Source organism: Streptomyces sp. rh34 (genome assembly GCF_002551245.1).
Classification (GTDB): Bacteria; Actinomycetota; Actinomycetes; order Streptomycetales; family Streptomycetaceae; genus Streptomyces.
The window spans coordinates 1-50,583 of the sequence record NZ_NTGZ01000020.1 but is presented as its reverse complement, the minus strand read 5'-3'; the positions used below and the strand labels follow the sequence as shown (position 1 = coordinate 50,583).

The 50,583-nt window shown below is 69.4% G+C and carries 63 protein-coding genes and 3 pseudogenes; 51 read left to right on the top strand and 15 right to left on the bottom strand.

The features are described from left to right. From CR470_RS40045 to tuf, 5 genes and pseudogenes are all read left to right on the top strand, one after another. Nucleotides 1-258, top strand: a pseudogene (locus CR470_RS40045) (hypothetical protein); the annotation flags it as partial. Between the two features lie 310 nt (nucleotides 259-568). Beyond that, a complete protein-coding gene (gene rpsL, locus CR470_RS07190) occupies nucleotides 569-940 on the top strand; it encodes a 30S ribosomal protein S12 (protein ID WP_003948652.1) in 372 nt (123 codons plus the stop codon). A gap of 2 nt (nucleotides 941-942) precedes the next feature. After that, complete coding sequence (gene rpsG, locus CR470_RS07185) at nucleotides 943-1,413, top strand: 30S ribosomal protein S7 (RefSeq protein WP_003966970.1); 471 nt, start codon at nucleotides 943-945, stop codon at nucleotides 1,411-1,413. 38 nt (nucleotides 1,414-1,451) lie between these two features. After that, on the top strand, nucleotides 1,452-3,581 hold the full coding sequence (gene fusA / locus CR470_RS07180; RefSeq protein ID WP_097866724.1) for an elongation factor G: 2,130 nt from the start codon (nucleotides 1,452-1,454) through the stop codon (nucleotides 3,579-3,581). 157 nt (nucleotides 3,582-3,738) lie between these two features. Beyond that, a complete protein-coding gene (gene tuf / locus CR470_RS07175; RefSeq protein WP_018960199.1) occupies nucleotides 3,739-4,932 on the top strand; it encodes an elongation factor Tu in 1,194 nt (397 codons plus the stop codon). A gap of 410 nt (nucleotides 4,933-5,342) precedes the next feature. Here the strand turns inward: tuf and CR470_RS40370 are convergent. Continuing rightward, nucleotides 5,343-5,456, bottom strand: a pseudogene (locus CR470_RS40370) (hypothetical protein); the annotation flags it as partial. A gap of 368 nt (nucleotides 5,457-5,824) precedes the next feature. Here CR470_RS40370 and CR470_RS40365 point away from each other — a divergent pair. Then, nucleotides 5,825-5,926, top strand: coding sequence for a hypothetical protein (locus CR470_RS40365; RefSeq protein WP_257138476.1), 102 nt, complete (start codon nucleotides 5,825-5,827; stop codon nucleotides 5,924-5,926). Nucleotides 5,927-6,023: 97 nt separating this feature from the next. Here the strand turns inward: CR470_RS40365 and CR470_RS07160 are convergent, their stop codons facing one another. Together CR470_RS07160 and CR470_RS07155 are read right to left on the bottom strand one after the other, a co-directional pair. Beyond that, on the bottom strand, nucleotides 6,024-6,749 hold the full coding sequence (locus CR470_RS07160; protein WP_097866723.1) for a S1 family peptidase: 726 nt from the start codon (nucleotides 6,747-6,749) through the stop codon (nucleotides 6,024-6,026). A gap of 338 nt (nucleotides 6,750-7,087) precedes the next feature. Beyond that, nucleotides 7,088-8,485 (bottom strand): LAETG motif-containing sortase-dependent surface protein, encoded by a 1,398-nt coding sequence (locus CR470_RS07155; RefSeq protein WP_097866727.1) that lies wholly within the window; start codon nucleotides 8,483-8,485, stop codon nucleotides 7,088-7,090. A 1,019-nt stretch (nucleotides 8,486-9,504) separates the two neighbouring features. Between CR470_RS07155 and rpsJ the strand changes: the two genes are divergently transcribed. From rpsJ to truA, 31 genes are all read left to right on the top strand, one after another. Further along, nucleotides 9,505-9,813 (top strand): 30S ribosomal protein S10, encoded by a 309-nt coding sequence (gene rpsJ, locus CR470_RS07150; protein ID WP_003948644.1) that lies wholly within the window; start codon nucleotides 9,505-9,507, stop codon nucleotides 9,811-9,813. Nucleotides 9,814-9,827: 14 nt separating this feature from the next. After that, nucleotides 9,828-10,472, top strand: a complete 645-nt coding sequence (gene rplC / locus CR470_RS07145; protein WP_003966960.1) for a 50S ribosomal protein L3 — start codon at nucleotides 9,828-9,830, stop codon at nucleotides 10,470-10,472. Between the two features lie 4 nt (nucleotides 10,473-10,476). Continuing rightward, nucleotides 10,477-11,127 (top strand): 50S ribosomal protein L4, encoded by a 651-nt coding sequence (gene rplD, locus CR470_RS07140; protein WP_003966959.1) that lies wholly within the window; start codon nucleotides 10,477-10,479, stop codon nucleotides 11,125-11,127. Next, a complete protein-coding gene (gene rplW, locus CR470_RS07135) occupies nucleotides 11,127-11,450 on the top strand; it encodes a 50S ribosomal protein L23 (RefSeq protein WP_007446738.1) in 324 nt (107 codons plus the stop codon). The genes rplD and rplW overlap by 1 nt, the downstream gene beginning before the upstream one ends. Before the next feature lie 39 nt (nucleotides 11,451-11,489). Next, nucleotides 11,490-12,326, top strand: coding sequence for a 50S ribosomal protein L2 (rplB, locus tag CR470_RS07130; RefSeq protein ID WP_097866722.1), 837 nt, complete (start codon nucleotides 11,490-11,492; stop codon nucleotides 12,324-12,326). Between the two features lie 12 nt (nucleotides 12,327-12,338). Then, nucleotides 12,339-12,620, top strand: a complete 282-nt coding sequence (gene rpsS / locus CR470_RS07125; protein ID WP_003966956.1) for a 30S ribosomal protein S19 — start codon at nucleotides 12,339-12,341, stop codon at nucleotides 12,618-12,620. Between the two features lie 42 nt (nucleotides 12,621-12,662). Beyond that, a complete protein-coding gene (gene rplV, locus CR470_RS07120) occupies nucleotides 12,663-13,010 on the top strand; it encodes a 50S ribosomal protein L22 (protein WP_004571827.1) in 348 nt (115 codons plus the stop codon). After that, nucleotides 13,010-13,849 carry a 30S ribosomal protein S3 gene (rpsC, locus tag CR470_RS07115; RefSeq protein ID WP_018510593.1) on the top strand — a complete coding sequence of 280 codons (840 nt, stop codon included), beginning with the start codon at nucleotides 13,010-13,012 and terminating at the stop codon, nucleotides 13,847-13,849. Before rplV ends, rpsC begins: the two co-directional genes overlap by 1 nt. A gap of 5 nt (nucleotides 13,850-13,854) precedes the next feature. Beyond that, nucleotides 13,855-14,274 (top strand): 50S ribosomal protein L16, encoded by a 420-nt coding sequence (gene rplP, locus CR470_RS07110; protein ID WP_003966953.1) that lies wholly within the window; start codon nucleotides 13,855-13,857, stop codon nucleotides 14,272-14,274. Further along, complete coding sequence (rpmC, locus tag CR470_RS07105; protein WP_003966952.1) at nucleotides 14,274-14,498, top strand: 50S ribosomal protein L29; 225 nt, start codon at nucleotides 14,274-14,276, stop codon at nucleotides 14,496-14,498. Before rplP ends, rpmC begins: the two co-directional genes overlap by 1 nt. Continuing rightward, nucleotides 14,498-14,782, top strand: coding sequence for a 30S ribosomal protein S17 (rpsQ, locus tag CR470_RS07100; RefSeq protein ID WP_018960204.1), 285 nt, complete (start codon nucleotides 14,498-14,500; stop codon nucleotides 14,780-14,782). Before rpmC ends, rpsQ begins: the two co-directional genes overlap by 1 nt. Before the next feature lie 107 nt (nucleotides 14,783-14,889). Further along, complete coding sequence (gene rplN, locus CR470_RS07095) at nucleotides 14,890-15,258, top strand: 50S ribosomal protein L14 (RefSeq protein WP_003966950.1); 369 nt, start codon at nucleotides 14,890-14,892, stop codon at nucleotides 15,256-15,258. Between the two features lie 2 nt (nucleotides 15,259-15,260). Further along, complete coding sequence (rplX, locus tag CR470_RS07090; RefSeq protein ID WP_018960205.1) at nucleotides 15,261-15,584, top strand: 50S ribosomal protein L24; 324 nt, start codon at nucleotides 15,261-15,263, stop codon at nucleotides 15,582-15,584. Next, nucleotides 15,584-16,141, top strand: a complete 558-nt coding sequence (gene rplE, locus CR470_RS07085) for a 50S ribosomal protein L5 (protein WP_003966948.1) — start codon at nucleotides 15,584-15,586, stop codon at nucleotides 16,139-16,141. The genes rplX and rplE overlap by 1 nt, the downstream gene beginning before the upstream one ends. Before the next feature lie 2 nt (nucleotides 16,142-16,143). Further along, on the top strand, nucleotides 16,144-16,329 hold the full coding sequence (locus CR470_RS07080) for a type Z 30S ribosomal protein S14 (RefSeq protein ID WP_003948630.1): 186 nt from the start codon (nucleotides 16,144-16,146) through the stop codon (nucleotides 16,327-16,329). 224 nt (nucleotides 16,330-16,553) lie between these two features. Then, nucleotides 16,554-16,952 (top strand): 30S ribosomal protein S8, encoded by a 399-nt coding sequence (rpsH, locus tag CR470_RS07070; protein WP_007446728.1) that lies wholly within the window; start codon nucleotides 16,554-16,556, stop codon nucleotides 16,950-16,952. Nucleotides 16,953-16,973: 21 nt separating this feature from the next. Beyond that, nucleotides 16,974-17,513: a 50S ribosomal protein L6 gene (gene rplF, locus CR470_RS07065; protein ID WP_097866721.1), complete on the top strand. Its 540-nt coding sequence runs from the start codon at nucleotides 16,974-16,976 to the stop codon at nucleotides 17,511-17,513. 2 nt (nucleotides 17,514-17,515) lie between these two features. Further along, on the top strand, nucleotides 17,516-17,899 hold the full coding sequence (gene rplR / locus CR470_RS07060; RefSeq protein WP_015610732.1) for a 50S ribosomal protein L18: 384 nt from the start codon (nucleotides 17,516-17,518) through the stop codon (nucleotides 17,897-17,899). 47 nt (nucleotides 17,900-17,946) lie between these two features. Further along, nucleotides 17,947-18,549 carry a 30S ribosomal protein S5 gene (gene rpsE / locus CR470_RS07055; RefSeq protein ID WP_097866720.1) on the top strand — a complete coding sequence of 201 codons (603 nt, stop codon included), beginning with the start codon at nucleotides 17,947-17,949 and terminating at the stop codon, nucleotides 18,547-18,549. Continuing rightward, nucleotides 18,549-18,731 carry a 50S ribosomal protein L30 gene (gene rpmD / locus CR470_RS07050; protein ID WP_006126892.1) on the top strand — a complete coding sequence of 61 codons (183 nt, stop codon included), beginning with the start codon at nucleotides 18,549-18,551 and terminating at the stop codon, nucleotides 18,729-18,731. Before rpsE ends, rpmD begins: the two co-directional genes overlap by 1 nt. A 1-nt stretch (nucleotide 18,732) precedes the next feature. After that, a complete protein-coding gene (gene rplO / locus CR470_RS07045) occupies nucleotides 18,733-19,188 on the top strand; it encodes a 50S ribosomal protein L15 (protein WP_003966942.1) in 456 nt (151 codons plus the stop codon). Nucleotides 19,189-19,568: 380 nt separating this feature from the next. Continuing rightward, complete coding sequence (secY, locus tag CR470_RS07040; protein ID WP_007446723.1) at nucleotides 19,569-20,882, top strand: preprotein translocase subunit SecY; 1,314 nt, start codon at nucleotides 19,569-19,571, stop codon at nucleotides 20,880-20,882. After that, nucleotides 20,882-21,541 (top strand): adenylate kinase, encoded by a 660-nt coding sequence (locus tag CR470_RS07035; protein ID WP_097866719.1) that lies wholly within the window; start codon nucleotides 20,882-20,884, stop codon nucleotides 21,539-21,541. Before secY ends, CR470_RS07035 begins: the two co-directional genes overlap by 1 nt. Nucleotides 21,542-21,673: 132 nt before the next feature. Then, nucleotides 21,674-22,510: a type I methionyl aminopeptidase gene (gene map / locus CR470_RS07030; RefSeq protein ID WP_097866718.1), complete on the top strand. Its 837-nt coding sequence runs from the start codon at nucleotides 21,674-21,676 to the stop codon at nucleotides 22,508-22,510. A 173-nt stretch (nucleotides 22,511-22,683) separates the two neighbouring features. Continuing rightward, nucleotides 22,684-22,905 (top strand): translation initiation factor IF-1, encoded by a 222-nt coding sequence (gene infA, locus CR470_RS07025; protein ID WP_003956442.1) that lies wholly within the window; start codon nucleotides 22,684-22,686, stop codon nucleotides 22,903-22,905. Nucleotides 22,906-22,964: 59 nt separating this feature from the next. Further along, the gene (gene rpmJ, locus CR470_RS07020; protein WP_003956441.1) at nucleotides 22,965-23,078 is read left to right on the top strand and encodes a 50S ribosomal protein L36; all 114 of its coding nucleotides are present in this window, start codon (nucleotides 22,965-22,967) and stop codon (nucleotides 23,076-23,078) included. Between the two features lie 194 nt (nucleotides 23,079-23,272). Further along, nucleotides 23,273-23,653 carry a 30S ribosomal protein S13 gene (rpsM, locus tag CR470_RS07015; protein WP_007446719.1) on the top strand — a complete coding sequence of 127 codons (381 nt, stop codon included), beginning with the start codon at nucleotides 23,273-23,275 and terminating at the stop codon, nucleotides 23,651-23,653. Between the two features lie 104 nt (nucleotides 23,654-23,757). Next, entirely contained in the window at nucleotides 23,758-24,162 is a 405-nt protein-coding gene (rpsK, locus tag CR470_RS07010) for a 30S ribosomal protein S11 (protein ID WP_003956432.1), read from the top strand. 137 nt (nucleotides 24,163-24,299) lie between these two features. Continuing rightward, nucleotides 24,300-25,322, top strand: a complete 1,023-nt coding sequence (locus CR470_RS07005) for a DNA-directed RNA polymerase subunit alpha (protein ID WP_003966937.1) — start codon at nucleotides 24,300-24,302, stop codon at nucleotides 25,320-25,322. 224 nt (nucleotides 25,323-25,546) lie between these two features. Further along, a complete protein-coding gene (rplQ, locus tag CR470_RS07000; protein WP_018960210.1) occupies nucleotides 25,547-26,050 on the top strand; it encodes a 50S ribosomal protein L17 in 504 nt (167 codons plus the stop codon). 93 nt (nucleotides 26,051-26,143) lie between these two features. Beyond that, entirely contained in the window at nucleotides 26,144-26,998 is an 855-nt protein-coding gene (gene truA / locus CR470_RS06995) for a tRNA pseudouridine(38-40) synthase TruA (protein ID WP_097866717.1), read from the top strand. Nucleotides 26,999-27,062: 64 nt separating this feature from the next. On the opposite strand, the gene CR470_RS06990 is transcribed toward truA, so the two are convergent. Beyond that, on the bottom strand, nucleotides 27,063-27,911 hold the full coding sequence (locus CR470_RS06990) for a hypothetical protein (RefSeq protein WP_097866716.1): 849 nt from the start codon (nucleotides 27,909-27,911) through the stop codon (nucleotides 27,063-27,065). A gap of 67 nt (nucleotides 27,912-27,978) precedes the next feature. Between CR470_RS06990 and CR470_RS06985 the strand changes: the two genes are divergently transcribed. The 4 genes from CR470_RS06985 to glmM all read left to right on the top strand — a co-directional run bounded on the left by CR470_RS06985 (nucleotide 27,979) and on the right by glmM (nucleotide 32,696). Next, complete coding sequence (locus CR470_RS06985; protein ID WP_097866715.1) at nucleotides 27,979-29,598, top strand: ABC-F family ATP-binding cassette domain-containing protein; 1,620 nt, start codon at nucleotides 27,979-27,981, stop codon at nucleotides 29,596-29,598. Nucleotides 29,599-30,045: 447 nt separating this feature from the next. After that, nucleotides 30,046-30,489, top strand: a complete 444-nt coding sequence (gene rplM / locus CR470_RS06980; RefSeq protein ID WP_018960214.1) for a 50S ribosomal protein L13 — start codon at nucleotides 30,046-30,048, stop codon at nucleotides 30,487-30,489. Nucleotides 30,490-30,532: 43 nt separating this feature from the next. Then, the gene (gene rpsI / locus CR470_RS06975) at nucleotides 30,533-31,060 is read left to right on the top strand and encodes a 30S ribosomal protein S9 (RefSeq protein ID WP_069754088.1); all 528 of its coding nucleotides are present in this window, start codon (nucleotides 30,533-30,535) and stop codon (nucleotides 31,058-31,060) included. Between the two features lie 277 nt (nucleotides 31,061-31,337). Then, a complete protein-coding gene (gene glmM / locus CR470_RS06970) occupies nucleotides 31,338-32,696 on the top strand; it encodes a phosphoglucosamine mutase (protein WP_097866714.1) in 1,359 nt (452 codons plus the stop codon). A gap of 58 nt (nucleotides 32,697-32,754) precedes the next feature. On the opposite strand, the gene CR470_RS06965 is transcribed toward glmM, so the two are convergent. The 8 genes from CR470_RS06965 to CR470_RS06930 all read right to left on the bottom strand — a co-directional run bounded on the left by CR470_RS06965 (nucleotide 32,755) and on the right by CR470_RS06930 (nucleotide 38,784). Next, nucleotides 32,755-33,720, bottom strand: a complete 966-nt coding sequence (locus CR470_RS06965) for a DUF389 domain-containing protein (RefSeq protein ID WP_097866713.1) — start codon at nucleotides 33,718-33,720, stop codon at nucleotides 32,755-32,757. Nucleotides 33,721-33,749: 29 nt separating this feature from the next. Then, complete coding sequence (gene coaA, locus CR470_RS06960) at nucleotides 33,750-34,745, bottom strand: type I pantothenate kinase (protein WP_097866712.1); 996 nt, start codon at nucleotides 34,743-34,745, stop codon at nucleotides 33,750-33,752. A gap of 159 nt (nucleotides 34,746-34,904) precedes the next feature. Next, nucleotides 34,905-35,903, bottom strand: a complete 999-nt coding sequence (locus CR470_RS06955) for a CU044_5270 family protein (RefSeq protein WP_097866711.1) — start codon at nucleotides 35,901-35,903, stop codon at nucleotides 34,905-34,907. Beyond that, entirely contained in the window at nucleotides 35,891-36,511 is a 621-nt protein-coding gene (locus CR470_RS06950; RefSeq protein ID WP_097866710.1) for an RNA polymerase sigma factor, read from the bottom strand. Before CR470_RS06950 ends, CR470_RS06955 begins: the two co-directional genes overlap by 13 nt. A 149-nt stretch (nucleotides 36,512-36,660) precedes the next feature. Continuing rightward, on the bottom strand, nucleotides 36,661-37,152 hold the full coding sequence (locus CR470_RS06945; protein ID WP_097866726.1) for a hypothetical protein: 492 nt from the start codon (nucleotides 37,150-37,152) through the stop codon (nucleotides 36,661-36,663). Between the two features lie 160 nt (nucleotides 37,153-37,312). Then, nucleotides 37,313-37,711 (bottom strand): VOC family protein, encoded by a 399-nt coding sequence (locus tag CR470_RS06940; RefSeq protein ID WP_097866709.1) that lies wholly within the window; start codon nucleotides 37,709-37,711, stop codon nucleotides 37,313-37,315. Between the two features lie 3 nt (nucleotides 37,712-37,714). After that, complete coding sequence (locus CR470_RS06935; RefSeq protein ID WP_097866708.1) at nucleotides 37,715-37,906, bottom strand: DUF397 domain-containing protein; 192 nt, start codon at nucleotides 37,904-37,906, stop codon at nucleotides 37,715-37,717. Next, the gene (locus CR470_RS06930; RefSeq protein ID WP_097866707.1) at nucleotides 37,903-38,784 is read right to left on the bottom strand and encodes a helix-turn-helix domain-containing protein; all 882 of its coding nucleotides are present in this window, start codon (nucleotides 38,782-38,784) and stop codon (nucleotides 37,903-37,905) included. Before CR470_RS06930 ends, CR470_RS06935 begins: the two co-directional genes overlap by 4 nt. 135 nt (nucleotides 38,785-38,919) lie before the next feature. On the opposite strand from CR470_RS06930, the gene CR470_RS06925 reads away from it, so the two are divergent. Together CR470_RS06925 and CR470_RS06920 are read left to right on the top strand one after the other, a co-directional pair. Then, a complete protein-coding gene (locus tag CR470_RS06925) occupies nucleotides 38,920-39,339 on the top strand; it encodes an ATP-binding protein (RefSeq protein ID WP_097866706.1) in 420 nt (139 codons plus the stop codon). A gap of 353 nt (nucleotides 39,340-39,692) precedes the next feature. Further along, nucleotides 39,693-40,733, top strand: coding sequence for a hypothetical protein (locus CR470_RS06920; protein WP_097866705.1), 1,041 nt, complete (start codon nucleotides 39,693-39,695; stop codon nucleotides 40,731-40,733). On the opposite strand, the gene CR470_RS06915 is transcribed toward CR470_RS06920, so the two are convergent. After that, complete coding sequence (locus CR470_RS06915) at nucleotides 40,734-41,261, bottom strand: hypothetical protein (RefSeq protein ID WP_179892170.1); 528 nt, start codon at nucleotides 41,259-41,261, stop codon at nucleotides 40,734-40,736. A 149-nt stretch (nucleotides 41,262-41,410) separates the two neighbouring features. On the opposite strand from CR470_RS06915, the gene CR470_RS06910 reads away from it, so the two are divergent. The 4 genes and pseudogenes from CR470_RS06910 to CR470_RS06895 all read left to right on the top strand — a co-directional run bounded on the left by CR470_RS06910 (nucleotide 41,411) and on the right by CR470_RS06895 (nucleotide 44,726). Continuing rightward, a complete protein-coding gene (locus CR470_RS06910) occupies nucleotides 41,411-42,802 on the top strand; it encodes a BTAD domain-containing putative transcriptional regulator (protein ID WP_097866704.1) in 1,392 nt (463 codons plus the stop codon). A gap of 139 nt (nucleotides 42,803-42,941) precedes the next feature. Further along, nucleotides 42,942-43,292 (top strand): YciI family protein, encoded by a 351-nt coding sequence (locus CR470_RS06905; protein ID WP_032792637.1) that lies wholly within the window; start codon nucleotides 42,942-42,944, stop codon nucleotides 43,290-43,292. A 74-nt stretch (nucleotides 43,293-43,366) separates the two neighbouring features. Further along, nucleotides 43,367-43,588: pseudogene (locus tag CR470_RS41270) on the top strand (sigma factor); the annotation flags it as partial. A gap of 100 nt (nucleotides 43,589-43,688) precedes the next feature. Continuing rightward, nucleotides 43,689-44,726 (top strand): RNA polymerase sigma factor, encoded by a 1,038-nt coding sequence (locus CR470_RS06895; RefSeq protein ID WP_373561392.1) that lies wholly within the window; start codon nucleotides 43,689-43,691, stop codon nucleotides 44,724-44,726. 91 nt (nucleotides 44,727-44,817) lie between these two features. Here CR470_RS06895 and CR470_RS06890 read toward each other — a convergent pair whose 3' ends face one another. Next, nucleotides 44,818-45,195, bottom strand: coding sequence for a hypothetical protein (locus tag CR470_RS06890; protein WP_143663780.1), 378 nt, complete (start codon nucleotides 45,193-45,195; stop codon nucleotides 44,818-44,820). A 194-nt stretch (nucleotides 45,196-45,389) separates the two neighbouring features. On the opposite strand from CR470_RS06890, the gene CR470_RS06885 reads away from it, so the two are divergent. Then, nucleotides 45,390-46,745 carry a M14 family metallopeptidase gene (locus CR470_RS06885; RefSeq protein WP_097866702.1) on the top strand — a complete coding sequence of 452 codons (1,356 nt, stop codon included), beginning with the start codon at nucleotides 45,390-45,392 and terminating at the stop codon, nucleotides 46,743-46,745. Between the two features lie 62 nt (nucleotides 46,746-46,807). Here CR470_RS06885 and CR470_RS06880 read toward each other — a convergent pair whose 3' ends face one another. Then, entirely contained in the window at nucleotides 46,808-47,218 is a 411-nt protein-coding gene (locus CR470_RS06880; RefSeq protein ID WP_097866701.1) for a PIN domain-containing protein, read from the bottom strand. A 194-nt stretch (nucleotides 47,219-47,412) separates the two neighbouring features. Here CR470_RS06880 and glmS point away from each other — a divergent pair, with 194 nt between their 5' ends. The 3 genes from glmS to CR470_RS06865 form a co-directional block, all read left to right on the top strand. After that, the gene (glmS, locus tag CR470_RS06875) at nucleotides 47,413-49,260 is read left to right on the top strand and encodes a glutamine--fructose-6-phosphate transaminase (isomerizing) (RefSeq protein ID WP_097866700.1); all 1,848 of its coding nucleotides are present in this window, start codon (nucleotides 47,413-47,415) and stop codon (nucleotides 49,258-49,260) included. Between the two features lie 58 nt (nucleotides 49,261-49,318). Further along, nucleotides 49,319-49,687 (top strand): holo-ACP synthase, encoded by a 369-nt coding sequence (locus tag CR470_RS06870; RefSeq protein WP_097866699.1) that lies wholly within the window; start codon nucleotides 49,319-49,321, stop codon nucleotides 49,685-49,687. Between the two features lie 76 nt (nucleotides 49,688-49,763). Beyond that, nucleotides 49,764-50,583: NAD(P)H-hydrate epimerase (locus tag CR470_RS06865; protein WP_107489448.1), on the top strand; the 820-nt coding region annotated here is incomplete at its 3' end.

The window sequence follows — 50,583 nt, the reverse complement described above, 5'->3', positions numbered from 1 at the left end:
GATCGGCCCCAGACCGACCGGCCCCGCCGTGACCGGCCCCAGACCGACCCGCCCCAGACCGACCGGCGCTCCGGCTCCGCACCCCGGCCGTCCCGGCCGCCGCGCACCGGCGCCGGGCCCGAGCCCGCGCTCGTACCCAAGAGTCGCAACTCCCGGGTGCCGACGATCCCCACCCTCCCGGCGTCGCGGATGCGGCTGCCGGCCAGGCCGCCGGCCGAGGGCGGGGGCTCCGCCGCTCCGGACGACGGGGCCCGCTGAAGGCACGGACGGACCCGGCCGCCGGCCGCCCTGTCGGTACGCCGGTGGCCGGGGCGGCACCGGCCCGTGGGGGTGGACAGCATTTGTTTTGACCCAGCTCCGTGAGGTAGGTACGCTCAAGCCTTGTGCCTGGGGTGTGCCTGGGCTCGGGTGTGTGTCCTCAACCGCACCGCGAGTCCGTCAGTGGCCACCGCAATCTGTGCCCTTCCGCCCCTTGGGCGGGAGTCCGCAGTATTCGACACACCCGACCGCGTGGGTCGGTGATGTTCCAGGTTAGTTTCACGAACGGCACACAGAAACCGGAGAAGTAGTGCCTACGATCCAGCAGCTGGTCCGGAAGGGCCGGCAGGACAAGGTCGAGAAGAACAAGACGCCCGCGCTCGAGGGTTCGCCCCAGCGGCGTGGCGTCTGCACGCGTGTGTTCACGACCACCCCGAAGAAGCCGAACTCGGCGCTCCGTAAGGTCGCGCGTGTGCGTCTGACCTCCGGCATCGAGGTCACGGCCTACATCCCGGGTGAGGGACACAACCTGCAGGAGCACTCCATCGTGCTCGTGCGTGGTGGCCGTGTGAAGGACCTGCCGGGTGTTCGTTACAAGATCATCCGCGGCTCCCTTGACACCCAGGGTGTCAAGAACCGCAAGCAGGCCCGCAGCCGCTACGGCGCCAAGAAGGAGAAGTAAGAATGCCTCGTAAGGGCCCCGCCCCGAAGCGCCCGGTCATCATCGACCCGGTCTACAGCTCTCCTCTTGTCACCTCGCTGATCAACAAGATCCTCCTCGACGGCAAGCGTTCCACCGCCGAGCGGATCGTGTACGGCGCCATGGAAGGCCTCCGCGAGAAGACCGGCAACGACCCGGTCATCACGCTGAAGCGCGCGCTTGAGAACGTCAAGCCCTCGCTCGAGGTCAAGTCCCGCCGTGTCGGTGGCGCCACCTACCAGGTGCCGATCGAGGTCAAGCCCGGCCGCGCCTCCACCCTCGCCCTGCGCTGGCTCGTCGGTTACTCCCGCGCCCGCCGCGAGAAGACCATGACCGAGCGCCTCATGAACGAACTGCTCGACGCCTCCAACGGCCTCGGCGCTTCGGTCAAGAAGCGTGAGGACACCCACAAGATGGCCGAGTCCAACAAGGCCTTCGCGCACTACCGCTGGTAGTCGCTACCCCCATCGAGACCGAGAGAAGATTGAGCCTTATGGCCACCACTTCGCTTGACCTGGCCAAGGTCCGCAACATTGGGATCATGGCCCACATCGACGCGGGGAAGACGACCACCACTGAGCGGATCCTCTTCTACACCGGTGTGAGCTACAAGATCGGTGAAGTCCACGACGGCGCTGCCACGATGGACTGGATGGAGCAGGAGCAGGAGCGCGGCATCACGATCACGTCCGCCGCGACGACCTGCCACTGGCCGCTCAACGATGTTGACCACACCATCAACATCATCGACACCCCGGGTCACGTCGACTTCACCGTCGAGGTGGAGCGTTCGCTCCGCGTCCTCGACGGCGCCGTCACCGTGTTCGACGGTGTGGCCGGCGTCGAGCCGCAGTCCGAGACCGTCTGGCGTCAGGCGGACCGCTACGGCGTGCCGCGTATCTGCTTCGTCAACAAGCTCGACCGCACCGGTGCCGACTTCTTCCGTTGCGTCCAGATGATCGTGGACCGCCTCGGCGCGACCCCGATCGTCATGCAGCTCCCCATCGGGGCGGAGGCCGACTTCACGGGTGTCGTCGACCTCGTGTCGATGCAGGCCTTCGTGTACCCCGAAGAGGCCGCCAAGGGCGAGATGTACAACACCGTCGAGATCCCGGACAACCTCAAGGAGTCCGCCGCCGAGTGGCGCGGCAAGCTCCTCGAGGCCGTGGCCGAGAACGACGACGACATGATGGAGCTGTACCTGGAGGGCACCGAGCCCACCCAGGAGCAGCTGCACGAGGCGATCCGCCGCATCACGCTGGCGTCGAAGGGCAGTGCCGACTCCGTCACCGTCACCCCGGTGTTCTGTGGCACCGCGTTCAAGAACAAGGGCGTCCAGCCCCTGCTCGACGCGGTCGTGCGCTACCTGCCTTCCCCCCTGGACGTCGAGGCCATCGAGGGCCACGACGTGAAGGACCCGGAGAAGGTCATCCAGCGCAAGCCCTCGGACGACGAGCCGTTCTCCGGTCTGGCGTTCAAGATCGCGAGCGACCCGCACCTGGGCAAGCTCACCTTCGTCCGGATCTACTCCGGTCGCCTGGAGGCCGGCACCGCGGTGCTGAACTCCGTCAAGGGCAAGAAGGAGCGCATCGGCAAGATCTACCGCATGCACGCGAACAAGCGTGAGGAGATCGCATCGGTGGGCGCCGGCGACATCATCGCCGTCATGGGTCTCAAGCAGACCACCACCGGTGAGACGCTGTGCGACGACAAGAACCCGGTCATCCTGGAGTCCATGGACTTCCCGGCGCCGGTCATTCAGGTCGCCATCGAGCCGAAGTCCAAGGGTGACCAGGAGAAGCTGGGTGTCGCCATCCAGCGCCTCTCGGAGGAGGACCCCTCCTTCCAGGTGCACTCCGACGAGGAGACCGGCCAGACCATCATCGGTGGTATGGGCGAGCTTCACCTCGAGGTGCTCGTCGACCGCATGAAGCGCGAGTTCCGCGTCGAGGCGAACGTCGGCAAGCCCCAGGTCGCGTACCGCGAGACGATCCGCAAGGCCGTCGAGCGCATCGACTTCACGCACAAGAAGCAGACTGGTGGTACCGGCCAGTTCGCGAAGGTGCAGATCGCCCTCGAACCCATCGAGGGTGGCGACGCCTCCTACGAGTTCGTCAACAAGGTCACCGGTGGCCGCATCCCCCGTGAGTACATTCCCTCGGTGGACGCGGGTGCTCAGGAAGCCATGCAGTTCGGCATCCTGGCCGGTTACGAGATGGTCGGCGTCCGCGTCACCCTTCTCGACGGTGGTTACCACGAGGTCGACTCCTCGGAGCTCGCCTTCAAGATCGCCGGTTCGCAGGCGTTCAAGGAGGGTGCCCGCAAGGCCTCTCCCGTGCTCCTCGAGCCGATGATGGCCGTCGAGGTCACCACGCCCGAGGACTACATGGGCGATGTCATCGGCGACCTCAACTCCCGCCGTGGCCAGATCCAGGCCATGGAGGAGCGCAGCGGCGCTCGCGTCGTGAAGGGCCTCGTGCCCCTCTCGGAGATGTTCGGCTACGTCGGAGACCTCCGCAGCAAGACCTCGGGTCGCGCAAGCTACTCGATGCAGTTCGACTCCTACGCCGAGGTTCCGCGGAACGTCGCCGAGGAGATCATCGCGAAGGCCAAGGGCGAGTAACTCTCCCGAGCTCACGCTTTAGGCTTGTCACCGGAGCCGGGCGGGCATTCCGCACAGCGCGTCAGCACTGTGCGGAATGCCCCCGGCGCCGGCACCCCAGCAAAGATCACCTGGCGCCGATGAAGCAAGGCGTACAGATCCACTCAGGAGGACCCCAGTGGCGAAGGCAAAGTTCGAGCGGACTAAGCCGCACGTCAACATCGGCACCATCGGTCACATCGACCACGGTAAGACGACCCTCACGGCCGCCATTACCAAGGTGCTGCACGACGCGTACCCGGACCTGAACGAGGCCTCGGCCTTCGACCAGATCGACAAGGCTCCCGAAGAGCGCCAGCGCGGTATCACCATCTCCATCGCGCACGTCGAGTACCAGACGGAGTCGCGTCACTACGCGCACGTCGACTGCCCCGGTCACGCGGACTACATCAAGAACATGATCACGGGTGCCGCGCAGATGGACGGCGCCATCCTCGTGGTCGCCGCCACCGACGGCCCGATGCCGCAGACCAAGGAGCACGTGCTCCTGGCCCGCCAGGTCGGCGTCCCCTACATCGTCGTCGCCCTGAACAAGGCCGACATGGTGGACGACGAGGAGATCCTGGAGCTCGTCGAGCTCGAGGTCCGTGAGCTCCTCTCCGAGTACGAGTTCCCGGGCGACGACCTTCCGGTCGTCAAGGTCTCGGCGCTCAAGGCGCTCGAGGGTGACAAGGAGTGGGGCCAGACCGTCCTCGACCTGATGAAGGCCGTCGACGAGTCCATCCCGCAGCCCGAGCGTGACGTCGAGAAGCCGTTCCTCATGCCGATCGAGGACGTCTTCACGATCACCGGTCGCGGTACGGTCGTCACCGGCCGCATCGAGCGTGGTGTCCTGAAGGTCAACGAGACCGTCGACATCGTCGGTATCAAGACCGAGAAGACCACCACCACGGTCACCGGCATCGAGATGTTCCGCAAGCTGCTCGACGAGGGCCAGGCCGGTGAGAACGTCGGTCTGCTCCTCCGTGGCATCAAGCGCGAGGACGTCGAGCGCGGCCAGGTCATCATCAAGCCCGGCTCGGTCACGCCGCACACCGAGTTCCAGGCGCAGTCCTACATCCTGTCGAAGGACGAGGGTGGCCGTCACACCCCGTTCTTCAACAACTACCGCCCGCAGTTCTACTTCCGTACCACGGACGTGACGGGCGTTGTGACCCTTCCCGAGGGCACCGAGATGGTCATGCCGGGTGACAACACCCTCATGGACGTCGCGCTGATCCAGCCGGTCGCCATGGAAGAGGGCCTGAAGTTCGCCATCCGTGAGGGTGGCCGGACCGTGGGCGCCGGCCAGGTCACCAAGATCATCAAGTAGTTTCTGCTTGGTCCTTGGACCTGGTGGCTCACTGAGTCGCACAGAAGGGCCCCGCACCTCCTCGGAGGTGCGGGGCCCTTCGCCATGTGCCGCCGTGTGCCCCCATGCGCGGAGCCGCCGCGGTCACGGGGCCGGGCCCCGGCCCCCTCGTGGGCTACGGGTGGGGCGCGGACGCCGCGGACGTGGCGCTCGGCACGGTTGCTGTCAGCGTGAAAGCCCACGACCGTCGGATCGGGCTCGGCCCACGGCGGCAGCACGGTCCGCACCCCCACGCCGGAGGCGTCGGCCAGGACCCGCTGGGCGTGGGCGAGCTCGTCGGAGAGGGAGGGGTTGCCGCCGTCCGGCCGGCTGATCGACCGCACGTCGTCGTGGAGCCGCTGGGCCAGGGCGATGATCTCGGTCAGCGCACCGCGTTCGCGTCCGGGCGACGAGGAGTCCGGCATACCGCCGCGCAGCGCCACCTCGCCCTGGAGCACGATCGCCGTCAGCGACGAGCCGACCAGATCATGCAGGTCCTGCTGCATCCGGGCCCGCTCCCGCTGCTCCGGACGGCCCCGGCGAGAAAGCCCAGCAGGCTCGGGGGAGTGGCCCTGCAACTGCCCCTGGACGCCGGACAGGCGCAGGTGCTGATGCTCACCGCGCTCGACCGCCCGGGTCATCCGCGCCGGGCCCTGGCCGCCGGGGCCGCCGGGTATCTGCTCAAGAGCACCACCCCGGCGCGGACCGCCGACGCCATCCGGCGGATCGCCGCGGGCGGCCGGGTCATCGACCCCCGGATGCGCGGGGAGGAGCGGGCCGGCCCCGGCCCGCTCACCGACAGGGAGGCCGAGCCCTCCGGCTGGCCGCCGGCGGGGCGCACTCCCGGGAGATCGCGGCCGACCTGTTCCTCAGCGTGGGAACCGTCCGCAACAGGCTCTCGTCGGCGGCCGGGAAGCTCCACGCCCGCACCCTCGTCGACGCCGTGCGGATAGCGAAGGACCAGGGATGGGTGTAGGGCCCCGGTACCTCAGGGCGGAGAGGTACGGGGGCCCTACGGTTTCACGGGGACGGCGGGTCGGTCAGGTGCCCGCCGTCCCGGGCGGTGGGGCCGGTCAGACGCCCGCGACCGACTGGATCCAGGACCGGTACGCGGTGACGTTCGTGTACGCGGTCGTCGTCTGGCGGTCGCTGGTGGAGGCGACGCCGACCTGGATGCCGTTCAACGTCATCGGGCCGCCCGAGTCGCCGCCGGCGGTGATGCCGTTGCCCCGGCGGGCGCAGATCGCCGAGCCGCCGTACGCGTCACCGCAGCCGTGGGTCACCGTCACATCGGCGACCTTCAGGTAGCGGGACTGGCAGTTGGCCTCGGAGCCGCACTGGGAGGTGGCGCCCCAGCCCCAGACCTGCACGTTCTGTCCGACGCGGACCGTGCCGGGCTGGCCGAGGCGGGAGTAGGTGGCCTGGACCGAGCGGTCCAGCCGGACGAGCGCCAGGTCCGAGCTGTGGGTGTAGGTCTGGACGCCGTTGGCCACCGTGCCGCCGCTGTGCTGGTCCAGGCTGCCGATACGGAACGAGAGGCCGCCACCGGTGACGCAGTGCTTCGCGGTGAGGATCCAGGTCGGCGCGATGATCGTCGCCGAACAGGTCTCTCTGCCGTTCGAGAAGAGGCGGGCCGCCCAGGGCGCGTTCTGCGCGTAGCCGCCGCCGATGATCTGGGTGGTCGGGGGCGGGGCGTCCTGGAGCGGGGCCTCGGGGGCGGCCGAGGCGGACGGTGCGAAGAGGGCGAGGACGCAGGCCGCTGCGGCGGCGGCAGCGGGCACGAGCCTGGATATACGCATGATTCCTCGTTTCGCGCGACACACTGGGGTATGCGTGTCCGTGGGGGATGGTGGGCAACAGGGTGCCGGAGCGCGACGAGGCCGGGGTACTAACGTTTGGCCATAACGCGGCGTTATGGGGCGGCAGTTGGGCCGAACGCGTCCGTCTCTACGGACGCCACACCCACGGCGACGGGCCCCCGGGACCGTACGGCGAGGTGTCCCGCGCGCTCCGGCGGACCGGCGGTTCGTCCGGGCCGACGGGTCCTCCGGGCCGCACCCGGACGCGGAGGGGCCCGAACGCGGAGGGGCCCGGCACGCATGCCGCGTGCCGGGCCCCTCCCTCACCTACCTACAGGTCAGTTACCTGCGGTCTTCCTCTTGCGCAGGATGAACACGGCCGCGCCGCCCGCGGCCACGAGGGCCACCGCGATGCCGGCGATCACCGGAGTGGCGCTGGAACCGCCGGTCGCCGCGAGGTCACCGCCGCCGGTCGTGTCGCCGGTCGTGGTGTCGCCGGTCGTGCCGCCGTCCTCGCTGGGGCTCGGGCTGGTGGACGGGGTCTCCCCGCCACCGCTCGTGCCCGGGGCGGGCGTGCCCTGGGTCTCGCAGTCCAGGACTCCCTGGAAACGCTCTGAGAAGCCGTTGGGGCCGGTCACGGTGATGTCGTAGGCCTCGTCCTCGCCGACCGGGACGGTCACGGTCTTGGACTCGCCCGCACCGACCGTGTGCTCGGCGCCGGCCAGCTTGAAGGTGAAGGGCGTGTCGCCCTCGTTGGACGCCGTGACGTCGACGCCGTTCTTGTCGCAGTTCTTCTCCGCGGTGACCGCGGGGATGGCGCCCTTCGTGGCCCAGTTCGCGGTCGCGTCCGCGGTGATCGTGGACTCGGTGGAGCCGGCCAGGATCTGGGTCTGGCTCTTGCTCGGGCTAGCGAACGCCCGGCCGACCGGAACCTGTGTGGTCGCCTTGGTCGTGAGCGAGGCCGTGCCGTCGGCGGTGCCCGCGGGCACGTCGAAGTACAGCTCGGTGCCGTTGACGGCCGAGGTGACGGGCTGACCGTCCTTGTCGGTCACCTTGACGCCGGCCGCCGCGGCGTCGGCGTTGGCGGCCACGGACACCTGACCGGCGTCGGTGTGCACGGTCACCGGGCCGAGCTTGCTGCCCGACTTGCCGGACACCACGTTCGGGTCCAGCGTCAGCGAGGTCTTCGGCTCCTGAAGGTTCTGAGCCTGGGCCTCCAGCCAGTCCGCGAGCTTCTCGGCCTGCTCGTTCTTCGCCTCGACCTTCGCCCCGTCCGAGATGCGCCAGATGGCGACCTGCGTGCCGGCGGCAGCCGTCTTGGGCGACAGCTCTCCGGCGCCCGCCTTCTGGGCGAGCGACGCGAGGTCACCGGCCTGCGGGTACGAGTTCTTGAGGATCCAGAGAATCTTGCCGGCGTCCTTGTTGGTGCCGAGCGACGTCTGACCCCAGGGAGTTTCGAGGTACTTGGCCTTGTTCTGGGTCGGGTTGTGGATGTCGATGCAGTACGTCTGCAGCTGGCCGCCGCCGTCGACGGTCATCTCGAACAGCCCTGCGGAGATGTCCTTTGACTTGCCGTTACCCAGGTCGATGCGGGCCGAGTCGAACGTCTTCAACCCGTTCAGAGTGGCGGCCGCACCTCCCTGGTGATGGGTGTCGTCCCCGTCGGCCGCCGCGCTGCCGGCCCCGGCCAGCGAGCCCAGGGTCAGCAGACCGACCGTGGCGGCCACTGCGGCTATCCGGCGACCGGTGTTTCTCCGCCCGGGCGCGGCTGAGGATGAAAAGGCTGAAAACACAGAAGTCCCCTCCGGCGCGGCTCGTCCTCAAGGGCGCGACAAACGCGCGCGCCACACGAGGTATGTGGTGGGAGAGCCGCGAAATCAGTCTCAAGTGCCCTGCGAGCACGGGCAGATCCTATGAAGCGGAAGTTGCCCGTTGTTCCTCGTGGACATCATTTGAGTGTTCCGAATCGGAATCGTTACTGAGGCCGACGCCGTGGTGCCGCGGGAAGGGGCGGCCGGAGGCGGGCCCGGGGCTGCCCGTGCGAGGGGCTGTCCGTAGAACAGCACGACCTCCCACGGGAGTTGCGCTTCCGGTGCGCCCGGGGAGGACCGAAGCGGTACGCCTGGTGTGCCCGGGCGCCAAGTGGAATCCCCGCTGACCTCGGTCCGGCCGTCACCGGGCACGTACCGGGAGGGGCGTGATCCGCGAGCCGCCCGCCGCCGCGCCGCCCCTGCCCGCGACCGGGGAAACGCCCCGGCCCCCGCTCCGCTCGCGCGCGTACGCCTCGCGCCCCCGCGTGCACGCGCCCTCACGCACGCGTACCGGGCACGGTGCGCGCCCTGCGGCCCCGCCGGATCCGCGCCCGCGTTTGAGCACTCGCTCGCTCGGGGTAGGATTCCCGACTCGATTGGCCAGGCCCGCGCCCCGTATGGCACACTGACCAGGTTGCTCGGTTGAGTGTCAATGCTGCGCGCCTCCCGCCGGGAGGACCGGAAGCGAGTCCCACAGTACTCGTCGGCCCCCAGGGCCGGACGTACGGGAATCTTTCGGGAAGCAACGCAGGGCGCCGGCCAGGCACCCGGTGGGTGTTCCGCCCCCGGTTCCGCGGTCTCAGGGTCCGCACCCCCTTGGTTGGGATCTTCTTCGGGAGATTTTCGTAGAGGGGATGCGACACGCCCGACCGCGTGGGTCGGAGGAGGAGTCCAGAGAACCCCCGGGTTCCAGAGCGTTACGAGAGACAGGACTACTAGTAGCCATGGCGGGACAGAAGATCCGCATCCGGCTCAAGGCCTACGACCACGAGGTCATCGACTCCTCGGCGAAGAAGATCGTCGAGACGGTGACCCGCACTGGTGCGTCGGTCGCGGGCCCGGTGCCGCTGCCCACTGAGAAGAACGTGTACTGCGTCATCAAGTCGCCGCACAAGTACAAGGACTCTCGCGAGCACTTCGAGATGCGCACGCACAAGCGCCTCATCGACATTCTCGACCCCACGCCGAAGACGGTTGACTCGCTGATGCGCCTCGACCTGCCGGCGGGCGTCGACATCGAGATCAAGCTCTGAGGGGACGGGCCGAGATGAGCAAGAACATCAAGGGCGTCCTGGGCGAGAAGCTCGGCATGACCCAGGTCTGGGACGAGAACAACCGGGTTGTCCCGGTGACCGTCGTCAAGGCCGGTCCGTGCGTCGTGACGCAGGTCCGTACGAACGACAGCGACGGCTACGAAGCGGTGCAGATCGCCTTCGGCGAGATCGACCCGCGCAAGGTGAACAAGCCCCTCAAGGGTCACTTCGCCAAGGCCGACGTCACCCCGCGCCGCCACCTGGTGGAGCTCCGCACCCCTGACGCCAGCGAGTACACGCTGGGCCAGGAGGTCACTGCCGAGGTGTTCGAGTCCGGCGTCAAGGTCGACGTCACGGGCAAGAGCAAGGGCAAGGGCTTCGCCGGTGTCATGAAGCGTCACAACTTCAAGGGCCTCGGCGCCGGGCACGGCACCCAGCGCAAGCACCGTTCCCCCGGTTCCATCGGTGGCTGCGCCACCCCTGGGCGTGTCTTCAAGGGCATGCGCATGGCGGGCCGTATGGGTAACGAGCGCGTCACCACCCAGAACCTGACCATCCACGCGGTTGACGCGGAGAAGGGTCTGCTCCTCATCAAGGGCGCGGTCCCCGGTCCGAACGGCGGCCTCGTCCTGGTCCGTACCGCGGCCAAGGGGGCTTGAGGTAATGAGCACCATTGACATCCTTTCGCCGGCAGGCGACAAGGCCGGTACCGTCGACCTCCCCGCGGAGATCTTCGACGCGAAGACCAGCGTTCCGCTGATCCACCAGGTCGTTGTCGCTCAGCTGGCGGCTGCCCGTCAGGGCACGCACAAGACCAAGCGCCGCGGCGAAGTCCGCGGTGGTGGCAAGAAGCCTTACCGCCAGAAGGGCACCGGCCGCGCCCGTCAGGGTTCGACCCGCGCCCCGCAGTTCGCCGGTGGTGGCGTCGTTCACGGCCCGCAGCCGCGTGACTACTCGCAGCGGACCCCGAAGAAGATGAAGGCCGCCGCCCTGCGCGGTGCCCTCTCGGACCGGGCCCGTCACTCCCGTATCCACGTCGTCACCGGCGTGGTCGAGGGTGCCGCCTCCACGAAGGCCGCCAAGACGCTGCTCGGCAAGATCTCGGAGCGCCAGAACCTGCTCCTGGTCGTCGACCGCGCCGACGAGGCCGCGTGGCTGTCCGCGCGCAACCTGCCCCAGGTGCACATCCTGGAGCCGGGCCAGCTCAACACGTACGACGTGATCGTCTCTGACGACGTGGTCTTCACCCAGGCCGCTTTCGAGTCCTTCGTGTCTGGCCCCCAGACCGCTGAGACCGAAGGGAGCGACGCCTGATGAGCGAGGCGACCGTAACCAGCAAGACGTACTCGGACCCGCGTGACGTTCTCGTCAAGCCCGTGGTCTCCGAGAAGAGCTACGCGCTGCTCGACGAGAACAAGTACACGTTCATCGTCGCGCCCGGCTCCAACAAGACCCAGATCAAGCAGGCCGTGGAAGCGGTCTTCTCGGTCAAGGTCACCGGGGTCAACACGATCAACCGGCAGGGCAAGCGCAAGCGCACCAAGACCGGCTTCGGCAAGCGCTCCGACACGAAGCGCGCCATCGTGACCCTCGCCGAGGGCGACCGTATCGACATCTTCGGCGGCCCGACCTCTTAAGTGAGGTCGAGTCGTCCGGAATCGGACGAGGACTGAGAAATGGGTATCCGCAAGTACAAGCCGACGACCCCGGGCCGTCGTGGCTCCAGCGTCGCCGACTTTGTCGAGATCACGCGGTCCACGCCGGAGAAGTCGCTGGTCCGCCCTCTGCACAGCAAGGGCGGCCGTAACAACGCCGGTCGTGTGACCGTTCGCCACCAGGGTGGTGGCCACAAGCGCGCCTACCGCGTGATCGACTTCCGTCGTCACGACAAGGACGGCGTGCCGGCCAAGGTCGCGCACATCGAGTACGACCCGAACCGCACCGCGCGCATCGCGCTGCTGCACTACGCGGACGGCGAGAAGCGTTACATCGTCGCTCCCCGTGGTCTGGCGCAGGGCGACCGTGTCGAGAACGGTCCGGGCGCCGACATCAAGCCGGGCAACAACCTGGCGCTGCGCAACATCCCGGTCGGTACGACCATCCACGCCATCGAGCTGCGGCCCGGCGGCGGCGCGAAGTTCGCCCGTTCCGCGGGTGCCTCCGTGCAGCTGCTGGCGAAGGAGGGCACCATGGCCCACCTTCGTATGCCGTCGGGTGAGATCCGCCTGGTCGACGCGCGCTGCCGCGCGACGATCGGTGAGGTCGGCAACGCCGAGCAGTCGAACATCAACTGGGGCAAGGCCGGCCGCATGCGCTGGAAGGGCGTTCGCCCGACCGTCCGCGGTGTCGCGATGAACCCGGTTGACCACCCGCACGGTGGTGGTGAAGGCAAGACCTCCGGTGGTCGTCACCCGGTCTCGCCGTGGGGTCAGAAGGAGGGTCGTACTCGTTCTCCCAAGAAGGCGAGCAACAAGTACATCGTCCGCCGCCGCAAGACGAACAAGAAGCGCTAGGAGCGGGTTTAGATGCCGCGCAGTCTCAAGAAGGGGCCCTTCGTCGACGGCCACCTCATCAAGAAGGTGGACGTACAGAACGAGGCAGGCACCAAGAACGTCATCAAGACCTGGTCCCGTCGCTCGATGATCGTCCCGGCCATGCTGGGTCACACCATCGCGGTGCACAACGGCAAGATCCACGTCCCGGTGTTCGTCACCGAGTCGATGGTCGGCCACAAGCTCGGCGAGTTCTCGCCGACTCGCACCTTCCGCGGCCACGTCAAGGACGACCGGAAGTCGAAGCGCCGCTAGCGCGGGGTGGAAACGACTATGACTTACACCGAAGGGACAACCATGGAAGCCAGGGCCCAGGCGCGGTACATCCGCGTCACGCCCATGAAGGCCCGCCGAGTGGTGGACCTCATCCGTGGCATGGATGCCACGGAGGCTCAGGCGGTCCTGCGTTTCGCCCCGCAGGCCGCGAGCGTGCCGGTTGGCAAGGTGCTGGACAGCGCCATCGCCAACGCTGCACACAACTACGACCACACCGACGCCTCTTCGCTGGTCATCAGCGAGGCGTACGTGGACGAGGGCCCGACCCTGAAGCGGTTCCGTCCGCGTGCTCAGGGCCGTGCCTACCGGATCCGTAAGCGGACCAGCCACATCACCGTGGTCGTCAGCAGCAAGGAAGGAACCCGGTAATGGGCCAGAAGGTAAACCCGCACGGGTTCCGGCTCGGCATCACCACGGACTTCAAGTCCCGCTGGTACGCCGACAAGCTGTACAAGGACTACGTCAAGGAAGACGTCGCCATTCGTCGCATGATGACGAAGGGCATGGAGCGGGCCGGCATCTCGAAGGTCGAGATCGAGCGCACCCGCGACCGCGTCCGCGTTGACATCCACACCGCCCGTCCGGGCATCGTCATCGGTCGCCGCGGCGCCGAGGCCGATCGCATCCGCGGCGAGCTGGAGAAGCTGACCGGCAAGCAGGTCCAGCTGAATATCCTCGAGGTCAAGAACCCCGAGGTGGACGCTCAGCTGGTGGCCCAGGCCGTCGCCGAGCAGCTCTCCTCCCGCGTCTCCTTCCGTCGTGCCATGCGTAAGAGCATGCAGAGCTCGATGAAGGCCGGCGCCAAGGGCATCAAGATCCAGTGCGGCGGTCGCCTCGGCGGCGCCGAGATGTCCCGCTCGGAGTTCTACCGCGAGGGCCGTGTGCCCCTGCACACCCTCCGCGCGAACGTGGACTACGGCTTCTTCGAGGCCAAGACGACCTTCGGCCGCATCGGCGTGAAGGTCTGGATCTACAAGGGCGACGTCAAGAACATCGCCGAGGTTCGCGCCGAGAACGCCGCGGCCCGCGCCGGCAACCGTCCGGCTCGTGGCGGCACCGACCGCCCGGCCGGCCGTGGTGGCGGCCGTGGTGGCGAGCGTGGCGGTCGCGGTCGTAAGCCGCAGCAGTCGCCGGCAGCCGAGGCCCCCAAGGCCGACGCCCCCGCCGCCGCTGCTCCGGCGGCTGAGAGCACCGGAACGGAGGCCTGACCGAAATGCTGATCCCCCGTAGGGTCAAGCACCGCAAGCAGCACCACCCGAAGCGCAGCGGTATGTCCAAGGGTGGCACGCAGGTTGCGTTCGGCGAGTACGGCATCCAGGCGCTGACCCCGGCGTACGTGACGAACCGTCAGATCGAGTCCGCTCGTATCGCGATGACCCGTCACATCAAGCGTGGCGGCAAGGTCTGGATCAACATCTACCCGGACCGTCCCCTCACGAAGAAGCCTGCCGAGACCCGCATGGGTTCCGGTAAGGGTTCTCCCGAGTGGTGGATCGCGAACGTCAAGCCGGGTCGGGTGATGTTCGAGCTGTCCTACCCGAACGAGAAGATTGCTCGTGAGGCGCTCACCCGCGCTGCTCACAAGCTTCCGATGAAGTGCCGGATCGTTCGGCGCGAGGCAGGTGAGTCGTGATGTCGGCCGGTACCAAGGCGTCCGAGCTGCGCGAGCTGGGCGACGAGGAGCTCCTCAACAAGCTCCGCGAAGCCAAGGAAGAGCTGTTCAACCTCCGCTTCCAGGCGGCGACGGGCCAGCTCGAGAACCACGGTCGGCTCAAGTCCGTCCGTAAGGACATCGCCCGGATCTACACCCTGATGCGTGAGCGCGAGCTGGGCATCGAGACGGTGGAGAGCGCCTGATGAGCGAGAAGACTGTGACTGAGACCAACACCGACCGCGGTTTCCGCAAGACCCGTGAGGGTCTGGTCGTCAGCGACAAGATGGACAAGACCGTCGTCGTCGCTGTCGAGGACCGCGTCAAGCACGCGCTGTACGGCAAGGTCATCCGCCGTACGAACAAGCTCAAGGCCCACGACGAGCAGAACAGTGCCGGCGTCGGCGACCGCGTCATCATCATGGAGACGCGTCCGCTGTCCGCCTCGAAGCGCTGGCGCATCGTCGAGATCCTCGAGAAGGCCAAGTAATTCCTGAGGGATTCTCCCCTCAGGTCAGTTCCGCCAGGCTCGGTGGGGTGCCTCCCCGGTAACGGAGAGGCACCCGCCGGGAACCGGCAGACGATCAGGAGATAGACGTGATCCAGCAGGAGTCGCGACTGCGCGTCGCCGACAACACGGGTGCGAAGGAAATTCTCACCATTCGTGTTCTCGGTGGCTCGGGTCGCCGCTACGCGGGTATCGGTGACGTCATCGTCGCCACCGTCAAGGACGCGATCCCCGGTGGCAACGTGAAGAAGGGTGACGTCGTCAAGGCCGTCATCGTTCGCACCGTCAAGGAGCGTCGTCGTCAGGATGGCTCGTACATCCGCTTCGACGAGAACGCCGCCGTCATTCTGAAGAACGACGGCGACCCCCGCGGCACCCGCATCTTCGGCCCGGTGGGCCGGGAGCTGCGCGAGAAGAAGTTCATGAAGATCATCTCGCTCGCGCCGGAGGTGCTGTAAGCATGAAGATCAAGAAGGGCGACCTGGTTCAGGTCATCACCGGTAAGGACAAGGGCAAGCAGGGCAAGGTCATCGTGGCCTATCCCACGCAGGACCGCGTCCTCGTCGAGGGTGTCAACCGGGTCAAGAAGCACACCAAGGCCGGTCAGACGGCTCGCGGTTCGCAGACGGGTGGCATTGTCACCACCGAGGCCCCGATCCACATCAGCAACGTGCAGCTGGTCGTGGAGAAGGACGGCAACAAGGTTGTCACCCGCGTCGGCTACCGCTTTGACGACGAGGGCAACAAGATCCGCGTTGCCAAGCGGACCGGTGAGGACATCTGATGACTGCCACCACTGCGCCGCGTCTCAAGACGCGCTACCGCGAGGAAATCGCCGGCAAGCTGCGTGAGGAGTTCTCCTACGAGAACGTCATGCAGGTTCCCGGTCTGGTCAAGATCGTGGTCAACATGGGTGTGGGCGACGCCGCCCGCGACTCCAAGCTGATCGACGGTGCCGTCAAGGACCTCACCACGATCACCGGCCAGAAGCCGGCCGTCACGAAGGCCCGCAAGTCCATCGCGCAGTTCAAGCTGCGCGAGGGCCAGCCGATCGGCTGCCACGTCACCCTCCGTGGTGACCGGATGTGGGAGTTCCTGGACCGTACGCTGTCGCTCGCGCTTCCGCGTATCCGTGACTTCCGTGGCCTGTCGCCGAAGCAGTTCGACGGCCGTGGCAACTACACCTTCGGTCTCACGGAGCAGGTCATGTTCCACGAGATCGACCAGGACAAGATCGACCGGGTCCGGGGCATGGACATCACCGTGGTCACCACGGCGACCAACGACGACGAGGGTCGTGCCCTCCTTCGTCACCTCGGCTTCCCGTTCAAGGAGAACTGACCGTGGCGAAGAAGGCTCTGATCGCTAAGGCCGCCCGTAAGCCGAAGTTCGGCGTGCGCGGGTACACCCGCTGCCAGCGCTGCGGCCGGCCCCACTCCGTCTACCGCAAGTTCGGCCTGTGCCGCGTGTGCCTTCGTGAGATGGCTCACCGTGGCGAGCTGCCGGGCGTGACCAAGAGCTCCTGGTAACTCCCCTCTGCCCTCGGGCACAGGGAAGTTCCGGAGACTCTCGGTAAGCATCTGGGTCGGCAGGAGCCCGTCCTTTCATGCCGTAGGCTTGAAGGGTTGGGCGCCTGCCGCCCAAGACCGACTTACTACGCCGTAGGTCCCCGCACCGCACCCGTCCCGCCACTGAGTGGGGAGAGGGATGGCGCATACAGGAAACCCCGGCGAGAGAGGCCGAAGGCCAACTCATGACCATGACTGATCCCATCGCAGACATGCTCACGCGTCTGCGTAACGCGAACTCGGCATATCACGACGATGTCTCGATGCCGCACAGCAAGATCAAGTCGCACATCGCGGAGATCCTCCAGCAGGAGGGCTTCATCACCGGCTGGAAGGTCGAGGACGCCGAGGTCGGCAAGAACCTCGTCCTCGAGCTGAAGTTCGGCCCGAACCGCGAGCGCTCGATCGCCGGCATCAAGCGGATTTCGAAGCCGGGTCTGCGTGTATACGCAAAGTCCACCAACCTGCCGAAGGTCCTCGGCGGTCTGGGCGTGGCGATCATCTCCACGTCCCACGGCCTCCTGACCGGCCAGCAGGCAGGCAAGAAGGGCGTAGGTGGGGAAGTCCTCGCCTACGTCTGGTAGTCGGGAAAGGAAGGAAAGCTCATGTCGCGAATCGGCAAGCTCCCCATCCAGGTTCCCGCCGGTGTGGACGTCACCATCGATGGCCGTACGGTCGCCGTGAAGGGCCCCAAGGGTTCCCTCACGCACACCGTTGCCGCGCCGATCGAGGTCTCCAAGGGTGAGGACGGCGTGCTCAGCGTCTCCCGCCCGAACGACGAGCGTCAGAACAAGGCCCTCCACGGCCTGTCCCGCACGCTGGTGGCGAACATGATCACCGGCGTGACCACGGGTTACAGCAAGGCGCTCGAGATCAGCGGTGTCGGTTACCGCGTCCAGGCGAAGGGCTCCAACCTGGAGTTCGCCCTGGGCTACAGCCACCCGATCCTCATCGAGGCTCCGGAAGGCATCACCTTCAAGGTCGAGTCGCCCACGAAGCTCAGCGTCGAGGGCATCGACAAGCAGAAGGTCGGCGAGGTAGCCGCCAACATCCGCAAGCTGCGGAAGCCCGACCCGTACAAGGCCAAGGGCGTCAAGTACGCGGGCGAGGTCATCCGCCGCAAGGTCGGAAAGGCTGGTAAGTAGCCATGGCATACGGTGTGAAGATCGCCAAGGGCGACGCGTACAAGCGTGCCGCCCTCAAGCGCCGCCACATCCGCGTCCGCAAGCACATCTCCGGTTCGCCGGAGCGTCCTCGCTTGGTCGTGACGCGTTCCAACCGCCACATCGTGGCCCAGGTCATCGACGACATCGCGGGCCACACGCTCGCGTCGGCGTCGACCCTGGACACCTCGATCCGTGGTGGCGAGGGTGACAAGAGCGCCCAGGCCCAGCAGGTCGGCGCCCTGGTCGCCGAGCGTGCCAAGGCCGCAGGCGTCGAGGCCGTCGTGTTTGACCGCGGTGGTAACCAGTACGCCGGGCGGATTGCCGCTCTGGCTGACGCCGCCCGTGAAGCCGGACTGAAGTTCTAAGCCCCGGTTCCTACGCACAGCGTCCGTAACAGAGAGAGGTAATTCCAATGGCTGGACCCCAGCGCCGCGGAAGCGGTGCCGGTGGCGGCGAGCGGCGGGACCGGAAGGGCCGTGACGGTGGCGCTGCCGCCGAGAAGACCGCGTACGTCGAGCGTGTCGTCGCGATCAACCGTGTCGCCAAGGTTGTGAAGGGTGGTCGTCGCTTCAGCTTCACCGCGCTGGTCGTGGTGGGCGATGGTGACGGCACCGTCGGTGTCGGATACGGCAAGGCCAAGGAAGTTCCCGCGGCCATCGCCAAGGGCGTCGAAGAGGCCAAGAAGAGCTTCTTCAAGGTCCCGCGCATCCAGGGCACCATCCCTCACCCGATCACGGGCGAGAAGGCTGCGGGCGTCGTCCTGCTCAAGCCGGCTTCCCCCGGTACCGGCGTTATCGCCGGTGGCCCGGTGCGTGCCGTGCTCGAGTGCGCCGGCGTTCACGACATCCTGTCGAAGTCGCTTGGCTCGTCCAACGCGATCAACATCGTGCACGCGACCGTGGCGGCCCTGCAGGGCCTGCAGCGTCCCGAGGAGATCGCGGCCCGCCGCGGTCTGCCCCTCGAGGACGTCGCCCCCGCGGCTCTGCTTCGTGCACGTGCGGGAGCGGGTGCGTAATGGCTCGCCTCAAGATCACGCAGACGAAGTCGTACATCGGCAGCAAGCAGAACCACCGCGACACCCTGCGTTCGCTCGGGCTCAAGCGCCTGAACGACTCGGTTGTCAAGGAGGACCGCCCCGAGTTCCGCGGAATGGTGCAGACCGTCCGCCACCTCGTGACGGTTGAGGAGGTTGACTGACATGGCGGAGAACAGCCCGCTGAAGGCCCACAACCTCCGGCCTGCCCCGGGCGCCAAGACCGCCAAGACCCGTGTGGGTCGTGGTGAGGCGTCCAAGGGTAAGACCGCAGGCCGTGGTACCAAGGGTACGAAGGCTCGTTACCAGGTTCCGGAGCGCTTCGAGGGTGGGCAGATGCCCCTCCACATGCGTCTCCCGAAGCTCAAGGGCTTCAAGAACCCGTTCCGCACGGAGTACCAGGTCGTGAACCTGGACAAGCTCGCGACGCTCTACCCCGAGGGTGGAGAGGTCACGGTGGCCGACCTGGTCGCCAAGGGCGCTGTGCGCAACAACCACCTCGTCAAGGTCCTCGGACAGGGCGAGATCTCCGTGGCGCTGCAGGTTTCGGTTGACGCCGTCTCCGGCTCCGCCAAGGAGAAGATCACCGCCGCCGGCGGTACGGTCACCGAGCTCGTCTGAGCCGCGGGACAGAACTGGGCCTGGCCGGCCGCCTCTTCGGAGGTGGCCGGCCAGGCTTTTCTGTGTTTGTGCCGCTGTACGGGAACCGTAAAGGCTCGGGAAAGGTTGAACGGGTGTCCACCGCACCGGCGGTGGGGGAGCGGAGGGGCGTTCACGTCCCAAATGGTGTGGCTTGGCCGGTCTTTCGCGGCGCGGGCCGGGAGGCGTGCCGTGCACCGGTGTGCGGTGCGTGTTTCCCGCTCAGTCCCCGGCCGGGTAGGGTGGCGCCGTTAATCTTTTGTGGCCTCCTTACGATGTAGGGCTGCCTTGTATCCGATCCCATCCAGTCCCATCCAGACCCGTCGCCTCTGACGCATAGCGCGGGGGTCGCAGGAGGCACCGTGTTCACCGCGTTCGCCCGAGCGTTCAAGACGCCCGACCTGCGCAAGAAGCTGCTCTTCACGCTCGGCATCATCGTGATCTATCGGCTCGGGGCTCACGTCCCGGCCCCCGGCGTCGACTACACGAAGGTGCAGCAGTGCATCGACCAGGCCGACTCGGGTGGTCTCCTCGGTCTGATGCAGATGTTCAGCGGTGGCGCCCTGTTGCAGATCACCATCTTCGCGCTCGGCATCATGCCGTACATCACGGCGAGCATCATTCTCCAGCTGCTGACCGTGGTGATTCCACGGCTGGAAGCCCTGAAGAAGGAGGGGCAGTCCGGCACGGCGAAGATCACGCAGTACACGCGTTATCTGACGGTCGCGCTCGCCGTCCTCCAGGGCACCGGCCTGGTAGCCACCGCACGCAGCGGTGCGCTCTTCCAGAACTGTTCCGTGGGCAGCCAGATCGTCGCGGACAAATCGGTCTTCACCACGATCATCATGGTCCTCACGATGACCGCCGGTACGGCCGCCGTCATGTGGCTCGGTGAGCTGATCACCGACCGCGGCATCGGCAACGGCATGTCGATCCTGATGTTCATCTCGATCGCCGCCACGTTCCCCGGCGCCCTGTGGGCCATCAAGGAGAGCGGCAAGCTGGCCGACGGCTGGATCGAGTTCGGCACGGTCATCCTCATCGGCTTCGTGATGGTCGGCCTCGTCGTCTTCGTCGAGCAGGCCCAGCGCCGGATCCCGGTGCAGTACGCGAAGCGCATGATCGGACGCAGGTCCTACGGCGGTACGTCCACGTACATCCCGCTGAAGGTGAACCAGGCGGGTGTGATCCCGGTCATCTTCGCCTCGTCGCTGCTCTACATTCCCGCGCTGATCGTCCAGTTCTCGAACTCGCAGGCCGGCTGGGCGACCTGGATCACGGACAACTTCGTCGGGCAGAACGAGCCGTACTACATGGTGGCGTACTTCCTGCTGATCGTCTTCTTCGCCTTCTTCTATGTGGCCATCTCGTTCAACCCCGACGAGGTCGCCGACAACATGAAGAAGTATGGTGGCTTCATTCCGGGTATCCGCGCAGGTCGTCCTACTGCCGAATACCTGAGCTACGTGCTCAACCGGATCACTTGGCCAGGCTCGCTGTACCTGGCCCTGATCGCTCTTGTGCCGACGATGGCGTTGGCGGGCTTCGGCGGTGCGAACGCGAACTTCCCGTTCGGCGGGACGAGCATCCTCATCATCGTGGGTGTGGGTCTGGAAACCGTGAAGCAGATCGAGAGTCAGCTCCAGCAGCGCAATTACGAAGGGTTCCTCCGCTGATGCGAATCGTCCTCGTCGGGCCTCCGGGTGCCGGCAAGGGAACGCAGGCTGCGTACCTTGCTCAAAACCTCTCGATTCCGCACATCGCCACGGGCGACCTCTTCCGCGCCAACATCAGCCAGGGCACCGACCTTGGCAAGCAGGCCCGTGCCTACATGGACGCGGGTCAGCTGGTGCCGGACGAGGTCACCATCGGGATGGCCAAGGACCGCATGGCCCAGTCGGACGCCGTGGGCGGCTTCCTGCTGGACGGCTTCCCGCGGAATGTCGGCCAGGCCGAAGCCCTTGACGTGATGCTCAAGGACGAGGACGTGAAGCTCGACGCGGTCCTCGACCTGGAGGTCCCCGAGGACGAGGTCGTGAAGCGGATCGCGGGTCGCCGCGTCTGCCGCAACAACAGCGCGCACGTCTTCCACCTGACGTACAACCCGCCGAAGGCCGAGGGCGTCTGCGACGCCTGCGGCGGCGAGCTGTACCAGCGGGACGACGACAGCGAGGAGACGGTCCGTACCCGGCTGGAGGTCTACCACACGCAGACCGAGCCGATCATCGACTACTACCGGGCCCAGGGCCTCGTGGTGACCATCTCCGCGCTGGGCAAGGTCGCGGACGTGACCGCCCGCGCCATGGAGGCGCTGAGGGCCTCCGACGAGGGCTGAGCGTCACCCCCGCACCACCCGTAGTGCAAGCCGGCCGCGGCGCCCCAGGGCGCCGCGGCCGACTGCTTGCCCCCGTATCGTTGAACACGTCGAGCCGTACCCGTCACCGTCGATGCAGAGAGGCGCCGAGCAATGGTGCAGATCAAGACCCCCGAGCAGATCGCGAAGATGCGCGAGGCGGGCCTGGTGGTCGCTGCCATGCACGCCGCCACCCGTGAGGCCGCCGTTCCCGGGGCCACCACGCACGACCTGGACCAGGTCGCCCGCAAGGTGATCGCCGACCACGGCGCGAAGTCGAACTTCCTCGGCTACGGCGGGTTCCCCGCGACCATCTGCACCTCGGTCAACGAGGTCGTCGTCCACGGCATCCCGGACGAGAAGACGGTCCTGAAGGACGGCGACATCATCTCGATCGACGCCGGCGCGATCGTCGACGGCTGGCACGGCGACGCGGCGTACACGGCCTTCGTGGGCACCGGTCACGCTCCGGAGCTGGTCGAGCTTTCCCGGGTGACCGAGGAGTCCATGTGGGCCGGGATCGCCGCGATGAAGGTGAACAACCGCCTCGTCGACGTCTCCAGGGCGATCGAGTCCTACATCCGCCGCCAGCCCCGCCCGGCGACCGGCAAGTACGGGATCATCGAGGACTTCGGCGGCCACGGCATCGGCACCGAGATGCACATGGACCCGCACCTGCTGAACTACGTCTCCCGCAAGCGCGGCAAGGGCATCAAGCTGGTCCCGGGCGTCTGCCTGGCGATCGAGCCCATGGTCTCGCTCGGCACGGCGCGGACGGAGACCCTGAGCGACGACTGGACGGTCATCACGACGGACGGCACCTGGTCCTCGCACTGGGAGCACTCCATCGCGCTGACCGAGCAGGGCCCGCTGGTCCTGACCGCCCCGGACTGCGGCAGGGCGAAGCTCGCGGAGTACGGCGTGGAAGCGGCTCCCGACCCTCTCGGGTGATGCGACCCCTCGGGGAGGTCTAAGGATCACCCCGGCTGGGCAAACTTGACGGATTCGTCTTTTGGAGTCCGCTGACGTAGACTGACTCGTCGGCTCTCGTGCATCAGTGTGCCCGCATATCAGCACACCGACAACCAAGAGCCGATCAAGGTAGCCGATTCGAAAGGCGAAGCGTGGCCAAGAAGCAAGGTGCCATCGAGATTGAGGGCACCGTGATCGAGTCCCTCCCGAACGCAATGTTCAAGGTGGAGCTCCAGAACGGTCACAAGGTCCTGGCGCACATCAGCGGCAAGATGCGGATGCACTACATCCGCATCCTCCCGGATGACCGGGTCGTGGTGGAGCTCTCTCCGTACGACCTGACGCGTGGCCGGATCGTCTACCGCTACAAGTAGATCTTGCCGGCACCTCGTTTCGGCGGGTGATGGCACTGACCCGGAGAACCTGACATCCCATGAAGGTCAAGCCGAGCGTCAAGAAGATCTGCGACAAGTGCAAGGTGATCCGCCGTCACGGTCGGGTCATGGTCATCTGCGACAACCTGCGCCACAAGCAGCGCCAGGGCTGACGCACGACCGCCTGCATCTCGCAGTTCTTCGCGCGACGCACGTAATTCGTACATACGCAGAGCCCGTCCAAGCCACGGCTGACGACACCTCCGGCGGGGGCCGGGGACCCGGACGTACCATCGCTCCTCGTGAGCGGTCGGCGGTCGGGAGTGGCACTGCGGAAGACCCCCGATCTAACAACTGGAGCCATTGAATGGCACGCGTTTCAGGTGTTGACATCCCGCGCGAAAAGCGCGTGGAGGTTGCCCTCACCTACGTCTTCGGTATCGGGCGCACCCGGTCCAAGGAGATCCTCGCCTCGACCGGCGTGAACCCGGACGCCCGCGTCCGCGACCTTGCCGAGGAAGACCTCGTCAAGATCCGCGAGTACGTGGACGCCAACCTCCGCACCGAGGGTGACCTCCGCCGCGAGGTCCAGGGCGACATCCGCCGCAAGATCGAGATCGGCTGCTACCAGGGCATTCGTCACCGCCGTGGTCTGCCGGTCCACGGTCAGCGCACCAGCACGAACGCGCGTACCCGCAAGGGCCCGCGTCGCGCCATCGCCGGTAAGAAGAAGCCGGGCAAGAAGTAGTCCTCAGCGGACGCACTGCGGACCTCCGGTTCTCCGGGACCCGCAGCAACCAGCGGTCTTCGCTGTAGGACCGATCACCTCCCCTCTCCATCTGGAGTAAAGACATGCCCCCCAAGGGTCGTCAGGGCGCAGCCAAGAAGGTGCGTCGCAAGGAAAAGAAGAACGTCGCTCACGGCCACGCGCACATCAAGAGCACGTTCAACAACACCATCGTCTCGATCACGGACCCCTCGGGCAACGTGATCTCCTGGGCCTCCGCCGGCCACGTCGGCTTCAAGGGCTCGCGCAAGTCCACCCCCTTCGCCGCGCAGATGGCCGCCGAGTCGGCCGCCCGTCGCGCGCAGGAGCACGGCATGCGCAAGGTCGATGTCTTCGTCAAGGGTCCCGGCTCCGGCCGTGAGACCGCGATCCGCTCCCTCCAGGCCACGGGCCTCGAGGTCGGTTCGATCCAGGACGTCACCCCGACGCCGCACAACGGCTGCCGTCCGCCGAAGCGTCGCCGCGTCTGAGCCGTCACGGCCGGTGACGGCCGTGCGTCAGTAGCGTCAGGTCCGGGCGGTATGCCTCTTACGGGGCGTACCGCCCGTACCCTTGTTACATCTGTCGGGCATCAAATAGTGGGTGCCCACGACTGAAGGATCACCACATGCTTATCGCTCAGCGTCCGTCGCTGACCGAAGAGGTCGTCGACGAGTTCCGCTCCCGGTTCGTGATCGAGCCGCTGGAGCCGGGCTTCGGTTACACCCTCGGCAACTCCCTCCGCCGCACCCTCCTCTCCTCGATCCCCGGTGCCGCTGTCACCAGCATCCGGATCGACGGGGTCCTGCACGAGTTCACCACCGTGCCGGGCGTCAAGGAGGACGTGACCGACCTCATCCTCAACATCAAGCAGCTGGTCGTCTCCTCGGAGCACGACGAGCCCGTCGTGATGTACCTGCGCAAGCAGGGCCCGGGTCTGGTCACCGCCGCCGACATCGCGCCCCCGGCCGGTGTCGAGGTGCACAACCCCGACCTCGTTCTCGCCACGCTCAACGGCAAGGGCAAGCTGGAGATGGAGCTGACCGTCGAGCGCGGTCGCGGCTACGTCTCCGCCGTCCAGAACAAGCAGGTCGGCCAGGAGATCGGCCGGATCCCGGTCGACTCGATCTACTCGCCGGTGCTCAAGGTCACGTACAAGGTCGAGGCGACCCGTGTCGAGCAGCGCACCGACTTCGACAAGCTGATCGTCGACGTCGAGACCAAGCAGGCCATGCGTCCCCGTGACGCCATGGCGTCGGCCGGTAAGACCCTGGTCGAGCTGTTCGGTCTGGCGCGCGAGCTCAACATCGACGCCGAGGGCATCGACATGGGCCCGTCCCCGACGGACGCCGCGCTCGCCGCCGATCTCGCCCTGCCGATCGAGGAGCTGGAGCTCACCGTTCGGTCGTACAACTGCCTCAAGCGCGAGGGCATCCACTCCGTGGGTGAGCTCGTGGCCCGTTCCGAGGCGGACCTGCTCGACATCCGCAACTTCGGCGCCAAGTCGATCGACGAGGTCAAGGCGAAGCTGGCCGGTATGGGCCTCGCGCTCAAGGACTCGCCTCCCGGCTTCGACCCGACCGCCGCCGCCGACGCCTTCGGCGCCGACGACGACGCGGACGCCGGTTTCGTGGAGACCGAGCAGTACTGATCACCTCCGGCGGGGGGTGCCCGGTATTGAGGGTGCCCCCGGGCCGGGGCCGAGGCTCTGTCCTCAATCGCCGGACGGGCTTGATTTCGGCTGATGTCCGGCGAACGCCGGACGGGCTGGAAGGCCGGGTCCGATCGGCACGTATGACTTCCGGGAGGCGTCCGCCTCGCGGGAACTGACACCGGTACCTGATACGGCCGGTGCAGCACACAAGGAGAATCACCATGCCGCGTCCCGCAAAGGGTGCCCGTCTGGGCGGCAGCGCCGCGCACGAGCGTCTGCTCCTCGCCAACCTGGCGAAGTCGCTGTTCGAGCACGGCCGCATCACGACGACCGAGGCCAAGGCCCGTCGCCTGCGTCCGGTCGCCGAGCGCCTCGTCACCAAGGCGAAGAAGGGCGACATCCACAACCGTCGCCTGGTGCTCCAGACGATCACGGACAAGAGCATCGTCCACACGCTCTTCACCGAGATCGCTCCCCGATACGAGAACCGCCCCGGTGGTTACACCCGTATCACCAAGATCGGCAACCGTCGTGGCGACAACGCCCCGATGGCGGTCATCGAGCTGGTCGAGGCGCTGACCGTGGCCCAGCAGGCCACCGGTGAGGCCGAGGCCGCGACGAAGCGTGCGGTCAAGGAAGACGCCCTCAAGAAGGACGAGGCCCCCGCGGCCGAGTCCGTCGAGGACGCCAAGCCGGCCGACGACGCGGAGTCCAAGGACGCCTGAGCGTTCTGAGACGGACCACGGGACGGGCCCGCATCACCCTTCGGGGCGGTGCGGGCCCGCTCTGCTGACCAGGGCAGTTGAGAGGATGACGCGGTGAGCGACGAGGCGGAGCCCGGTTTCGTACGGGTGCGGCTGGACCTGTCCTACGACGGCAAGGACTTCTCCGGCTGGGCGAAGCAGACCAGCCGGCGCACGGTGCAGGGCGAGATCGAGGACGCGCTGAGGACCGTGACCCGCTCCGCTGTGACGTACGACCTGACGGTGGCCGGCCGGACGGACGCCGGGGTGCACGCGCGCGGCCAGGTTGCCCATGTGGACCTGCCGGAGGCGGTCTGGGTCGAGCACGAGGAGAAGCTGCTGCGGAGGTTGGCCGGCCGGCTGCCTCTGGACGTACGGATCTGGCGCGCGGCTCCCGCACCCGCCGGGTTCAACGCCCGGTTCTCCGCGCTGTGGCGGCGGTACGCGTACCGGGTGGGGGACCGGCCCGGCGGCGTCGATCCGCTGACCCGGGGTCATGTGCTGTGGCACGACCGGCCGTTGGACGTGGACGCGATGAACGAGGCGGCCGCGCCGATGGTGGGGGAGCACGACTTCGCCGCGTACTGCAAGAAGCGCGAGGGCGCGACGACCATCCGGACGCTCCAGCAGTTCAGCTGGGTACGGGACCCCGGCTCCGGGGTCCTCACGGCGACCGTGCAGGCGGACGCGTTCTGCCACAACATGGTGCGGGCGCTGATCGGGGCGGCGCTGTTCGTCGGCGACGGGCGGCGGCCGGCCGGCTGGCCCGCCGAGGTGCTCGCCGCGAAGGTGCGCGACCCCGGGGTGCACGTGGTGCGCCCGCACGGGCTGACGCTGGAGGAAGTGGCGTATCCGGCGGACGCGTTGCTGGCGGCCCGTGCCGTGGAGGCGCGGAACGTACGGACGTTGCCGGGTGCGGGCTGCTGCTGAACGTCACTCCGGCGGGAACTCCCGGTCGCCCGGCCGGGGGTCCGGTGCCGAGGGTGTCGTTCCGTCAGCCGTTGGGGTCGGCGGCGGCCTCGGAGGCCTGGAGCTGGCCCCGGCGGTGGATCTGGCGGAAGGTGAAGTTCGTCAGGTCCTTGTTGACCGCGTAGACGCCCTTGTCGGCGGTGGTGACCCGCTTGCCGTTCAGGAAGCCGCCGACGGTGAAGTAGGCGTACCGGCCGTAGGAGTTGGCGGTGCGCAGGCAGACCGTGCCGCCCCGGCAGAAGGTGTCGACGCCGCCGCCGCCGAGGGAGGCGAGGCCGCCCGAGCTCTGGTCGACGGCCTTCTTCGCGCGGGCCTCCGTCTCGAAGACCGCGATGCCGACGGTGACGGCCACCCCGTCCTTGCGGTAGGTGGCCCGGACGAGCTGCTCGCAGCCGTTGTTCGTGAGGACCGTGCCGAGGGCGCCCTGGGTGCCCGTCGCGCACTTGGCGGTGTCGCTCGTCGCGCCCTTGAGGTGGACGCGGTCGCCCATGGTGAGCTTCTTGCCGGGGAAGAACCCGTCGGCGGTGATCGGCGCCTTGTCCTTCTTGGCGCTGGAGATGTAGTCCTTGGGGTCCGGCGGGGGCGGCGGTGCGACCGAGGAGAACGAGGGCGCGGGCGCGGAGGTGTCCTCGGGGAGTTCGGCGGGTGCGGGCAGTTGGCTCGCGTTCTTGTCCGCCGTGCCCGTGCCGCCGTTCGACGTGACCACGGCCGTGGTCACGATCGCGCCGATCGCCACGGTGGCCAGAGCGCCACCGCCGATCATCATCAGCTTCTTCCGGCGGGCACGCGCCGCGGATTCCTCCGCCAGCGCAGCCCAGTCCGGAGTCCCGTCGCCCCCGGGCCCCCAGGAGGCCCCCCCTTGCCCAAAGCTCATGCGCGCAGTTTAGAGGGAGACGTAAACCGGTTGGGACAACAGTTCGCGGACCGTGACAATGCTCTGTATGGGACATCTCGAAGCAGGCCACCTGGAGTACTACCTACCGGACGGGCGGGTGCTGCTCGGCGACGCCTCGTTCCGGGTGGCCGACGGGGCCGTCGTCGCGCTCGTCGGGGCGAACGGGGCGGGCAAGACGACCTTGCTGCGGCTGCTCGCCGGTGAGCTCCAGCCGCACGGCGGCTCGGTGTCGGTGAGCGGCGGGCTCGGCGTGATGCCGCAGTTCGTGGGCTCGGTGCGGGACGAGCGGACGGTGCGGGACCTCCTGGTGTCCGTGGCGCAGCCGCGTATCCGGGAGGCGGCGAAGGCGGTCGACGCGGCCGAGGAGAAGATCCTCACGGTCGACGACGAGGCCGCGCAGATGGCGTACGCGCAGGCGCTGAGCGACTGGGCGGAGGCGCGCGGCTACGAGGCCGAGACGGTCTGGGACATGTGCACCATGGCCGCGCTGGGCGTCCCGTACGAGAAGGCGCAGTGGCGCGAGGTCCGCACGCTCAGCGGCGGCGAGCAGAAGCGGCTGGTGCTGGAGGCGCTGCTGCGCGGGCCCGACGAGGTCCTGCTGCTGGACGAGCCGGACAACTATCTGGACGTGCCGGGCAAGCGGTGGCTGGAGGGGAAGCTGAAGGAGACCCGTAAGACGGTCCTCTTCGTCTCCCACGACCGGGAGCTGCTGTCCCGGGCCGCCGAGAAGATCGTCAGCGTCGAGCCGAGCCCGGCGGGCAGCGACGTATGGGTGCACGGCGGCGGCTTCGCCACCTACCACGACGCGCGCAAGGAGCGCTTCGCCCGGTTCGAGGAGCTGCTGCGGCGCTGGCAGGAGGAGCACGCCCGGCTGAAGGCGCTCGTCCTGCGGATGCGGCAGCAGGCGGCGAACAGCCCCGACATGGCGAACCGCTACCACGCGATGCAGACCCGCTTCAAGAAGTTCGAGGAGGCGGGCCCGCCGCCGGAGCCGCCGCGCGAGCAGGACATCAGGATGCGGCTGCGCGGCGGGCGGACCGGGGTGCGGGCGGTGACCTGCAAGAACCTGGAGCTGACCGGGTTGATGAAGCCGTTCGACCTGGAGATCTACTACGGGGAGCGGGTCGCGGTCCTCGGCTCCAACGGGTCGGGCAAGTCGCACTTCCTGCGGCTGCTGGCGGGGGAGCCGGTGGCGCACACGGGGGAGTGGAAGCTCGGGGCGCGGGTCGTGCCCGGGCACTTCGCCCAGACCCACGCGCATCCGGAGCTGCTCGGCAGGACGCTGGTGGAGATCCTCTGGTCCGAGCACGCCAAGGACCGGGGCGGGGCGATGTCGGTGCTGCGGCGCTACGAACTGGAGCGGCAGGGGGACCAGCCGTTCGAGAAGCTGTCCGGCGGGCAGCAGGCGCGGTTCCAGATCCTGCTCCTGGAGCTGGCCGGCACCACGGCGCTGCTGCTGGACGAGCCCACGGACAACCTGGACCTGGAGTCTGCGGAGGCGTTGCAGGACGGTCTTGAGGTGTACGACGGGACGGTGATGGCCGTCACGCACGACCGGTGGTTCGCGAAGTCCTTCGACCGGTATCTGGTCTTCGGCTCGGACGGGGTCGTCCGGGAGACGACGGAGCCGGTGTGGGACGAGCGGAGGGTGGAGCGGGTGCGGTGACCTTGGCGGTCGGCGGCGGGGTGGGGTGAGCGGGGGGCGGGTGCGGGTACGGGGTGCCGTGCGGCGTCGTCGCGGGGGCGCTGCCCCCGGGCCCCCGCGCCTCAAACGCCGGCGGGGCTGGAACGGTCGCCTCAAGCGCCGGCGGGGCTGGGGTGTGCGGCGGGGCCGGAACGGTCGCTCAAGCGCCGGCGGGGCTCCGGGGAGGTGTGGCGGGGCTGGTCCGGCAGGGTCGTTTTGACCCGCGCGGGGGCTCCCCGGTAGGCTTCCGGTTTGTTATACGTATTGGCTTCGTCGTTCTCACGCGAAGGGCCTTACGTAGGTTCCCTGGAGCAGTTACCAGTGGCTCGCATACGGGCAGCGTCCCCGGCACTGTGAGCCCCAGCTGCATATCGCTTCAGAGGTGCCGTGTGTCTGGATCCCATCCACTGAAGAAGCGAAGGCTGCGAAGTGCGTACGTACAGCCCCAAGCCCGGCGATGTCACGCGCCAGTGGCACATCATTGACGCTCAGGACATCGTCCTGGGACGTCTGGCCACCACGGCTGCGAACCTCCTCCGAGGCAAGCACAAGGCGATCTACGCCCCCCACATGGACATGGGCGACTTCGTCATCATCATCAACGCCGACAAGGTTCACCTGTCCGGCAACAAGAAGACCCAGAAGATGGCGTACCGCCACTCGGGCTTCCCGGGCGGTCTCCGTTCGGTGCGTTACGACGAGCTGCTCTCGAAGAACCCCGAGAAGGCCGTCGAGAAGGCCATCAAGGGCATGATCCCCAAGAACACCCTGGGCCGTCAGATGCTCTCGAAGCTCAAGGTCTACGCGGGCGACCAGCACCCGCACGCTGCTCAGCAGCCGGTCCCGTTCGAGATCACCCAGGTCGCGCAGTAGTTCCGGCCACCCCTAAGACATACAGAAAGATCTGAGGAGAATCGTGGCCGAGACCACTGTTGAGACCCCCGTCGAGGGCACCGAGGGCGAGGAGACCTTCGCCGAGGTGACCACCTTCGAGTCCGAGGTCCCCGTCGAGGGTGAGTACACCTCCGAGTCGCTCGCGGGCCGCTTCGGCGACCCGCAGCCCGCGGCCGGCCTTGGCCGTCGCAAGAACGCCATCGCCCGCGTCCGGATCATCCCGGGCACCGGCAAGTGGAAGATCAACGGTCGCACCCTTGAGGACTACTTCCCCAACAAGGTGCACCAGCAGGAAGTCAACGAGCCCTTCAAGGTTCTCGAGCTCGACGGTCGCTACGACGTCGTGGCCCGCATCTCGGGTGGCGGTGTCTCCGGTCAGGCCGGTGCCCTGCGCCTCGGTGTGGCCCGCTCGCTGAACGAGGCGGACGTGGACAACAACCGCGCCATCCTGAAGAAGAACGGCTTCCTCTCCCGCGACGACCGTGCGGTCGAGCGCAAGAAGGCCGGTCTCAAGAAGGCCCGTAAGGCCCCGCAGTACAGCAAGCGCTAAATCTCGCCTGCTCGACTGTCACGTTCGCCCCGGCGGCACACTCTGTGCTGCTGGGGCGTTCGTTTATCAGCCCTCGCGGGCGTATAACGGCATAAGACGTTCATCGGCCCGGATGGGATCGTGGCCCGGTGGGCGCCGTCGCGCATCCGGCAGGTCGGTCGCGCCATGCCGCACGACGTGCCTTTTTGCGTTTTTTCTTTGCTTTCGTTGTTTCGTTGCTCAGTTTGTTTGCTGTGCAGTGGTTGTTTGTGGTTTCGGAGCACTTCGGAGGACACCAGTGGGACGACTCTTCGGTACGGACGGAGTACGCGGTGTCGCCAACGCCGATCTGACGGCCGAGCTCGCGCTCGGCCTCTCGGTCGCGGCGGCGCACGTACTCGCCGAGGCGGGCACTTTCGCGGGCCATCGCCCGACCGCCGTGGTCGGACGTGATCCGCGGGCCTCCGGAGAGTTCCTGGAGGCCGCCGTAGTGGCCGGCCTGGCCAGCGCCGGTGTGGACGTGCTGCGCGTCGGCGTCCTGCCGACGCCCGCCGTGGCGTATCTGACCGGCTCGCTCGGCGCGGACATCGGCGTGATGCTCTCCGCCAGTCACAACGCGATGCCCGACAACGGCGTCAAGTTCTTCGCGCGCGGCGGCCACAAGCTGGCCGACGAGCTGGAGGACCGGATCGAGACGGTCTACGAGCAGCACCGCACCGGTGAGCCGTGGAGCCGCCCGACCGGCGCCGGCGTCGGCCGGGTCACCGACTACACGGAGGGCTTCGACCGGTACGTCGCCCACCTCATCGGCGTCCTGCCCAACCGGCTCGACGGTCTCAAGGTCGTCCTGGACGAGGCGCACGGCGCCGCCGCCCGGGTCTCTCCCGAGGCGTTCGCGCGGGCCGGGGCCGAGGTCGTCACCATCGGGGCGGACCCGGACGGCCTGAACATCAACGACGGCTGCGGCTCCACCCATCTGGAGCTGCTGCGCGCCGCCGTCGTCGAGCACGGGGCCGACCTCGGCATCGCGCACGACGGCGACGCCGACCGCTGCCTCGCCGTGGACGCGGCGGGCGAGGAGGTCGACGGCGACCAGATCCTCGCCGTGCTGGCCCTCGCGATGCGGGACGCCGGTCAGCTGCGCAAGGACACCGTCGTCGGCACCGTGATGTCGAACCTCGGCTTCAAGCTGGCCATGGAGCGCGAGAACATCCGGCTCGTCCAGACGGCGGTCGGTGACCGCTACGTCCTGGAGTCGATGAAGGCCGAGGGCTTCGCGCTCGGCGGCGAGCAGTCCGGGCACGTCATCGTCCTGGACCACGCCACGACCGGCGACGGCACGCTGACCGGCCTGATGCTGGCGGCCCGCGTCGCCGCCACCGGCCGGAGCCTCGCCGAGCTGGCCGGGGTCATGCAGCGCCTGCCGCAGGTCCTCATCAACGTCCCCGACGTCGACAAGTCCCGGGTGAACACCTCGTCCGAGCTGGCCACCGCGGTCGTCGAGGCGGAGCGCGAGCTGGGTGAGACCGGGCGCGTACTGCTGCGCCAGTCGGGCACGGAGCCGCTGGTGCGGGTCATGGTCGAGGCCGCCGACATCGAGCAGGCGCGGGCCGTCGCCGGCCGGCTGGCCGATGTGGTGAAGTCCGCGCTGGGCTGAGCCGCCGCTCCACGGCCCGGCTCACGGGTCACGCGCGTACGGGTCACGCGCGTACCTGTCACGCACGTACGGAAGCCCCTGGTGTGCTCGCCGGGGGCTTCCGCGCGCGCCAGAACTTCCACAGGGCCTTCTGGAGCAGCAGCGTCAGCGTGCCCGCGAGGATGATCCCGCCGAGGTTGGCGAGCAACTGCTGCCCGGAGCCGACGGTCTGCTGGTAGTCGGAGTAGCTGAACGCGACGGCCGCGTTGGCGGCGGCCGGGACGGTCGTCACCGAGATCGCCACCCCGATCAGCGCCCCGGACTTCGCGGAGGTGAGCGAGAGCGTCCCGGCGACGCCCGCGAGGAACGCCACGACGAACGACATCCAGTCCGGGTGCCAGATGAACCCGGTGTTGGGCCGGGGCTTGTCGATCATCCCGCTGTTGAAGAGGCCGAAGGCGTCCATCACCCAGGCGAAGCCCGCGGTGGTCAGCATCGCCAGGGCGAAGCCGCCGACCAGCGCCCACAGCGAGCGTGCGACCAGGCGCGGGGCGCGTTGCACCAGGGCCGTGGAGATCCCGGCCAGCGGGCCGAACTCCGGGCCCACCGCCATCGCGCCCACGATCAGCACCGCGTTGTCGAGCATCACCCCGCAGGCGGCGAGCATCGTGGCGAGGGCGAGGAAGGAGACGTAGGTGATGGAGAACGTCGACTCCTCGTGCGTCGCCTCCGTCAGCTCCTCCCACAGCACCGCGTCGGCGCCGTCGCCCGGGGCCTCCTCCTCCGCCCGGTCGGCGTGGTCGGAGAGCGTCAGCTCCATGTTCTCCACGGTGATCGACCCGGACCGGTCGATGCCGAGGCGGCGCAGCGCACCGATCAGCTCGTCGCCGGCCTCGCGCGCCACGTCGCACATCACCACGTCGCCGACGGGGGAGCGGGCGGCGCCCGGCAGGACCACCAGATGGGCGGTGCCGACGGTGGACTCCAGCAGGGCGACGACCTCGTCCGTGGTGTCGGCGGGCACGATCAGACGCAGGTGCAGCACGCGGCGGCCGCCCTTCCGGGGCGCAGGGGTCAGAGCTTGCGCAGGGACAGCTTCTGGACCTTGTGGTCCGGCCCCTTGCGGAGCACCAGGGTGGCACGGCCGCGTGTCGGAGCCACGTTCTCCAGCAGGTTCGGCTTGTTGATGGTCCGCCACATCGTGCGCGCGTAGTCCAGCGCCTCCTCCTCGGAGACCTGGGTGTACTTGCGGAAGTACGAGGACGGGTCCTGGAACGCCGTGGCGCGCAGCTTGCGGAAACGGTTCAGGTACCAGGTCTCGATGTCCTCGGCGCGCGCGTCCACGTACACGCTGAAGTCGAAGTAGTCGGCGAGCCCGACCCTGGTGCGGCCGTCACTGCCGGGCAGTGCGGGCTGAAGGACGTTGAGGCCCTCGACGATGAGGATGTCGGGGCGGCGCACGGTGAGCCGCTCGCCGGGGACGATGTCGTAGATCAGGTGCGAGTAGACGGGCGCGGTCACCTCGTCCTTGCCCGCCTTGATGTCGGCGACGAAGCGGGTCAGGGCGCGCCGGTCGTAGGACTCCGGGAACCCTTTGCGGGAGGTCAGCCCGCGCGCCTTGAGCTCCTTCATCGGCAGCAGGAACCCGTCCGTGGTCACCAGCTCGACGCTCGGGTGCTCGGGCCAGCGGGCCAGCAGCGCCTGGAGGATACGGGCGCTGGTGGACTTGCCGACGGCGACACTGCCCGCGACCCCTATGACGAACGGGGTGCCGCGCTGCGCCCCGTGCCCGTTCCCGGCGTCGCCGAGGAAGGTGTTCAGCGCGCCGCGCAGCCCCGAGGTGGCCTGGACGTACAGGTTGAGCAGCCGGGAGAGCGGCAGATAGACGTCCCGCACCTCGTCCAGGTCGATGACGTCCCCGAGCCCCCGCAGCCGCTCCACCTCGTCGGCGGTCAGCGGCAGCGGGGTCTTGTCCCGCAGCGCGCTCCACTCGTCGCGCGAGAGGTCGACGTAGGGGGTCGGCGCATGCTCGGTGCGACGGTGGGGGCTCCGTGCGGGTGAGGTGATCACCTGTTCATTGTTGCGGGACTTTGAACGGAGTGGGGGGTGGGGTCGGTCACGTGGGTGGCGGGGGCGGGTCCGACCGCGCCCCGGAACGGCCTCGGGCCCGGTGTCCGTTCCCCTGTGCCGGACACCGGGCCCGCGCCCGGTTTCGTGCGAGCCGCACGGTCAGGGCTTCTGGCCCTTGGCGTCGACGACGGCCGCCCTGGTTCTCGCGACGTCGATCAGGATGTCGCCTCGCTTGTAGACCATGGGTTCGAGCCCGCCGGGGCTGGAGATCTCGTGTGTCCTGGTGACCACGTCGCGCTCTCCCGCGTAGCTGTAGTCCACCGGGTCGATGAGGATCTCGCGCCGGATGTCCTGCCCGTCGTACTCGCGGGTCACGGCGATGACCTGGCGGCCGGAGGCGTCCCGGATCAGGTGGTCGGTCACTTCGACGCCGTCGACCGTGGCCATCGCCCGGTAGACGCGGGCCAGCGCGTCGGGCGGGATGGGGTACGACTCCAGCAGGACGGACAGGGCGCGGAAGCTGTGCTCGTCCGTGGCTTCGGGGGGCCCGTCGGGTCCGGTGCCGGTGGGAAAGACCTTCCGCAGTGCCGCGAGGAGCGCCTCGGGGGCGTCCGGGAGATCCGCGGCGATCTTGTAGGACTCGCGGGCGGTCCGGTAGTCGGTGTCGGACTCGTCGTTCTCCGCGGCCTTGTCGTCGTACGGGATCCAGGAGTCGGGATCCGGCCTTTCCGCGGAGACCGTTATCCCGGAGTCCGACCCGTCCTTCCTGGTCGGCTGGGCCGGCTCTCCGCCGACCTGCCGGAGGTAGATCCACTGATCGGGGCGCGGCTCCGGCGGCACCTCCTGCCGCTCCAGGAAGTCGGCGGCCCGCCCCAGGGCGGCCTCCGGGCCGGACAGGTCGAGGTCGCCGGCCACGGTCGCCGGGGCCGACTGCCGGGGGGCGGAGGTGTCCACGACCTGGGTGATGAACAGCGCCGCCGCGGTGATCGCCACCACCGCGCCGAGCGAGGCGACCCGCCAGTCGGCCCGCATCCTGCGGGCACGGCGGTTCCTGCCCGTGATGGCGTCGGTCAGGCGTTCTCGGCCGGGGGCGAGCGCGGCGCGGTCGGGCACGGGGGCGTCGGCGCGCAGCTCCCGCAGCCGGTTCATTTCGTCCATGACGGGGTCAGCTCCTGTTCGGCCGAGGCGAACGCGGGGTCGGTGCTCAGGGACTCGCGGACCTTGCGGCGGGCCCGGTTCAGACGGGATCTGACCGTGCCCAGCGGTATCCGCAGCGCGTCGGCCACCTCCTGGTAGCCGAGGTCCGCCCAGGCGACGAGCAGCAGGACGTGCCGGTCGCCGGGGGAGAGCGAGGCCAGCGCCCCCGCCAGGGGGGCCTGGACGGCGAGCCGGTCGTCCGAGCGGTCGCTCCAGGACGCGGCCACCGGGTCGTGGCCGGTCCGGGCCAGCGCCTTCAGCGCGCGGACCTCGGTACGGCGGTGCTTGCCGATCAGGTTGGCGGCGATGCCGTACAGCCAGGGCCGGGCCAGCCGGTGGGCGGTGTCGTAGCGGTCCCGCGTACGGAACGCGATGAGGAACGTCTCCGCCGTGATGTCGTCCGCCGCGCCCTCCCCGAGGCGGCGGGCGGCGTAGCGGTGGATGTCCGGGGCGTGCCGGTCGTACAGCCCGGCGAACAGTTCGGGCTCGTCGAGGGACTGCGTGATGACGTCGGCGTCGTCTTCGTCTTCGCGTTCGATGCCGGGGCGGGCCGGAGGTGGTCCGGTCACTGCGCCTCCAGGGGGCGTCGGTCGGTGTGGCTGTCACCCCTGTTGTCCGCAGCGGCCGGAAAGGTTCACGGCTCCTCGGGGCGGGCCGTCCGGGAAGCCCGGCCCCGCACCGGGTGAGGGCCGCCCCGTGCTCGACCGCCCTGGCCTCCCTACAGCTGGTCCCCCCTGCGGGGTGTTTCCGGAGGATGCGTCCCGCCACCGTCCTTCATGTCCTGCTCGCAGGTTCGTGGTTCGTAGGACTGGTCATTGGGGATCAACAGCACTTCGGCAACCTGCTCGGAGTCCTCGACCACGAGCCACCGGTCGCCCGTGAGGGCACCGTCCGGCTCGGGCCACGACCCGGACGAATGGACCGTCTGACACCCCAACGCCACGCGCTCGTCGTCGACCGCGCAGACATCCACCGCAGGGCCGGACATCCCGCCGGTGCTGACGCCTTCGTAGCGGTAGTGGAAGTGGACCCTGTCTCCGTCGGAAGGCACCTGCGGGTGGGGTTCCAGCCGCCAGTCGACGACCTCGGCGGTGACGCCGAGAGGCTGCCCGGACGTGTTTTCGACCTGCACCCTGACACCGGCCTCACCGCGCTGCGCACGCGTGTCGGTGCAGCCCCACAGGGAAGTGCAGCCGGACAGGGCGAACATCGCCAGAACCAAAGGGGCAGCGGCGAGTACCCGGGCGGGGAACACTGAGATGACCTCCGGTAAGGGTGGGCGCAGCAGCGTATCCCGGGCCCTCGGGCTCCCCGCTCCCCGGGAGTACGGCCCGGAGTCCCGGGGAGCCCGGCGCGGCAGGCGTGCGACTTCAGGCGTCCTGCGGGTACCAGCGCAGCTCGACCGTGTTGCCGTCCGGGTCGAGTACGTAGACCGAGGTGGCCGAGCCCCGGGCCCCGAAGCGGGGAACCGGGCCCTCCTTCACCGTGAACACCCCGGAGTCGATCACCTCCTGCCAGTCGAGCGGGTCGACGACGAGGCAGATGTGGTCCACGTTCGACTCGCCGCGCGGACGGTCCAGCAGGTCGATGATCGTGGTCGGGCTGACCCGGACCGAGGGGAAGGGCACCTTGCCCGCCCGCCACTCCTCGACCCGTACGGGTTCCAGGCCCAGCGGCCCGCAGTAGAACGCGATGGCCCGCTCGACGTCCCCGACGTTGAGGACGAGGTGGTCGAAGTCCTTGACGCGTACGGTCGGTGGTACGGACATGGCTCAGGCCTCCGACGCGTACGTGACGAAGTCCGCCCAGGCGGCGGGGGTGAAGCCGAGGTGCGGGCCGCCGGACTGGAGTTGCTTGGAGTCGCGTACGTGGATGGTGGCGGGGGCGGTGGCGACCTCGACGCAATCAGGGCCGTCGTTGGTGCTGTAGCTGCTCTTGTACCAGGTCAGCTCGGTGCTGTTCATGTCTCTCCCAGCAGTTTCTCGATGAATTCCCGTGACAGCCGAGGAGTGAGGGCCTGCGCCCGGATCAGGTTGTACCGCATCTCCAGGATCTGCACCTCGCGTGGGTTGGTGATCAGCCCGCTGATGAGCTGGACCTCGTTGTGCCCGACCGTCTTTCCGTCCTTGAGCTTAAGGATCCGGTGTGAACCGCCGAGACCCGCGTGCTCCTCCGCCTCCATCGGCATGACCTGGATCTCGACATGCCGCAACTGGCTCAGCTCAAGCAGGCGTTCGAGCTGGCGGCGCAAGACCATTCTGCCTCCGGTGCGCCGCCGCAGGGTCGACTCCTCCTGGACAAAGGTCAGAAGCGGCGCGGGGCGCCGGTCGAACACCACCTGCCGGGCCATGCGGGCCGCCACCAGACGCTCGACGTCGTCCTCGCTGTAGGCGGGCCGTCGCTCGCGGTACAGAGCGCGCGCGTACTCCTCGGTCTGGAGCAGCCCGTGGATCACCACCCCGGCGTACGCGCCGAGTTCGACGGCCTCCGCCTCCAGCTTCGTCAGGTCGCGGACCTTCCTCGGATACCGCGCCTCCTCCACGTCCTTCTTCATCGCCGAGATCTTGCCGCCCGCGCCCACGGCGTCATCGGTTCTGTCCAGGAACTCCGGCTTCGGGATGCGCCGGCCGCCCTCGACCTTGAAGACCAGGTTCTCGCTGTACCCGATGGCCGTGCCCAGCTCGGCGGCGCGCAGTCCGGCCGACTCGCGCCAGAGCTTGATCTGTCGGCCGACCGCCGCGATGACCGCGCCGGAGTCGTCCTCCAGGCCGAAGTCCTGGTCCTCGTCGTCCCCGTCGAGCGCCGTGCGGTCCTCGCGGTCCTGGTTGTTCTCGTCAGTCATGCGGCAGAGGCCTCCACCCGTGTCCGTGTGCCGGACGTGTACGGCGGGGACGGGGCCCGGTACACCGGGGACAGTCACTGTCCGTACGCGCGTCAGTGCTTCTCAGAGTAGATACGTCCGGACACTCTGAGTGACATGAACCAAAGAATCACCCAACCGAGGGCTCGCACCGGACAGTTCACCGTCCAGCTCTCCGCCACCCGCCGTGGTGCCCGGCTCGCCCGCCTGCTGGCCACCGAACAACTGCGTTCCTGGGGGCTGCCGCTGGAGGACGCGGGGCTTGTCATCGGCGAGCTGGCGACCAACGCGGCTCTGCACGGGTACGTCCCGGGGCGGGACTTCCGGATCCTGCTCAGCGTGTACGACGACATCCTGCGGATCGAGGTCGTCGACACCCGGGGTGACCGGGACCCGCTGAAGCGGGACCCGGACGCCGATTCCGAGAGCGGGCGCGGGCTGTTGCTCGTCGAGGCGTTGTCGGTGCGGTGGGGCACGGAACACGGGCCGTTCCCGCGCAAGACCGTGTGGGCGGAGGTGGCGCTCACCGGATCGTGACTACCGCGACCCGGTGAACCGCGACCCGGTGAGCCGGGATGTGGGTGGCCGCGACGTGGTGGACCGCGTCGCGGCCACCCGCGACGTAAAAGCTTTTGAGTACGTGTCTTTTAGTACGGGGGAAATAACCCAACCCAACCCTGACCGGGGCAGTGGCTACCCCTGGGCGCGCGGGCGTGTGAGCGTGCGTACGCGCCGTCACTCACATGGGTGAAGTGTGCCAACCGGGCTGGATTTATGACCTGTTGGCGGGCATATGCTCACGCTGACCACCACCCCAGACATGAGACGGCCCCCGGCCGGGACTGGCATCCCGATCGAGGACCTGACCAACAGGAAGCAGTACCTTCCCGATGGATACCCAGCAGGTTAGCGCGCCCTCGCGCGTCCCGTCCTCCGGTGTCGTACACATCAACATCCGGCTCACCGACGGTTACTCGATCATCTCCAACCGGCTCTCCCAGCACCGGGGCATGTCCCTGCTGGCCATCGGCCTCGGCACCCACATCCAGTCGCTCCCCGCCGGGAGGCGCATCGGCGTCAAGGCCCTCGCCGCGATCTTCCCGGAGAGCGAGGCGCGCATCGCCGCCGCGCTGCGGGAGTTGGAGCACCACGGGTTCCTGCGCCGCATCCGCGAACGTGTTCAGGGCGGGCGGGTGGCCACGCGTACGGAGTCGTACAACCACCCGGAGGCGGCGACCCGGCGGGCGGGGGCTGCGGCTGTGGCCAGGGCTGGGGCCGGGGCTGTCGGAACTTCAGCCGCTGCCCCTGCCCCTGCCCCTGCCCCGGCCCCTGCTCCTGCCCCTGCTCCCGCTCCTGCTCCTGCCCCGGAGCCGCCCGTACGGGAGGCGGCACCCGCTCCCGTACCGGAGCGCGAACCGGCCCCCGTACCCGTACCCGTACCCGTATCTGCGTCTGCGCTCGGACACGCACCGGCGTCCGCTCCCCGGCTCGTGCCGCCGCCCACCGCGCCCAAGCCGCCGCCCCCGCCGTTGCCCTTCCCCCACAGGCCCACCGCCGCGTTGTTCGCCGAGGCCGCCCGCCTGCTCGCCGGGCTCCAGGATGCCGCGCCCCGGTTCGTCCTCACCGAGGCGGACGTGGAGGGGCTCACCCCCGGGGTCGCCGCCTGGCTGGAGCGGGGCATGCGGCCGGACGCCGTGCGGGTCGCGCTCACCGATGACCCGCCCGTACCCCTCCGGCACCCGGCGAAGCTGGTACGGCACCGGCTCATCGCGCTCCTTCCGCCGCGCCTGCCCGCCGCCGCGCCCGTCGTCCCCCTCCAGAACTGTGACGACTGCGACCGCGCCTTCCGGTCGTCCGAGCCGGGATCCTGCGGGGAATGCCGCGAGGTCCGGGCGTACGCGGACGACGAGCCGTGCCTGCTCGGCGCCTGATCAGTCGATGTGCGCGCAGATGCTGTCCGTGGCGACCACCGGGCCCGTCACGGTCTTGCTGCCCGTCGGGCTGATGCCGATCGTGTAGACGCCGTCGACGACGTACATCCCCCGCGCGAGGTTGCCGTCCCCGACGCCCACCAGCACCGGGCCCGCCACCCGCCAGAACTGGGCCCCGGAGGCGTACACGTCGACCAGGGCGGAGCCGCTCACGTCGGCGTCGTAGTGGGCCCCGGTCTCCTTGTTCGTCACCCGGACCACGAGGTCGCCCTTGTACGCGCTGCGCGTGACGCCCTCGGCGGGCGGGGGCAGTTCGCGCCGGACGACCTCGTCCACGATCGGCTCGCCGTGGATGGCGAACGCGCACCGCTCGCCCGCCGCGACGTCCCAGGGGGCCGAGGGGGCCGGTTCCCAGCCGGATCCCTGCGGAGCGGTGGTGGCGGGGGCGGCCGCCGCCGCGTGGCCCGTGCCGAGTGTCACCACGGCCGCGCAGGCCGTGCCGAGGGCGCCGAGAACGATGCTGCGCATGAGAACTCCCCGAAGTCGGAGGCCGTCGGCCGGAGGCCGGGGCCGTGTGTTCGACGCAGCATGCGCCGGGTCGCTCACCAAAGGCTCACCACGATGCGTGCCGGGCCGAGGGGTGGCCCCGTGGGCAGGGCCGGCTGGATCCTTGCCCGATGGAATTCCAGTTGCTCGGGCCCTTCGTCGTCCTCCACCGGGGGCGGCCCGTGCTCGCGGGGCTGCGCCGCCAGGAGCGGTGCCTGCTGGCCGTGCTCGCCTTGGAGGCGGGCCGGACCGTTCCGACCGGCAGGCTCATCGACCTGCTCTGGAACGGCGAGGCCCCGGCCGGGGCCCGGTCCACCGTGCACACCTACATCGGCAGGCTGCGCGCCGCCCTCGGGCCCGACGGCGTACAGCTGGAGACGCGGCACGACGGCTACCTCCTGAGCCCCGACGACCACGAGTTCGACGTCCGCGCCTTCGAGGACGCGGTGCGCGAGGCGCCGTCGGCCGTGGACGACGAGGAGCGGGTGCTCCGCTACGACCGGGCGCTCGCGCTGTGGCGGGGCGAACCGCTCGCGGACGTCGCGGACGAGGCCCTGCGCGACCGGATCGGCCGGCCGCTCGCCGCGCTGCGGCTGTCGGCGGCGGAGGAGCGCGCCCGGCTTCTCCTCTCGCTGGGGCGGCACGAGCGCGTGGCCGCCGAGCTGCCCCCGCTCGCCGAGGAACACCCCGAGCGCGAACGCCTCGTCGCGGACAGCATGGTCGCCCTGCACCGCAGCGGGCGGTCGGCGGACGCGCTCGGGCTCTACCGGGCCACGCGCGGCGCCCTGCGGTCCGTCTTCGACGCCGAGCCGGGGCGGGACCTGCGGTCGCTGTACGACCGGGTACGCCGGGACGACCCGGCCCTGCGGCGGCCTGCGCCACCCACGTACGCCGTCCGGGTGCGGGGGGAGTGGCTGCCGTGGAACACCAGCGGGGACCCGGCCCTGGAGTTCTGCAACACCTACGCGGGGTGGGGCGGCGAGCGGCGGCCCGGCTCGGAGTGGCTGCGCGGCTACCGCACGCTCGCGGTCTGGGCCGGGCACCTGGACCTCCTCGACGACCGTACGGTCTCCCGGCTGCTGCGGCGGGCGGAGGAGCGGCCCGAGGAGGCGAGTGTCGTGTTGGCGGGAGCGCGGGAGTTCCGGGGCGCGCTGTACGGCTGTCTGACGGAGGAGCGGGGCCGGGGCGACGGCGGGGCGTTCGCCCGGGTCGCCGAGGTGGTCCAGGAGGCGATGCGCCGCGCGGTCTTCGTCCGGGGCGAGGACGGCCTCGGGCGCTGGAGCCCGGACCCGGCATCCGGGCCCCGGCTCCCGCTGTACGCCGTGGCCCAGCGCGCCGCGGACCTGCTCGCCGATCCCCGCCGCCTCACCGTCCGCGTCTGCCCGGGGGAGGACTGCGGGTGGCTCTTCCTCGACGCGGGCGGCCGGCGTCGCTGGTGCAGCATGGGCGTCTGCGGGCGTGCGGGGGCGGGCGCGGAGGACGAGGAGGACGAGGACGCGGCGGGACGCCGGATCCCGTCGTGATGTGGACCGGCAGCCCCGTCGTGAAACACGTCGTGAAAAAGATTCGGGCGGCGTGTCGATCCGCCCCGGTCCCGTTCGTCGTCATCGTGTAGGGCGACCCGCACGGCGGGCGCGACACGCAGGCGAGAAGGAGCCGACCATGAAGTACATGCTGCTGATCCACAGCGGGGCCGTCGACGAGCAGGGCGGCGCGCCCCAGTGCACCGTCGAGGACTGGATGGCCTACGACAAGGACGTACGCGACGCGGGGATCCACGTCTCCGGGGAGTCGCTGGCCGATCTGGTGACCGCGACCACCGTGCGGGTCTCGCCGACCGGGGAGCGGACCGTGACGGACGGGCCGTTCGCCGAGACGCGGGAGCTGCTGGGCGGGTTCCTCGTGATCGACGTGCCCGACCTCGACGCCGCCCTCGACTGGGCCGCACGCTGTCCCGGCTCGCGGGACGGCGGCTCGGTCGTCGTCCGGCCGGTCGCGGACTTCGGGGCCTGAGAGCCGTGCCGGGCGAGGGTGTGTCCCCAGGGGAGGAGCCCCCGGGGGAGGGTGTGTCCCCGCACGAGGGCCGCGTGGCCGCCGAGGCCGTCGAGGCGGTGTTCCGGGAGGAGCGCGGGCTGCTGCTCGCCTCCCTCGTCCGCCGGTTCGGGGACCTCGACCTGGCCGAGGAGGTGACGTCCGAGGCGATCGAGGCCGCGCTGCGGCACTGGCCCGCCGAGGGCGTCCCCGCCCGGCCCGGGGCCTGGCTGCTGACGACCGCCCGGCGCCGGGCCGTGGACCGGCTGCGGCGCGACCAGGCGTACGCCTGTCTCTTATACACATCTNAGATGTGTATAAGAGACAGTCCCCGCCCGGCCCGGGGCCTGGCTGCTGACGACCGCCCGGCGCCGGGCCGTGGACCGGCTGCGGCGCGACCAGGCGTACGCCGCCCGGCTCGCCGTCCTCGCCGCCGACGCGGAGCGCGCCGAGCCCGCCCCCGCCCCGGACGTGTCCCGGGCCGGGGACGGTGAACTTCCGGACGAACGGCTCCAGTTGTTCTTCACCTGCACCCACCCCGCCCTCGCCGCCGAGGACCGCACCGCACTGACCCTGCGGTGCCTCGCCGGGCTCACCACACCGGAGGTGGCGCGGGCGTTCCTCACGCCGACGGCGACCATGGCCCAGCGCATCGTGCGGGCCAAGAAGAAGATCCGCGAGGCCCGGATCCCGTTCCGGGTGCCCGGCCCCGACGAACTGCCGGAGCGGCTGCCCGGGGTGCTCCAGGTCGTCTACTCGGTCTTCACGGAGGGGTACGCGGCCAGCTCGGGCCCCCGTCTCCAGCGGCTCGACCTGGCCGAGGAGGCGATCCGGCTGGCCCGGATACTGCACCGTCTGCTGCCCTCCGAGCGGGAGAGCGCCGGGCTCCTCGCGCTGCTGCTCCTCGTCCACGCCCGGCGCGACGCGCGGACCGGGCCGCAGGGCGAGCCGGTGCTCCTGGAGGACCAGGACCGGGGGCGCTGGGACCGGCCGATGATCGGGGAGGGCCGCGCCCTGGTCGTCCGGGCGCTGACCGGCGGGCCGGCCGGGCCGTACGGGGTGCAGGCCGCCATCGCCGCCCTGCACGACGAGGCGGCGGACGTGGCGGCCACGGACTGGCCGCAGATCGTGGCCCTGTACGACGTGCTCCTCACGCTCACCCCGTCCCCCGTCGTGGCGTTGAACCGCGCCGTGGCGGTGGCGATGCGCGACGGGCCGGGGGCCGGTCTCGCGCTGCTCGACGCGTTGGCGGGGGAGCCCCGGCTGCGGGCGTACCCGCCGTACGTCGTGGCGCGGGGGGATCTGCTCGGCCGGCTGGGGCGCGACGGGGAGGCGGCTGCCGCGTACCGGGAGGCGCTGGAGCTCGCGGGCACCGAGCCGGAACGGGCCGCGCTGCGGCGGAAGCTGGGGGAGTAGGGGGGCTTCTGCTTCTCCGGCAGGGCCTCCCCGCTCCTCCACGGCAGCAGCAGGGCTTCCCGCTCTTCCACAGCGGCAGGGCTTCCTGCCTCTACAGCAGCAGGAACACCACGACCACCGCGAACGCCACCACCAGCACCCCGTAGACGTTGACCTTCCACTTCGGGACCTCGTACGTCTCGCCGATCAGGGCCTTCGCCCTGATCTTCTCCATGTCCGGCCTCATGGCCACGATCAGCAGAGCCAAGGAGAGCAGGGAGACCGAGAAGATGACCAGCGCCTCCACCTCCGAGTGGTCGTGTGCGCCGCGGAACCCCAGGACGGCGACAGCTCCGAGGGCGGGCGCGATCAATGAGTAGACCGTCGCCCTGCGGTTCCTGAAGCAGAAGTGGACCGCCGCCAGGAGCGACGCGGACGCGGCCACCGCCACGATCCACCACTGACCCGTCGTCAAACTCTCCGCCGACACCCTTTGTCCTCCCCGCTGTTCGCGATCCGCCTCGCATCGAAGCGGATTCCGGAGCCATTCTCCTGCCGATCTCCGGTCGCCCGAAGCAGAGGGGATGGCCGGAACCATTGTCTTGACCCGGTCATGACATAAGTTCATTCTGTGTCCGTCGCACAGCTCCACCCCCCCACCCGACGGACCCAGGAGATGCCAGCATGCGACTCGTCACCGCACGGAGATCCCGGCCGACGAAGAGCCGACGCAACGCTGCCCTGACCATCCTGCTCGCCCTCGCCCTCGCGGCCCCCGCCACCGCCGTGGCGACCGCCGGGACCTCGGCCCCGGACGCGGCCGTCGCCGCGGACGAGCGGACGCTCCAGTACGAGATCACCGGGCGCACCACCCCCGCCGCCCGCACCGACATCGCCCGCGCGGGCGTCTCGATCGACGAGGTCCACGACCACGGCGTCGTGATCACCGCGAACGCCGCCCAGGCCCGGAAGCTCCGGGCGCGCGGCCACGTACTGGAGGCCCTGCCCGCCCCGGTCGCCGAGCCGCACGCGGCGGACGGCGTGAGCGCCCTCGACTTCCCGCCCGCCGACTCCCGCTACCACAACTACGCCGAGATGAACGCGGCGATCGACGCGCGCATCGCCGCGAACCCCTCGATCATGAGCAAGCGCGTCATCGGCAAGACCTACCAGGGCCGCGACGTCGTCGCGGTCAAGGTCAGCGACAACGTCGCCGCCGACGAGGCCGAACCCGAGGTCCTGTTCACCGCCCACCAGCACGCCCGCGAGCACCTGACCGTCGAGATGGCGCTCTACCTGCTCCGCGAACTGGGCCAGGGCTACGGCTCCGACTCCCGGATCACGAAGGCGGTCGACGGCCGGGAGCTGTGGATCGTGCCGGACATGAACCCGGACGGCGGCGAGTACGACATCGCCTCGGGCTCCTACCGCAGCTGGCGCAAGAACCGGCAGCCCAACTCCGGCTCCAGCGCGATCGGCACCGACCTCAACCGCAACTGGGCCTACAAGTGGGGCTGCTGCGGCGGCTCCTCCTCCAGCCCGTCGTCGGACACCTACCGCGGGGCCGCGGCCGAGTCGGCTCCCGAGACGAGGGTCGTGGCGGACTTCGTCCGCAGCCGGGTGATCGGCGGGAAGCAGCAGATCACGGCGGCCATCGACTTCCACACGTACAGCGAACTGGTGCTGTGGCCCTTCGGCTACACGTACGACGACACCGCCCCCGGCATGACCGCCGACGACCGCAACGCGTTCGCCGCCGTGGGCCGCAAGATGGCGGCGAGCAACGGATACACCGCCGAGCAGTCCAGCGACCTGTACATCACCGACGGGTCCATCGACGACTGGCTGTGGGGCTCGCAGAAGATCTTCGGCTACACCTTCGAGATGTATCCCCGCTCGTCCTGGAGCGGCGGTTTCTACCCGCCCGACGAGGTCATCGAGCGCGAGACGTCCCGGAACCGGGACGCGGTGCTCCAGCTGATCGAGAACGCGGACTGCATGTACCGGTCGATCGGCAAGGAGGCGCAGTACTGCTCCTGACGGGCCGGTCCCGCTCCGGTGCGGCCGCTCTCCCGCTCTCCGCAGGGGCCCGCACCGGAGCTTCAGGCCACGTCATGGACGCTGTGCTCGACGAGGTCAGGGGCGTGCCGGGCGACCGTCCGGCAGTCGAGGTCGTCATGAAGAACCGTCAGGCCGTGATGGGCCGCCGTGGCCGCGATGACGAGGTCCACGGCGGAGGCGCTGCGGTGGTGTCCGGCGTGTGCCGTGCGGTGCTGGACCGAGGTGATCCAGCGGCCCGCGCTCTTCGGCACGGAGACGTCCGGGTAGAGGTCGGTGAACATCTCCACGATCTCGTCGTACTCGCGCGCGTCCCTGGCGCCGTACAGGAACTCCGCTCGCTGCGGATGGCAGGAGGCGACCGTACCGGCCTCGATCGCGGCGGACCACGCCGGCCGCGAGATGGTGTCGGAGAGCAGCCGTACGAGGCCCGACGTGTCGAGAAGATGGATCACCGGCCGTCCTCCTCCGCCCGGTGTCGCCGCTCGGCGTCCTCGACCGCGCCCCAGGGCTTCATCGTCTATGTCGATCTGTGTCACCGACATGGTCCGGCCCCACCGTCACGCGTCACCGGATGTGAGGCATGTATGAAGAATTGCATGTCACCAACATTCCTCCCGCGAGGTGGCTCCGGCCTTAGGGTGCCGCTATGTGCGGAATCGTGGGTTATGTCGGGATGCAGTCGGCGCAGGACGTCGTCGTCGCAGGACTCAAGCGCCTCGAATACCGGGGCTACGACTCGGCGGGCGTCGCCGTTCTCGCGGACGGCGGGCTCGCCGCCGCGAAGAAGGCGGGCAAGCTCGTCAATCTGGAGAAGGAGCTGGGAGACCGGCCGCTGCCGGCCGGGCGGACCGGCATCGGGCACACCCGCTGGGCGACGCACGGAGCGCCCACCGACACCAACGCCCACCCGCACCTGGACAACGCGGGCCGGGTCGCCGTCGTGCACAACGGGATCATCGAGAACTTCGCGGCCCTGCGCCGCGAGCTGGCCGGACGCGGCCACGCCCTGGAGTCGGAGACGGACACCGAGGTCGTCGCGCATCTGCTGGCCGAGGCGTTCTCGGCCGGCGGGGACCTCGCGGAGGCCATGCGCCAGGTGTGCCGGCGGCTGGAGGGGGCGTTCACCCTGGTCGCCGTGCACGCGGACCAGCCGGACGTCGTGGTCGGCGCCCGGCGCAACTCACCGCTCGTCGTGGGCGTGGGGCAGGACGAGTGGTTCCTCGCCTCGGACGTCGCCGCCTTCATCGCGCACACCCGGTCCGCCGTCGAGCTGGGCCAGGACCAGGTCGTCGAGCTGAGCCGCGAGGGCGTCGTCGTCACCGGGTTCGACGGGGAGCTCGCCGAGGTGCTCGAGTACCACGTGGACTGGGACGCGTCCGCCGCCGAGAAGGGCGGATACGCCTCCTTCATGCTCAAGGAGATCGCCGACCAGCCCCGGGCCGTCGCCGATACCCTCCTCGGCCGGATCGACGGGGAGGGCGCGCTCCACCTCGACGAGGTGCGCATCCCGGCCGCCGACCTGCGGGAGGCCGACAAGGTCGTCATCGTTGCCTGCGGAACCGCCTTCCACGCCGGGATGATCGCCAAGTACGCCATCGAGCACTGGACCCGGCTGCCCTGCGAGACCGAACTGGCCAGCGAGTTCCGCTACCGGGACCCGATCCTGGACCAGCGCACCCTCGTCGTCGCCATCTCGCAGTCCGGCGAGACCATGGACACCCTGATGGCGGTGCGGCACGCCCGCGAACAGGGCGCGAAGGTGCTCGCCATCTGCAACACGAACGGCTCGACGATCCCGCGCGAGTCCGACGCCGTCCTCTACACGCACGCCGGGCCCGAGGTAGCCGTCGCCTCCACCAAGGCCTTCCTCACCCAGCTCGTCGCCTGCTACCTCGTGGCGCTCTACCTCGGCCAGGTACGCGGCACGAAGTGGGGCGACGAGATCCGTACGGTGGTGCGCCAGCTCTCCGCGATCTCCGGCGAGGTCGACCGGGTCCTGGAGACGATGGAGCCCGTGCGCGAGCTGGCCCGGTCCCTCGCCCACCACGACACCGTCCTGTTCGTCGGCCGCCACGTCGGCTACCCGGTCGCCCTCGAAGGCGCGCTCAAGCTCAAGGAACTCGCCTACATGCACGCCGAGGGCTTCGCGGCCGGCGAGCTGAAGCACGGGCCGATCGCGCTCATCGAGGAGGGCCTCCCGGTCGTCGTCATCGTCCCCTCGCCGCGCGGGCGTTCGGTGCTCCACGGCAAGATCGTGTCCAACATCCAGGAGATCCGGGCCAGGGGCGCGCGCACCATCGTCGTCGCCGAGGAGGGCGACGAGGCCGTCGTCCCGTACGCCGACCACCTCATCACGGTCCCCGCAACGCCTACGCTGCTTCAGCCGCTGGTCGCCACCGTGCCGCTCCAGGTCTTCGCCTGCGAGCTCGCGACGGCCCGCGGCAACGAAGTGGACCAGCCGCGCAACCTGGCGAAGTCCGTGACCGTGGAGTGAGCGAGCGGCCCGGGGCGTCCCGGGGCGCGAGCGTGACAGGAACAGCGAGGGTGGGGTCGTGATCATCGGGGTCGGGATCGACGTGGCCGAGATCGAGCGGTTCGGCGCGGCGCTGGAGCGTACGCCCCAGTTGGCCGACCGGCTGTTCGTCGACAGCGAGCTGACGTTGCCCAGCGGCGAGCGGCGCGGAACCGCCTCGCTCGCCGCCCGGTTCGCCGCGAAGGAGGCCCTGGCCAAGGCGCTCGGCGCACCCGGCGGGCTGCTCTGGAGCGACGCGGAGGTCTGGGTCGAGGAGAGCGGGCAGCCCCGGCTGCGGGTACGCGGCACGGTCGCCGCCCGCGCCGCCGAACTGGGCGTGCGTAGCTGGCACGTCTCGCTCAGCCACGACGCGGGGGTGGCGTCGGCCGTGGTCATCGCCGAGGGCTGAGCCCCGCCCGGCCGAACGAGCCGCCACACCCCTGCGGGGGTGGCGTCGGCCCGCGTGATCGCGGAGGGTTGGACCCATGCGACGTGCCTACAGCGTGGAGACCGTACGGGCCGCCGAGGCCGCCCTCATGCAACGGCTGCCGGAGGGCGCCCTGATGCGGCGCGCCGCCGCCGGGCTCGCCGTGGCCTGCGGCGATCTGCTGCGGCGCAACGGCCGCGTGTACGGGTCCCGGGTCCTGCTCCTGGTCGGCAGCGGCGACAACGGCGGCGACGCGCTGTACGCGGGTGCCCGCCTGGCCCGCCGGGGCGCGGGCGTCCGGGCCCTGCTGCTCGCCCCCGACCGGGCCCACCCCGGCGGCCTCGCCGCGCTGCTGGCGGCCGGAGGACAGGTCGTCGACGGGCCCGACGGGCTCGGCGTGCTCGACCTCGTCGTGGACGGCATCACCGGCATCGGCGGACGCGGCGGGCTGCGCGAGGACGCCACCGGGCTGCTGCACACGGTGACCCGGGACCGTACCCCGGTCGTCTCCGTCGACCTGCCGAGCGGGGTGGAGGCCGACACCGGGGAGGTGCACGGCGACGCGGTCCGGGCGGACGCGACGGTCACCTTCGGCACCTACAAGCCCGGCCTCCTGATCGACCCGGCCGCCGAACACGCCGGGGCCCTGCGGCTGGTGGACATCGGGCTCGGCCCGGAACTGCCCGAGCCACCGGACCTGGAGGCCCTCCAGTACGCGGACGTCGCCGCGCTGCTGCCGTCGCCGGGCCCGGAGAGCGACAAGTACCGGCGCGGGGTCGTCGGCGTCGTCGCCGGGTCCGAGCGCTACCCGGGCGCCGCGGTCCTCGCGGTCGCGGGCGCGCTGCGCGGCGGGGCCGGTGCCGTGCGGTACGTCGGAC

Coding starts and splice junctions, on each gene's coding strand:
- rpsG (WP_003966970.1), top strand. CDS start 943: ATGCCTCGTAAGGGCCCCGCCCCGAAGCGCCCGGTCATCATCGACCCG.
- fusA (WP_097866724.1), top strand. CDS start 1,452: ATGGCCACCACTTCGCTTGACCTGGCCAAGGTCCGCAACATTGGGATC.
- CR470_RS07160 (WP_097866723.1), bottom strand. CDS start 6,749: ATGCGTATATCCAGGCTCGTGCCCGCTGCCGCCGCCGCAGCGGCCTGC.
- rpsJ (WP_003948644.1), top strand. CDS start 9,505: ATGGCGGGACAGAAGATCCGCATCCGGCTCAAGGCCTACGACCACGAG.
- rplC (WP_003966960.1), top strand. CDS start 9,828: ATGAGCAAGAACATCAAGGGCGTCCTGGGCGAGAAGCTCGGCATGACC.
- rplD (WP_003966959.1), top strand. CDS start 10,477: ATGAGCACCATTGACATCCTTTCGCCGGCAGGCGACAAGGCCGGTACC.
- rplW (WP_007446738.1), top strand. CDS start 11,127: ATGAGCGAGGCGACCGTAACCAGCAAGACGTACTCGGACCCGCGTGAC.
- rplB (WP_097866722.1), top strand. CDS start 11,490: ATGGGTATCCGCAAGTACAAGCCGACGACCCCGGGCCGTCGTGGCTCC.
- rpsS (WP_003966956.1), top strand. CDS start 12,339: ATGCCGCGCAGTCTCAAGAAGGGGCCCTTCGTCGACGGCCACCTCATC.
- rplV (WP_004571827.1), top strand. CDS start 12,663: ATGGAAGCCAGGGCCCAGGCGCGGTACATCCGCGTCACGCCCATGAAG.
- rpsC (WP_018510593.1), top strand. CDS start 13,010: ATGGGCCAGAAGGTAAACCCGCACGGGTTCCGGCTCGGCATCACCACG.
- rplP (WP_003966953.1), top strand. CDS start 13,855: ATGCTGATCCCCCGTAGGGTCAAGCACCGCAAGCAGCACCACCCGAAG.
- rpmC (WP_003966952.1), top strand. CDS start 14,274: ATGTCGGCCGGTACCAAGGCGTCCGAGCTGCGCGAGCTGGGCGACGAG.
- rpsQ (WP_018960204.1), top strand. CDS start 14,498: ATGAGCGAGAAGACTGTGACTGAGACCAACACCGACCGCGGTTTCCGC.
- rplX (WP_018960205.1), top strand. CDS start 15,261: ATGAAGATCAAGAAGGGCGACCTGGTTCAGGTCATCACCGGTAAGGAC.
- rplE (WP_003966948.1), top strand. CDS start 15,584: ATGACTGCCACCACTGCGCCGCGTCTCAAGACGCGCTACCGCGAGGAA.
- rpsH (WP_007446728.1), top strand. CDS start 16,554: ATGACCATGACTGATCCCATCGCAGACATGCTCACGCGTCTGCGTAAC.
- rplF (WP_097866721.1), top strand. CDS start 16,974: ATGTCGCGAATCGGCAAGCTCCCCATCCAGGTTCCCGCCGGTGTGGAC.
- rplR (WP_015610732.1), top strand. CDS start 17,516: ATGGCATACGGTGTGAAGATCGCCAAGGGCGACGCGTACAAGCGTGCC.
- rpsE (WP_097866720.1), top strand. CDS start 17,947: ATGGCTGGACCCCAGCGCCGCGGAAGCGGTGCCGGTGGCGGCGAGCGG.
- rpmD (WP_006126892.1), top strand. CDS start 18,549: ATGGCTCGCCTCAAGATCACGCAGACGAAGTCGTACATCGGCAGCAAG.
- rplO (WP_003966942.1), top strand. CDS start 18,733: ATGGCGGAGAACAGCCCGCTGAAGGCCCACAACCTCCGGCCTGCCCCG.
- CR470_RS07035 (WP_097866719.1), top strand. CDS start 20,882: ATGCGAATCGTCCTCGTCGGGCCTCCGGGTGCCGGCAAGGGAACGCAG.
- map (WP_097866718.1), top strand. CDS start 21,674: ATGGTGCAGATCAAGACCCCCGAGCAGATCGCGAAGATGCGCGAGGCG.
- rpmJ (WP_003956441.1), top strand. CDS start 22,965: ATGAAGGTCAAGCCGAGCGTCAAGAAGATCTGCGACAAGTGCAAGGTG.
- rpsM (WP_007446719.1), top strand. CDS start 23,273: ATGGCACGCGTTTCAGGTGTTGACATCCCGCGCGAAAAGCGCGTGGAG.
- rpsK (WP_003956432.1), top strand. CDS start 23,758: ATGCCCCCCAAGGGTCGTCAGGGCGCAGCCAAGAAGGTGCGTCGCAAG.
- CR470_RS07005 (WP_003966937.1), top strand. CDS start 24,300: ATGCTTATCGCTCAGCGTCCGTCGCTGACCGAAGAGGTCGTCGACGAG.
- rplQ (WP_018960210.1), top strand. CDS start 25,547: ATGCCGCGTCCCGCAAAGGGTGCCCGTCTGGGCGGCAGCGCCGCGCAC.
- CR470_RS06990 (WP_097866716.1), bottom strand. CDS start 27,911: ATGAGCTTTGGGCAAGGGGGGGCCTCCTGGGGGCCCGGGGGCGACGGG.
- CR470_RS06985 (WP_097866715.1), top strand. CDS start 27,979: ATGGGACATCTCGAAGCAGGCCACCTGGAGTACTACCTACCGGACGGG.
- CR470_RS06955 (WP_097866711.1), bottom strand. CDS start 35,903: ATGGACGAAATGAACCGGCTGCGGGAGCTGCGCGCCGACGCCCCCGTG.
- CR470_RS06945 (WP_097866726.1), bottom strand. CDS start 37,152: ATGTTCGCCCTGTCCGGCTGCACTTCCCTGTGGGGCTGCACCGACACG.
- CR470_RS06940 (WP_097866709.1), bottom strand. CDS start 37,711: ATGTCCGTACCACCGACCGTACGCGTCAAGGACTTCGACCACCTCGTC.
- CR470_RS06935 (WP_097866708.1), bottom strand. CDS start 37,906: ATGAACAGCACCGAGCTGACCTGGTACAAGAGCAGCTACAGCACCAAC.
- CR470_RS06930 (WP_097866707.1), bottom strand. CDS start 38,784: ATGACTGACGAGAACAACCAGGACCGCGAGGACCGCACGGCGCTCGAC.
- CR470_RS06925 (WP_097866706.1), top strand. CDS start 38,920: ATGAACCAAAGAATCACCCAACCGAGGGCTCGCACCGGACAGTTCACC.
- CR470_RS06920 (WP_097866705.1), top strand. CDS start 39,693: ATGGATACCCAGCAGGTTAGCGCGCCCTCGCGCGTCCCGTCCTCCGGT.
- CR470_RS06915 (WP_179892170.1), bottom strand. CDS start 41,261: ATGCGCAGCATCGTTCTCGGCGCCCTCGGCACGGCCTGCGCGGCCGTG.
- CR470_RS06910 (WP_097866704.1), top strand. CDS start 41,411: ATGGAATTCCAGTTGCTCGGGCCCTTCGTCGTCCTCCACCGGGGGCGG.
- CR470_RS06905 (WP_032792637.1), top strand. CDS start 42,942: ATGAAGTACATGCTGCTGATCCACAGCGGGGCCGTCGACGAGCAGGGC.
- CR470_RS06885 (WP_097866702.1), top strand. CDS start 45,390: ATGCGACTCGTCACCGCACGGAGATCCCGGCCGACGAAGAGCCGACGC.
- glmS (WP_097866700.1), top strand. CDS start 47,413: ATGTGCGGAATCGTGGGTTATGTCGGGATGCAGTCGGCGCAGGACGTC.